Annotated in this window: 27 protein-coding genes (2 of these 27 running past the window's edge); 11 read left to right on the forward strand and 16 right to left on the reverse strand. The window is 67.7% G+C overall.

The window, feature by feature from the left end; genetic code table 11:
* Positions 1-519 carry the 3' portion of a DoxX family protein gene (locus ACFC4D_RS32530; RefSeq protein WP_375953787.1) on the forward strand. Its footprint begins 816 nt before the window's first position, so the window shows 519 of its 1,335 coding nt (coding positions 817-1,335); its start codon lies beyond the left edge, outside the window; the stop codon is at positions 517-519.
* A gap of 4 nt (positions 520-523) precedes the next feature.
* Here ACFC4D_RS32530 and ACFC4D_RS32535 read toward each other — a convergent pair whose 3' ends face one another.
* The 7 genes from ACFC4D_RS32535 to ACFC4D_RS32565 are packed head-to-tail and all read right to left on the reverse strand — an operon-like array spanning position 524 to position 7,989.
* Positions 524-1,180 carry an NADPH-dependent F420 reductase gene (locus ACFC4D_RS32535; protein ID WP_376068895.1) on the reverse strand — a complete coding sequence of 219 codons (657 nt, stop codon included), beginning with the start codon at positions 1,178-1,180 and terminating at the stop codon, positions 524-526.
* 20 nt (positions 1,181-1,200) lie between these two features.
* Positions 1,201-2,103, reverse strand: a complete 903-nt coding sequence (locus tag ACFC4D_RS32540; RefSeq protein WP_376068896.1) for a catalase — start codon at positions 2,101-2,103, stop codon at positions 1,201-1,203.
* Positions 2,093-2,362 carry a hypothetical protein gene (locus ACFC4D_RS32545; RefSeq protein WP_376068898.1) on the reverse strand — a complete coding sequence of 90 codons (270 nt, stop codon included), beginning with the start codon at positions 2,360-2,362 and terminating at the stop codon, positions 2,093-2,095. Before ACFC4D_RS32545 ends, ACFC4D_RS32540 begins: the two co-directional genes overlap by 11 nt.
* Positions 2,359-3,807, reverse strand: a complete 1,449-nt coding sequence (locus ACFC4D_RS32550) for an aldehyde dehydrogenase family protein (RefSeq protein WP_376068900.1) — start codon at positions 3,805-3,807, stop codon at positions 2,359-2,361. The genes ACFC4D_RS32545 and ACFC4D_RS32550 overlap by 4 nt, the downstream gene beginning before the upstream one ends.
* 33 nt (positions 3,808-3,840) lie before the next feature.
* Entirely contained in the window at positions 3,841-5,352 is a 1,512-nt protein-coding gene (locus ACFC4D_RS32555) for a GMC family oxidoreductase (RefSeq protein WP_376068902.1), read from the reverse strand.
* Between the two features lie 19 nt (positions 5,353-5,371).
* Entirely contained in the window at positions 5,372-6,478 is a 1,107-nt protein-coding gene (locus tag ACFC4D_RS32560) for an NAD(P)-dependent alcohol dehydrogenase (RefSeq protein WP_376068904.1), read from the reverse strand.
* Positions 6,475-7,989 carry a GMC family oxidoreductase gene (locus tag ACFC4D_RS32565; RefSeq protein WP_376068906.1) on the reverse strand — a complete coding sequence of 505 codons (1,515 nt, stop codon included), beginning with the start codon at positions 7,987-7,989 and terminating at the stop codon, positions 6,475-6,477. Before ACFC4D_RS32565 ends, ACFC4D_RS32560 begins: the two co-directional genes overlap by 4 nt.
* A 240-nt stretch (positions 7,990-8,229) precedes the next feature.
* Between ACFC4D_RS32565 and ACFC4D_RS32570 the strand changes: the two genes are divergently transcribed.
* Complete coding sequence (locus ACFC4D_RS32570; protein ID WP_376068908.1) at positions 8,230-11,355, forward strand: BTAD domain-containing putative transcriptional regulator; 3,126 nt, start codon at positions 8,230-8,232, stop codon at positions 11,353-11,355.
* 87 nt (positions 11,356-11,442) lie between these two features.
* Positions 11,443-12,732: an NtaA/DmoA family FMN-dependent monooxygenase gene (locus ACFC4D_RS32575; protein WP_376068910.1), complete on the forward strand. Its 1,290-nt coding sequence runs from the start codon at positions 11,443-11,445 to the stop codon at positions 12,730-12,732.
* Between the two features lie 4 nt (positions 12,733-12,736).
* Here ACFC4D_RS32575 and ACFC4D_RS32580 read toward each other — a convergent pair whose 3' ends face one another.
* A complete protein-coding gene (locus tag ACFC4D_RS32580; protein WP_375953767.1) occupies positions 12,737-13,297 on the reverse strand; it encodes a TetR/AcrR family transcriptional regulator in 561 nt (186 codons plus the stop codon).
* A 154-nt stretch (positions 13,298-13,451) separates the two neighbouring features.
* Here ACFC4D_RS32580 and ACFC4D_RS32585 point away from each other — a divergent pair, with 154 nt between their 5' ends.
* The 5 genes from ACFC4D_RS32585 (at position 13,452) to ACFC4D_RS32605 (ending at position 46,484) form a co-directional block, all read left to right on the forward strand.
* A complete protein-coding gene (locus ACFC4D_RS32585; protein ID WP_375953765.1) occupies positions 13,452-14,906 on the forward strand; it encodes an MFS transporter in 1,455 nt (484 codons plus the stop codon).
* A gap of 197 nt (positions 14,907-15,103) precedes the next feature.
* On the forward strand, positions 15,104-16,759 hold the full coding sequence (locus tag ACFC4D_RS32590) for a fatty acyl-AMP ligase (RefSeq protein WP_376068912.1): 1,656 nt from the start codon (positions 15,104-15,106) through the stop codon (positions 16,757-16,759).
* On the forward strand, positions 16,756-17,016 hold the full coding sequence (locus ACFC4D_RS32595; RefSeq protein ID WP_364632088.1) for an acyl carrier protein: 261 nt from the start codon (positions 16,756-16,758) through the stop codon (positions 17,014-17,016). Before ACFC4D_RS32590 ends, ACFC4D_RS32595 begins: the two co-directional genes overlap by 4 nt.
* Positions 17,009-18,049, forward strand: coding sequence for a MupA/Atu3671 family FMN-dependent luciferase-like monooxygenase (locus ACFC4D_RS32600; RefSeq protein ID WP_376068914.1), 1,041 nt, complete (start codon positions 17,009-17,011; stop codon positions 18,047-18,049). The genes ACFC4D_RS32595 and ACFC4D_RS32600 overlap by 8 nt, the downstream gene beginning before the upstream one ends.
* A 19-nt stretch (positions 18,050-18,068) precedes the next feature.
* Complete coding sequence (locus tag ACFC4D_RS32605) at positions 18,069-46,484, forward strand: non-ribosomal peptide synthase/polyketide synthase (RefSeq protein ID WP_376069128.1); 28,416 nt, start codon at positions 18,069-18,071, stop codon at positions 46,482-46,484.
* Here the strand turns inward: ACFC4D_RS32605 and ACFC4D_RS32610 are convergent.
* A complete protein-coding gene (locus ACFC4D_RS32610; RefSeq protein WP_376068915.1) occupies positions 46,465-47,277 on the reverse strand; it encodes a class I SAM-dependent methyltransferase in 813 nt (270 codons plus the stop codon). The two genes, ACFC4D_RS32605 and ACFC4D_RS32610, sit on opposite strands and share 20 nt — an antisense overlap.
* Positions 47,278-47,387: 110 nt before the next feature.
* Here ACFC4D_RS32610 and ligD point away from each other — a divergent pair, with 110 nt between their 5' ends.
* The gene (gene ligD / locus ACFC4D_RS32615) at positions 47,388-48,347 is read left to right on the forward strand and encodes a non-homologous end-joining DNA ligase (RefSeq protein WP_376068916.1); all 960 of its coding nucleotides are present in this window, start codon (positions 47,388-47,390) and stop codon (positions 48,345-48,347) included.
* On the opposite strand, the gene ACFC4D_RS32620 is transcribed toward ligD, so the two are convergent.
* The 4 genes from ACFC4D_RS32620 to ACFC4D_RS32635 form a co-directional block, all read right to left on the reverse strand.
* Positions 48,344-49,003 carry an LppP/LprE family lipoprotein gene (locus tag ACFC4D_RS32620; protein ID WP_376068918.1) on the reverse strand — a complete coding sequence of 220 codons (660 nt, stop codon included), beginning with the start codon at positions 49,001-49,003 and terminating at the stop codon, positions 48,344-48,346. The genes ligD and ACFC4D_RS32620 overlap by 4 nt on opposite strands.
* A 71-nt stretch (positions 49,004-49,074) precedes the next feature.
* Positions 49,075-50,097, reverse strand: a complete 1,023-nt coding sequence (locus ACFC4D_RS32625) for an alpha/beta hydrolase (RefSeq protein WP_376068920.1) — start codon at positions 50,095-50,097, stop codon at positions 49,075-49,077.
* Positions 50,098-50,246: 149 nt separating this feature from the next.
* The gene (locus ACFC4D_RS32630; RefSeq protein WP_376068922.1) at positions 50,247-51,365 is read right to left on the reverse strand and encodes a serine hydrolase domain-containing protein; all 1,119 of its coding nucleotides are present in this window, start codon (positions 51,363-51,365) and stop codon (positions 50,247-50,249) included.
* 7 nt (positions 51,366-51,372) lie between these two features.
* Positions 51,373-52,233, reverse strand: a complete 861-nt coding sequence (locus ACFC4D_RS32635; protein WP_375955930.1) for a helix-turn-helix domain-containing protein — start codon at positions 52,231-52,233, stop codon at positions 51,373-51,375.
* Positions 52,234-52,434: 201 nt separating this feature from the next.
* Between ACFC4D_RS32635 and ACFC4D_RS32640 the strand changes: the two genes are divergently transcribed.
* A complete protein-coding gene (locus ACFC4D_RS32640) occupies positions 52,435-53,049 on the forward strand; it encodes a hypothetical protein (RefSeq protein ID WP_364632104.1) in 615 nt (204 codons plus the stop codon).
* Between the two features lie 17 nt (positions 53,050-53,066).
* On the opposite strand, the gene ACFC4D_RS32645 is transcribed toward ACFC4D_RS32640, so the two are convergent.
* From ACFC4D_RS32645 to ACFC4D_RS32655, 3 genes are all read right to left on the reverse strand, one after another.
* Entirely contained in the window at positions 53,067-53,567 is a 501-nt protein-coding gene (locus tag ACFC4D_RS32645) for a hypothetical protein (RefSeq protein WP_376068924.1), read from the reverse strand.
* 205 nt (positions 53,568-53,772) lie between these two features.
* Positions 53,773-56,583, reverse strand: coding sequence for a molybdopterin-dependent oxidoreductase (locus ACFC4D_RS32650; protein ID WP_376068926.1), 2,811 nt, complete (start codon positions 56,581-56,583; stop codon positions 53,773-53,775).
* Positions 56,580-57,368: an FAD binding domain-containing protein gene (locus ACFC4D_RS32655; RefSeq protein ID WP_376068927.1), complete on the reverse strand. Its 789-nt coding sequence runs from the start codon at positions 57,366-57,368 to the stop codon at positions 56,580-56,582. The genes ACFC4D_RS32650 and ACFC4D_RS32655 overlap by 4 nt, the downstream gene beginning before the upstream one ends.
* Before the next feature lie 193 nt (positions 57,369-57,561).
* Here ACFC4D_RS32655 and ACFC4D_RS32660 point away from each other — a divergent pair, with 193 nt between their 5' ends.
* Positions 57,562-57,671 carry the 5' end (the start) of a helix-turn-helix domain-containing protein gene (locus ACFC4D_RS32660; protein ID WP_376068929.1) on the forward strand. The gene runs 1,567 nt beyond the window's last position, so the window shows 110 of its 1,677 coding nt (coding positions 1-110); it begins with the start codon at positions 57,562-57,564; the stop codon falls past the right edge of the window.

A 57,671-nucleotide genomic window follows, 5' to 3' on the forward strand; every position in this document is an offset into this window, starting at 1 on the left:
GCCAACCGGATCGCGCTGGTGGCGCAGGTGGCGGTGGGGCTGCTGCTGCTCGGGGTGATCGGCGTGCAGAGCTGGCGGCAGTGGCAGACGCCCACGCCGGAGCTGTACGGGATCTACCGGGTGGATGGGTTCTCCTCCGAGGGGTATGCCCGAGATCCCCTGCTGACCGACGAATTGCGTTGGCGCAGGGTGATAGTCGATCGGCCATTCCATGTGTCGGATCCGCTGATGCTGACCATTCAGCATATGGACGATTCCTTCGAGATCTACGGCGGCACAATAGATCCCAGGAAGCATCACATCGATCTCGGTAACCGCATCGCACTGGGCACCTATGCCGAGACTCCGGTCCGGGTCCGGCTCACCTATTGGTGGCCGGGACCCGGTCGCCTGGTCATCGATGCCGACGATTACGCCGGGCATCGCATCCACGCCTGGTTCACCCAGCTCGACCCGAAGTCGTTCCCGCTCTTGGAACGTGGATTCAGCTGGGTCCAGGAGGAGCCCTACAACCGGTAGCGGGTCAGTGCGCGGCGAGCTGCGTGAGTGCGGCCTCGGCCTCGGCCCGATTGACCGTGCGGCCGAGTGCACCGAATTCGTGCAGGTCGCCGAAGACCTCAAGGCGAATGGAGGCGTCGATGCCACCGGCGTGCACCGGATCGAAACCGGCGGCCGAAATCAACTGGGCCACCGCCGTTCCCGCCGCCTCGTCATCGGTGGCGTAGAAGCCCACCGCGAGTTCGGGCGTCCGGCGCGCGGCGGTGTCGAGGGATTCGGCCGACAGGGTGCCGAACGCCTTGACCAGGCGGGTGCCCGCGGGCAGCAGGGCCGCCAGCAGCTGGCCGGAGGATTCGTCCGCGCCGATGGTCTTGACGAAGCCGCCCTGACCGTCCGGTGCGATGGGGTTGGACGGGTCGACGATGATCTTGCCGCGCAGTCGATCACCGTAGGTGGCGACGAGTTCGCGGATGATGTCGAACCAGACGGCCAGGATCAGGATATCGGCCCGGTCGACGGCCTCGTCGACGGTGACGGCGGTGGCGTGCGCACCCAACTCCGCTGCCTGCGAACGGGTTTCATCCAGCTCTCGCCCGGCGAGCAGAATATCCACTCCGCCCTCGGTGAGATGGGAGGCGAGGCGGCGGCCGATATTGCCGGTGCCGATAATGGCGATGGTCACGGGTGTTCTCCTTCGGTGGGTTAACGAATGCGGCGGCGGCGTGCCGCCGGATAGATGGCGGATCGATCGGCGGCGAGTTGATCGCGCGGGGCGGTCATACCGGTGGGCAGTCGCAGCGGATCGAAATCCAGGTCGTGGTCGTCGATGATGTGGTCCAGGCGTAAACGCCCCAGCCGGATCAGACGCGGCGGATCCGCCCAGAGCGCGGTCGGATCGTGCACCGCGTCCCCGTCCGCCGGTAGCCGCGCGTACAGCCCGAAATGGGCCGGGAGCCGTCGCGCGAGATCCCGAGCCAGGTAGTCGGGCGGAAAGTGGCCCGCGGCAACGGGATCCAGTCCGGCCAGACCCACCTCCGGATGCCATTCCAGCCGCGCCCAGGTCTGCCTCCCGTCGTGGGCGCGGAAGCCGAACGCGTGAATCGCGTGGTACCGCTGCGAGACATAGCTGGCGGGTGCGAGCCCGGACCCCGCCGCCAGCGCGGCAGCGGCCTCCGGATGCCGTTCGGTGAACTCGGCCATCGCACCCGGTTTCGGTTCTCCGGTAATGGGATCGGGTGCGATCGCGGCGAAGAAGTCGAGCATGTCCGCGCCATTGCGCACGAAGAACACCGGCAGGGTGAAGGCGGTCAGGTCCGCGACCGGCGCCCCGGGCAGTGCGAACCGCACCGAGAGTCCCTGATCGCCGGTGTGCGCGTCATGGCCGTGCGCATCACCGCGCGTACCCGAGAAGCGCCCGACCACCGGTACCGGACCGCCCGCGAATATCGCGGCCGCGGTCAGTTCGGTGGCGGTGTCCTCGGCCTGGAAGACACCCGTCACCGCCGTGCCGCGACTGTGCAGCAGCCGCGTATGCGGTTCGGCGGGCAGCAGTTCGGCCATGCGTTCGGCCGATTCCTCTGCGGTGAGCTCATTGTCAATGGTCATGGTGAAGTACTTCGTTCGCCGGATGGGGGTGCGGGGCGAGCCAGCCGCGCAGCAGGCCGCTGACGGCCGGGAGCGCCGCGAAGGTCATGAGCACGCTGAACAGCACGGTGAAAACCAAGGTGCGCAACACCAGTGGCGCACCGGTCAGCAGCGGACCCAGTACGGCATTGCCGAGCAATGAGATCGGGAAGATGGCCAGGCCCGAGGCCACCGCCTGTTTCCAGCGCGCCGGTCGCGGGCACGCGCAGGTGCTGATCATCCCCGGGGCGCGGGGTGGACCATATGCTTGATCTCCTGGAACTCGCCGAGCCCGCGCAGCCCGTTGAGGCGGCCCATACCGCTCTGTTTGAACCCGCCCTCCTCGAACTGATCGACCACGACCGCCCAGGTATTGGTCCACACCGTCCCGGCCTGGAGTTCCCGCCCGACCCGCAGCGGGCGGTCCACATCGCGGGTCCAAATGCTCGCGGCGAGACCGTATTCCGTGGCATTGGCGCGTTCGATGGCCTCGGCCTCATCGTCGAAGCGTTCGAAGGTGGCGACCGGACCGAACACCTCGTGCTGCACGATGGGCGAGTTCAGATCGGCCACTTCGATCAGGCTGGGGTGGTAGTAGGCGTCGGGACCGGTGGTCAGCAATCCGCCGCGTTCCACGATGGTGGCGTATTCGGCGGCCTCGGCGACCGTGCGATCCACCCGCTCGGCATTGGCGCGATCGATCATCGGGCCCATCTCGCTGGCCGGATCGTCACCGGGGCCGACCCGCACCGCCGCAAGGGATTTCGCCATCCGATCGCGCAACTCGTCCGCGATACCGCGCTGGGCCAGAATGCGACTGCCGGTCATGCAGAACTGCCCGGTGAAGGTGGTGATCGCCTTGGTGAGCACCGGGACGACGACATCGAGATCGGCATCGTCGAACACCAGCATCGGACTTTTACCGCCCAACTCCAGCGATAGCGGCTTGAGCGTATCGGCGGCATTGCGCATGATGATTCGCCCGACCATGGTGCTGCCGGTGTAACTGACGACATCGACCTCGGGCGAGGAAACCAGCAGCGGCGCACCGTCATTGCCGGATTCGGTGAAACAGTTCATCACACCGGCGGGCAGCGATGCGGTGGCCGCGATGATCTCGTACAGCAGGCCGTTGACCAGCCCGGTCTGACCGGGCAGCTTCATCGCGACCGTGCAGCCCGCCGCCAGCGCCGGTGCGAAGGACCGCACCGCCAGCACCACCGGCGAATTCCACGGCGCGATCACCCCGGCGACACCTGCGGCCTCGGTGAGCGTCATGGAGTACAGGCCGGGCTTGACCTCGGCGGCGCGCCCCGATTCGGCCAGTGCCAGCGCACCGTAGTAGCGCAGCTTGGGAATACTGAGATCCACCTCGAAGGCGGCCTCCGCCAGGATCTTTCCATTCTCCCGGGCCAGCAGGGCGACGAGTTCATCGCGGCGTTCGGCCATCCGGTCGGCCATCTCGAACAGGGCGCGGGCGCGCAATTCCCGGTCCCGGGACCAGGTTCCGGTGCGGAATGCGCGGCGCGCGGCGGTGATCGCGGCCTGTGCCTCGGCCGCACCGCCTTCGGCGAAGGTGCCCACCGGCTGTCCCGTCGCGGGGCTGTACGAGGTGCCGGTGGCGGTGCCCTCGTGCCAGGCTCCGTCGATCCAGTTGCGGGCGTGCGGAAGTCGATCGTTGGTCACTGATTCTCCTGAATAAGGTTGCTGGGCAAGTGATTACAGCTGTGCGGCGATATGTTCGGCGGCCATGATCACGGTGGCGTTGGTGGCCGCGGAGACCGCGTCGGGAAGGATGGACGCGTCCACCACGCGCAGATTCCGCACCCCGCGCACCCCGCCCAGGCGATCCGCCACCGCGTCCGGGTCATCGGCTCCGCCCATGGGCGCGGTGGAGCTCGGGTGGTGGTAGGTGTCGAGGGTGGCCAGCATCGCGGCCTCCACGTCGGCGTCGCCGAGAGCCGTTGCCCCCGGGGCCATTTCGTGATCGATGAGATCGGACAGCGGTGCGGTGGCTCCGATTCGGCGGCTCAGTGCGATGCCCTCGAGCAGGCGCTTGTGATCGGCGGGTTCGGCCAGGAAGTTCAGGTCGATACGCGGCGCGTCCAGGGGATCACGGCTGCGCAGGGTCAGCGATCCACGCGAATGCGGCCGAGTCAGGGCGACCGCCAGCACGAACGCCGCACCGGTCGGACTCAGGCTCTGATCGATCAGGTGGGTGGCGGTGATGTGCAGATCCAATTCACCAGCGGCCGCGTCCGAACTCGCGGTCCAGACCTTGGCCCCGATGACCGGATGCGCGCCGCCGATCCGATCGGGATGGGCGGCATAGGCGTTGTAGTAGAACGGGTGGTCATAGAGCGTGCGTCCGACCGGAAGATCGGCGACGATCGGGATATCCAGTGCGGCAAGGTCTTCGGCCGGACCGATACCGGAGCGCAGCAGGATGGCGGCGGAACCGTAGGCGCCCGCGCTCAGGATCACCTCACCGGCGAGCAGCTCGGAGCCGTCGGCCAGCAGTACTCCCCGTGCTCGGGCGACATCACCCTGCTCGAACAGCACGCGATCCACGAGGGTATCCGCCCGGATCTCCAGATTCGGCCGGGCGCGCACGGCATCGGTGAGATACGCCATGCCGGTATTGACCCGCACCCCGTCCACCACATTCATGGCGTACGGCGCGACGCCGTAGGGCTGCGGACCATTGAAATCCTCGGTCGCCGGAATGCCGATGGCGAGCGCGGCATCGACGAAAGCCCTTTGCATATCGCTCAATTCGGCGCGATCGAGCTGATGTACGGGCAGCGGACCGCCGCGCCCGTGCCAATGCTCGTCACCCGCGTCGGTGCGTTCGAGTGCGCGAAAGCTGGGCAGGACCTCCTCGAATGACCAGCCCGTCAGGCCGCGTGCGGCCCAGCGGTCGAAGTCCGCGGGCAGGGCGCGGGCCATGACCGACCCGTTGACGGCGGAACTGCCGCCGAGCACCTTGCCCCGGTACGCCTGCACCGGATGGCCGATGACGCCGGGCTCGGAGGCGTAACCCCAATCGTGTCCGGTGTATCCGCCCAGAATGTCGCTGGCGGCAACAGATTCCGGATACCCCGTCGCGGGGTACGCGGGTCCGGCCTCCAGCAGCAGAACCCGGCGCTCCGGATTCTCGCTGAGCCGGGCGGCGAGCACCGCACCGGCGGAACCGCCACCGACAATGAGGATGTCGGGGGTGTGAGACATGGCTGTCCTTTCGGGAATGTCAGGGTGTGAGAACGGCTTTGACGGTTTTTCCGGCGCGTACGTCCGCGACGGCGCTGTTGATCTGCGCCAGCGGATAGGTGCGGATCATGCGGCCGATCGGGAATCGGCCCGCCTGGAAGAGGTTGAGCAGGCGCGGGATCAGTACCGCAGGGGCCTGATGGCCCATCACCGATCCGGTGACGGTGCGGCCCTTGAGCAGTTCGAAGACATTGGCGCGCATGGCCGCATCCGGCGCGGTCACGCCGAGAATGGCGGCCGATCCGAGCGGTGCGAGGACCTCGACGGCGGTGTTCATCACCTGCACCGCGCCGGTCGACTCCACCGCGAAGTCGACGCCGCGCCCGCGGGTGAGTTCACGAATCGCGGCGGCGGGATCCTCGACATCGGCGTCGATGGTGTCGGTCGCACCCAGATCCGTTGCGAGGGAGAGTCGCTCGACATTGCGGTCGACGACGATGATTCGCGCCGCCCCGGCGACCTCGGCCGCCATCAGGGCACTGAGCCCGACCGCCCCCGCACCGAAGACGGCGACCGTACTGCCCGCCTGTACCCGCAGCGAGTTCAGCACCGCGCCCGCACCGGTGATGACACCGCAGCCCATGGGCGCGAGCACCTCGAGGGGCAGCTCCGGATCGACCTTCACCGCACCGCGCGGATGCACCAAACCGTAGGTGGCGTGCGAGGACTGACCGAAGAAGTGATCGTGCACCGGCTCGCCGTCGGCATCGCGCAACCCCACCGATCCGTCCGAGCGCACGGCATGGAAGTTGAGCGGAATATGCCGAACGCAGTAGGCGGGCTGCCCGGCCAGGCAATTCCCGCACAGGCCACAGGAATCCAGGCTCAGCAGCACCCGATCACCGGGCCGGAAGCCGCTGACCGCCGAACCGACGGCCACCACCTCCCCGGCTCCCTCATGCCCCAGCACGACCGGTCGCGGCGTCGGCACGGTGCCGCGCGCCGCTTCCAGATCGGTATGGCACAGTCCGGCAGCGATATAGCGGACCAGCATCTCGTCCGGCCGCGGATCTTCGAGTTCGAGCCGCTCCACGCTGAATTCGGCCGCGTTGTCGCGGGCGACCGATGCGGTGATCGTCAGGCTCATGCGGCGGTCCGGCCGAGCATGAGATCGGCGGCCTTCTCGGCGATCATGATGGTGGGGCCGTTGGTGTTTCCGCTTGGCAGTGCGGGCATGACGGACGCGTCGACCACCCGCAAGCCGTGTACGCCGTGCACCCGCAGTTCGGGGTCGACGACCGCGAGCGCGTCCAGACCCATACGCGCCGTGCCGATCTGGTGATGTCCGCTGACCACGGTCGCGCGGGCGTGATCGCGCAACTGCTCCCGGGTGCGCACCGCGGGTCCGGGTACCGCCTCGCCGTCCGTCCATTCGCGTAGCGCGTCCTGGGCGGCGATCTCGCGCAGCAATTCGAGATTGTCCACCAGGGTCTCGAGATCGCGCGGATCGGAGAAGACCTTCGGGTCGTAGCTCGGCGCGATCGTGGGATCGGCCGAGCGCAAACGCATTTCGCCACGGCTGTACGGATGCAACAGCTGTGCGACCGCCGAGAATCCGTGCTCGGGCAGTGCGCGATCGGGCAGCGGATAGACCCAGGACAGGAATAGCGGCTGGATATCCGGGGCGATCAATCCGGGGCGCGTGGCGGTGAACAGATGCGCTTCCAGGCCCTGCGCGGACCACTCCGGGGTCGGCCCGGTGGCACGCCAGATGAGCGGGCTGGACCAGTGATCCTGGAGGTTCTGGCCGACCCCGGGCAGATCGGCGCGCACCCGCAGACCGAACGACCGGAGGTGTTCGGCCGGACCGAGGCCCGAGAGCATCAGCAGCTGCGGCGATCCCAGCACCCCGGCGGACAGGACGACCTCGGCGTCCGCGTGCGCGGTATGCGCCACCCCGTCCACGCGGTATTCGACGCCCACCGCGCGGTCCTGTTCGAACAGCACGCGCGTGGCATGCGCTCCGGTGACCACCGTCAGGTTCGGGTTCCCGGCGATGGGCTGCCCGTAGCCCACCCAGGTGCTCTGCCGCCGATGATCGCGAATGGTGTGCTGGGTGTAGCTGACACCGGTGATATCGCCGCTGTTGTAATCCTCGTTGAACGGCAGCCCGTACTGTCCGGCCGCCTCCACCCAGGCTTTGACAAGGGCGTTCGGTCCCGGATTGCGCTGCACCCAGAGCGGTCCGTCGACACCGCGACCGCCGTCGGGCCCACCCTCGAAATGTTCGAGCCGCCGGAAGTAGGGCTCCACGCCCCGCCAATCCCAGCCCGCCGCACCCTGATACGCCCAGGCGTCATAGTCCGCGGCGATACCGCGCACATAGATCATGCCGTTGAAGGCACTGCTGCCGCCGAGCGTCCTACCGCGCGGCCAGGGCAGCCGTCGCCCGTCGGCATGGGTCTGCGGTTCGGTGCTGAAGCCCCAATCCACCGCACTGCCCCATAGTTCGATCGACCGGACCGGATCGTGGATGGCCGGATTCGTATCGGCCGGACCGGCTTCCAGCAGCAGCACCCGGTGACCGGCGTCGACCAGCCGCCGGGCCAGCACCACACCCGCCGAACCGGCGCCGACGATGATGTAGTCGTGGTTCATCGACCGCAGCCCTTCTCGTTTCGCGAACGCGCCGGAAACCCGGCGCCGGGCAAACCATGTTCTCGGTCACTGAAAATGCTCTGGATGGATTCAGAACGGCCAGGTCAGCGGTATACGCGCTGGTTCGGTGCGCGGGCGGGGCGGCGGAACCGGTCATGCGACTGACTACGCTGTGCGAGTTCGAGAAGCGGCAGCTACGCGGAGGAAGGAAGCCCCCGGCCGGGCGCAAGGCGCAAGACAATGGCGACAATTCGCATCAACCTGCTCAACGGTGTCGAGGTGCTCCGCGACGATCAACCCGTGCCCTCGGGTCCGCCGCAGCGCTGTGCGCTGCTGGCCGCACTGGCCCTGCGCCGCGGGCGCTGGGTGCCCGCGACCGTACTGCTCGACGGCCTCTACGACGGCGATGTCCCCGCCAGCGGCACCGGTTTGATCCAAACCCACATCTCCGCCCTGCGCCGCGTCCTCGAACCCGACCGCGCACCCCGCGCCGAACCGCGAGTGCTGCTGTCCGGACATGGCGGGTACCAACTGCGGATCACCGATGACCAGGTCGACGCCGGAATCTTCGACGCCCTGGTCGGACGGGCGGAACACGCTCGCGCCCAAGGGGATTGGCACACCGCCGACCAGCTCTACACCCGCGCGCTACCGCTGTGTTCGGGCGAACCCCTGGCCGGACTGCCCGGCCCGGCGGCCTCCGCCCAGCGCGCGGTGCTGTGCGAGCGCTACCTCTCCGCCCTGGAGGAAAGCCTCTTCGTGGCCTCCATGCTCGGCCGCACCGACCGGGTCCTGGACCGGCTGCGCCCCCTGGTCGGCGAACACCCGCTCCGCGAACGCGCCGCCGAACTCCTCATGCGCGCCCTGGTCCGCCAGGGCCGCCGCTCCGAAGCCCTCGCGGTCTACACCCGCACCCGCCGCGCCCTGATCGACACCCTCGGCGTCGAACCGGGCATTGACCTTCGCGCCCTGCAAACGAACATCCTTGCCGGACAACCGATCCCGGGCCCCACCCGCCATCCGTCGTCGCCGGACACGTTCCAGGCTGTGCTGTCCCGTCGGCCCAACGACGGTGCGGCGGGAGTTGCCGCGTCCCCGCTTCCCTCGACCGTTGCATCGAGAGATGAAAGTGCGCGGTATCGATCCTCCACCTCCGAGGCGATCGATTTACGGGAATCCCCGGCGCCGGCGACCATTCGACCGGGCGTACTGGGTGCCGCCGAAATCGCGGCGCTGGCCGAGCAGGTGCTGGGAATCCCCGGCGGCCGGTTCGCGCTTGACATTCATCGGGCCACCGGCGGCTCTCCGATGCTTGTCACCGCGCTGCTGAAAGACCTTGCACTGCTGGATGATCCGCCGTGCGTTCCGGAGTATCTCGCGAACGGAAACTACGCGCGCGCGGTTCGCCGGCAACTCGACCATCTCGCACCGGCCACGGTCCGAGCGCTCCGCGCGATCGCGGTGCTCCACGAGTACGCCGCACCGCCGGAGGTGGTGGCCGCCGCCTGCGACCAGTCCGACAGCGAATTCCGGGACAGCTGCGCCACACTGATGGCTCACGGCATTACGGCTCCGCCTCAGCCGCGCCACGGCACCGCGGTCGACGAGGCCGAGGGGTATTCGGGGCGCGACTCGGCTCGCGCGTCGGCCTCGGCGGTCGGTGCGCATCAGCAGCCGGTCGGCGGGGGCGCGGCTCATCCGACGTCCGTATCCGGTGGTGCACCGGAGCTGTCTCGACTGCGGCATGCGTTGCCCGCCAATACCTTGCGCCGATTGTGCACACGCGAAGAGGTACAGGGCATGCTGGTGGCGGCGGCCCAGCGTGCGGCGGTGGTGACCGGGGACAGTCGGGTGGCGGCGCGGTATCTGCGGGAGTTGTCGGGGGAGCGGTGGGCGGAGTGGGTGCCCACGCTGGTGGACGCGGGGGCGGAAGCTGTTCGGGCGCTGGAGCTTCCGGAGGCGATTGGGTATCTCGAAGTGGCGCAGCGGGTGTGCGCGCCGGAACAGCGTGATGAGATCGGAGTGCGGCTCGGTCTGGTGAAGCAGTGGACCGATCCGGTGGCGGCGCGGGCGTATTTCGAGCGGGCACTGGTGGGGCAGCGGGCCACGAAAGTCGCTCCGACTGCGCTCATTCCACTCGCGTGGACGCTGGTCACCTCGGGTCAGGCGCAGGACGCCGAGGCACTGCTGGACGAGGTCATCGCCGAGACCGCCGGTCATGATCGCGAGGCCGCGCGGACACTGCGGGCCTCGCGCTGGATGGTCACCGGGCTGACCTCGCGGGCCTGGAACGCGTACCTCGCGCGCACCCGCGCGGAAGCCGCGCCCGATGCGGTGACCGAGGCCGTGCGCGCGATCGATGATCTTGTGGCCGTGCGCATTTCGGCGCACGAGGCGCAGTCCCGCTTCGAAGCCGCGGCGGGTGGGACGACGGGGGAATACCTCCCGCCCGAGCTGCTCGGCATCCAGGCCCATATCGCACTGTGGACCGATGAGGTGACCCTCGCCGGTCAGCTCACCGGTCAGGGCGATGACAGGTACTTCGGCATGCTCGATACCTATCGTCTGATGCTGCACACCGAAGTGCTGCTGCGCCAGGCCCGTTACGCCGAGGCCGCGCGCACCTGCGCGCTGGTGGCCGTGCCCGCCCCCGCGTCGGTCCGGCGTCCGGCCGGGCTGGTCGCCCTCTATGCCGCGGCGCTGCTCGGAGCCGGGCGCATCAAGGAGGCCGACCGCTGGCTCGAACCCGCCCGCATCCACGCCAATTCCGAGTCCTGGGAATGGATTACGGTCACCTACGTGCGCGCCATGCTGTGCGCCGCGCAGGGCCGCTCCCGCGAGGCCGCCGGTCATTTCCTGGACTGCGGTCGCCGTCTGGCCGCTTGGCAGCAGCACAATCCCTCGCACCTACCCTGGCGCAGTTCGGCCGCCCTGCAACTCAGTGCGCTGGGCGAGCTGGACGAGGCCCGCCGCCTGGCCGCCGAGGAACTCGAACTGGCCATCCGCCTGAACACCTCGGTCGCCCTCGGCCGGGCCTGGCGCGTGGTCGCCCTGGCCGCGGCGGACCACACCACCTCCGAATCGCTCTGTCGCGCGGTCGCATATCTCGAATGCGGCGAGTCCGTCCCGGAGCTGCTCGCGGCCCTGATCGATCTCGCCGATACCCACGCGGCCACGGGTCACACGGCACTCGCGCGAACCACCCTCCGGCGAGCCCGCGCGCTGGCCGACTCCCGTGCGGTGCGAGTCGTGCTGGCACTGATCGATCAACGCCTGTCAGCTCTGTCGTCATTCGCTCCTGCGGGGTCCGGGCAAGACCGGTCCCGCCCGGATGACGCGATCCTCGAGCCGGCCGGTTCCGCATGATGTTCGCGCCCCGCACTCGCGGGCGGGTTCGGTTCACGGCGAGGGTAACCCTCGCCGGGAGGCGACCCGGGTTCTAGCGTCGAGGGAATGGGTGATTCGCGGCGGCTGTTGAAAACGGTTACGGGAGTTAGCGGTTCGGTGGATGTGTATGCCGCCGCACTGGATCCGGGGCGATCGACGCTGGAGTCGTCGATCGAGATCGCGAAACTGGCGGAGGCCCATGGGTTCGATGCGCTGTTCGCGGCGGATCTGCTGAGTTTCGGGGCGCAGGGGGCGATCGGTGCGCAGGAGCCGTTGATCTTCCTCGCCGCGTTGAGCGCGGTGACCGAGCATGTGGGGTTGATCGCCACGGTGACCACCACGTTCCACCATCCCTATAATCTTGCGCGCCTGTTCGGCACCCTCGATCACGTCAGCAATGGCCGCGCGGCCTGGAACGCGGTCACCTCGTCACTGGGCGAGGAGAACTACAGCTCGGGCGACCTCCCGAGTCCTGAGGATCGATACCGCCGCGCGGGTGAGTCCCTGGAAATCGTCAACGCGCTGTTCGACAGCTGGCGGCCGGGCGCGCTGACCCCGGACGGGCACGGCGGCGCGGTGCTGAACGCGGATCTGGTCGAACCGATCGACCACGCGGGCGAATTCTTCACCGTGCGTGGACCATTGAATATCCCGCCGCTTCCGCAGCGGCGTCCGGTGCAATTCCAGGCCGGGCAGTCCGAGGCGGGCGTCGAACTAGGTGCGCGCTTCGCCGAGGTCGTCTTCACCTCACTGCCCACCCTCGAGGACGCCGTCACCTACACCAAGAAGATCCGTTCGCGTGCTACGGAATTGGGCCGGGCCGATGGACTGCCGCTGATCATGAGCTCCTTCCACGCCACCTACGGCGCTTCCGAAGACGAGGTGCGGCGGCTGGTGCGCGAGCGCGATGAGGCCACCGATTTCGACTCGGGACGGCTCGCACTCGCCGATATGCTCGGCGGCGGCGTCGATCTGTCCGAGCTGCCCCTGGACAAGCCCATCCCCGAAGACCTGCTGCCCGATGCGCGCTCGGTGCACCGTCGTCGCGGCCGGGTGGAGATCTTCAACAACTTCGCGCGCTCGGGAAAGACCTTGCGCGAGTTGATCATCGCCGCCAAGGACACCGGCCACTGGGCCGCCGCGGGCACCCCCGAACAGCTCGCCGATGTCATCGCCGAGCGCTATGACGCGGGCGTGCTCGATGTCATCTCGCTCGGCGGTCTGGCCGATCCGCGCACCCGTGACTTCCTGCTGAACGGCCTGCTGCCCGAACTCCGCCGTCGCGGCATCGTCGGAACCGGTTACACCGGAACGACTTTCCGCGAGAACCTGGAACTGCCGCCGCTACCGAACTGATCGGCTACTCGGCCGCGCCCGCACCGGGCGCGGCCCGCAATCCGTCGACGGTTACCGCGATGAGCCGTTCGGCCGCATCGGGCGTGGTCTCGCAGGCGATGCCGATACCGTGCCCGAGCCGGACCAGATCGCGCGGTTCGATATCCGCGCGCACCGCGCCCGCCTGCTGAGCCGCCTCGAGCAGCGCGTTCGCCGCGTCATTGATCGCGGACCGGCACAGCGTGAAAGTCGGTGAATTGTGGTCCATTCCGGCCTTGAGCGTGGTCGCCAGACTGCGATTGGCCATCACCCACTGCACCTGTTCGCGCAGCCAGTATTCGAAAGCCGTCGCGCCCGAATGCTCTTCGAGTAGTTCATAGGCGCGCCCGCTCAACTGCTCGATATTGGACCGGTAGACGGCCTCGATGAGCGCTTCGCGATTGGGGAAGTGCCGGTACAGCGTCCCGATGCCGACGCCGGTGCGCCGCGCGATCTCCTCCAGCGCCACCTCGGGTCCGAGTTCGGCGAAGGCCTCCCGGGCGACCGTCAGAATGCGCTCGTAATTGCGGCGTGCGTCGGCGCGCATCGGCTTCTCCGTCGGCGGTGCTCCCACGAACCCTCCACTAGAAAACGGATGGACCCTCCGGATACACTTGCGCAAGTGGAGGGCTCCTCCATATGATAGCTCTATCGGAAACGGAGGATGCCTCCGTTTGATTCCGAGTCATATCTTCCTTTCGATGGAGCGATCCTTGTCGACCACCCTTTCTTCGAATGCCGCTGTCGCGGGTACTAGAGCTCCCGCGACCGAACCCCGCCGGATCCGCTCCGGCATCGTGCTGGCCACCCTGCTGACCTGCCAATTGATGATCGTCCTGGACATCACCGTGATGAATGTGGCGCTGCCGCGCATTCAGGCGGATCTGCATTTCAGCCCGACCGGCCTGTCCTGGGTGATGAACGCGTACACCCTGGTCTTCGGCGGATTGCTGCTGCTCGGCGGCCGAGCCGGTGACCTCTTCGGTCGCCGCAACCTTTTCATCGCCGGGGCGGCCCTGTTCACCCTGGCCTCGCTCGCGGGCGGCTTCGCGCCCTCGGCCACCTGGCTGCTCATCGCGCGAGTGGTGCAGGGGATCGGCGCGGCCATGGCCGGACCCAGCACCCTCGCACTCCTGACCACCACCTTCTCCGATCCCAAGGCCCGAATTCGGGTGCTGGCCTTGTTCTCCGGCATGTCCAGCGCGGGTTTCGCGATCGGCCTGATCGTGGGCGGTCTGCTCACCGAATGGCTGAGCTGGCGCTCGGTGCTGTTCATCAATGTGCCGTTCGGGCTGGCGGTCGTGGTGCTCGCACTGCGCTATCTGCCCCGCGCGCAACGGCAACCGGCACATCTGGATCTGCCCGGTGCGATCACCGCGACCGGCGGTGTGGCCGCGCTGGTGTACGGCTTCATCAATGCCGCCGCGCACGGCTGGGGTAAGCCGGAGACCGACATCTCGCTGGCGACGGGCGTCATTCTCATCGCCGCGTTCCTGGTGATCGAATCCCGCACCGCGCAACCGCTGTTGCCGCTGCGGCTGTTCGCCGATCGCAATCGCGCCGCCGCCTACGCGAGCATGTTCCTCGCACCCATGGCGGGTATGTCGATGTTCTTCTTCCTCACCCAGTTCCTCCAGGACGTGCTCGGATTGAGTGCGCTGGCAACGGGTTTCGCCTTCCTGCCGACCGCCCTGCTGATGTTCACCATGATTCGCATGATTCCGCGCCTGCTACCGCGCTTCGGCCCGAAGCCGCTGACCATGATCGGCACCGCGTCGATGGTCACCGGCCTGCTGCTGCTCACCCAGCTCACCGAGCACAGTGGTTACTTCCCGGTACTGTTCGCGGCCATGCTCCTGATGGGATGCGGTATCGGACTGGCGGTTTCACCGCTGAACGTGATCATCATGTCGAATGTCGAACCGCATGAGGCCGGTGCGGCGGGCGGCGCGTTGCAGACATTGCAGCAGACGGGCGCGTCGCTGGGTCTGGCGATCCTGGTGACCGTCTTCGGCACCGCCTCGCGCGGTGCGGGCGGTACCGCACAGCATGCCCTGGTCAGCGGTATGACCACGGCGTTTGCCGCGGCGGCGGGTATTGCCGCGCTGACCTTCGCCGTCGCCCTCACCTATCGGAACCTGAGTACATCGAAGTGAAAATCGATGCACGACACACGCGGAAGGAGATTGCTTCCCGGGTGGATCGCTGATCTCTGCAAGGATGTCGAGCTGGACTGTTCTTTGGCAGCTGCTTCGCCGGATACCACCGTAGGGGGCGGCGAAGCAGCCGAGGATCCGGAGGCTTCTCTGTGGATGTCCGAAATTCAGCGCAAGACCACCGCACTCTGGTAGACGTGCTGTCGGCGCGAGTCCTCGAGACTCCGCGCCGACTCGCGTATACCTTCGCGGGCCATCGCGCTGACTCGGAAAGCGTTGATTACGGCCAGCTCTGGGACCGGGTGTCCGGATTGTCCAGGCTGGTGCGCGAAGTGACCGCACCCGGCGACCGAGTGGTGCTACTGTGCCCGCCCGGAAAGGATTTCGCCTGCGCGTTCTTCGCCTGCCTAGCGACCGGCCGCATCGCCGTGGCCGTGCACCTACCGACCTCGGCGCAGCAGTTCTCGACGCTGGCGGAGATCATTCGGGACAGCGGCGCGGTGGCGGCCATCGTGCCGCTCTCGGTCATACCGGTCACCAGCGAGCAGCTCGGCGCGGGCATCACGATCATCGACAGTGATTCGGCCGGACCGGGATTCGATATCGCGGCGGGCCTGCAAGCGCCCCCCGCACCGGATGACATCGCCTTCCTGCAGTACACCTCCGGTTCGACCGGTGCGCCCAAGGGTGTGGCGGTGCTGCACCGGAACCTGATGGACAATCTGGGGCTGCTCGCCTCCAGATATCAACTGGCACAGGACACCTCGATCGTCTCCTGGCTGCCCCCATTTCATGATATGGGGCTGATTCAGGGTCTGCTGCTGCCCATGTACGGCGGATTCCCGAGCACGCTCATGTCGCCCATGACCTTCCTGCGCGATCCGCTCACCTGGTTGCGGGCAATATCGAGCAGTTCGAATGTCACCGCGGGCGGGCCGAATCTGGCCTACGGTCTGTGCCTGAAACGGGTATCCCCGGCCGACGCCGCGCAATTGGACCTGAGCGCCTGGCGGATCGCCTTCGTCGGCGCGGAGCCGATCGATCCGAATATCCTGCGCCGCTTCGCGGAACTGTTCGAGGTCAGCGGTTTTCGCCCGGAGAGCTTCGCCCCGATGTACGGTCTGGCCGAATCCACGCTGTTCGTCAGCGGCGGCGCGGTCGGTGCCGGTGCGCGCTCGCGCCGCTTCGCGGTGGCCGAACTGGAGCGCGGCACAGCCGTCGAGGATGCCGAGGGCCGGGAACTGCCGAGTCTGGGTGCGGCCGAACCGGATTCGATCGCCATCGTCGATCCGGACACCCGGCTGCGCTGTGCCGACGGCACCATCGGTGAGATCTGGTTGCGCGGTCCCAGTGTCGCCGCCGGATACTGGCATAAGCCGGTCGAGACCGAACGCGTCTTCCATGCCCGGATCGCCGATGACGGCGGTCCGGAGTTCCTGCGCACCGGCGATCTCGGATTCGTCTGCGCCGGAGAGCTTTACGTATCCGGCCGGATCAAGGAATTGATGATCGTGCACGGCCGCAATATCTTTCCGCAGGATATCGAGCGCACCATCGTCACCACTCATCCGGCCCTGCGGCCGGGTGGCTGTGCGGTCTTCACCGCCGAGATCGGAGATGAGGACCGGGTGATGGTGGTGCAGGAGCTGGCTGATCTACTCGAGCCGGACAACGCCGAGGCGCTGGCGGGTTCGATTCGGGAGATCGTCAGCCGGGTGCACGCGGTCAGCGTGCACCGGGTTGTTTTCGTCGGCAAGGGCGAAGTGCCCAAGACGACCAGCGGAAAGGTACAGCGCCAACGTTTGCGTGAGCATTACTCAGGTTCGACGACTTTCCAGGAGAGTGCGTTATGAGTGAATCGGCAACCCCCACGGCCGTGCTCGACTATTTCGTGGGATGGGCAGCGGCGAAGCTCGGCAGGGATTCGGTGGATCCCGATGCGCCGCTGACCGCGCTGGGTCTGGATTCGGTGCACGCGGCGGAATTGATGACGATTCTGGAGGATCGCTACCGGACGGAAATCACCGCCGAGGATATTTTCGACGGACTGACCATGGCGGACGTGGCGCGGCGCGTGGAGGCGCAGCACAGCGGTGCCGCCCGTGGATAGTCCGAAATTCAGTCTGCTGTTCTTCTCCAGTGACGCTCAGCAGAGCGGCGGACGGCGCTATCAATTGTTGCTGGACAGCGCCCGTTTCGCCGATACGCACGACTTCGAGGCCGTGTGGATTCCGGAGCGGCATTTCCACTCCTTCGGTGGGCTGTATCCGAATCCGGCGGTGCTCGGCGCGGCGCTCGCCGCCAGCACCGAGCAGGTCCGCATTCGCGCGGGCAGTGTGGTGCTGCCGCTGCACAATCCGGTGCGGGTGGCCGAGGATTGGTCGGTCGTGGACAACCTGTCCGGCGGCCGCGTCGATCTGGCCTTCGCGACCGGCTGGAATGTGGACGATTTCGTCCTCGCCGGGCATAACTACCGGGATCGGGTCGAGGTCACCCGGGCGGGCATGGATACCGTGCGCCGCCTGTGGTGCGGTGAATCGGTCACCCTGCCCAATGGCGTCGGCGAAGACCGCGCGGTGCGGATCTTTCCGACGCCCGTGCAGTCCGAGCTACCGGTCTGGCTCACCTGTAGCGGCGGTATCGAACGCTTCGAAATGGCCGGTGCGCTCGGGGTGAACATCCTGACCGCACTGCTGTTCCAGGAAGTCGACGAACTGGCGGACAAGCTGGCCGCGTATCGAAAGGCGCGGGCGCGCAACGGGCACGGTATCGAAGCGGGCACCGTCACCGTCATGTTGCACACCTTCGTCGGGCCGGACGAGGCACAGGTGCGCAAGACCGTCGCGGCTCCGTTCAAGCGCTATCTCGAGGATTCCGTCGATCTGTGGCGGCGTGGCTCGGACGCATTGGACAGCCTGGACGAGCGGACGCGGGCCAAGGTATTGGATTTCGCGTTCGAACGGTACTACCGCAATAACGGCCTGTTCGGCACACCGGAATCCACCCTGCCGATGGTTGCGCGCCTGCGTGAGATCGGTGTCGATGAGATCGCCTGCCTGATCGACTTCGGCATTCCGGATACCGATGTGCTATCCGGCCTGGAATCGCTTGCCGCACTGAAGAATTCTCTCTCGACCGAATAGCAGATCTGCCGAATTTCGCATATCGCAAAGGCTTTCGAGACACAGGAGCATAATGTCCGGCGACCGTTCACGTCCTTTTCCGCTCTCTGCCGCTCAGCAGGGAATCTGGTACGCGCAACAGTTGACCGGTTCGACACCCATTACCAATGCTCTGAATATCGATCTGTGCGGTGCGCTCGATATCGAATTGCTGATGACCTCGTTCTGGCGTGCGGCGGGCGAATGCGAAGCCGCACACCTGCGCATCATCGAGGCGGGCGGCGAGATATCACAGGTGGTGGATCGGCGGCTGGACGAGCCGATCCGATTGCTCGATATGCGGGCGGAGGCGGACCCGATCGCCGCCGCCCGGGAGTGGATGCGCGCGGAATACGGCAGTCCCGTTGATCTGCAACGGGATCGGCTCATCGCCACCGCCGTATTGCGCGTCGAGGACGACCGCTGGTTCTGGTACGTGCGCGCGCATCACATCGCCATGGACGGACTCGCGGCGATGACCCTGCTGACCCGCGTCGGTGAGCTGTACACCGCCGCGGTCGAGGGCCGCGAGCCCGCCCGGATGCGGGCTCGCGGACTGGCCGAGCTGGTGGCGGCCGACGAAGAGTACCGGGGCTCAACGCGTTTCGAGACCGACCGCGAGTTCTGGCGGGAACAGCTGCGGGGTCTGCCCGCACCCGTCAGCCTCGCGGGCCGGAGCGCGCAGGCCGACGCACATCCGATCTCGGTCCAGGGCGTACTGCCCGCGGGCACCCGCGATCTGCTCGACACGGTCGTCAAGTCGACCGCGACCAATCCCGCCGCGCTCATTCTGGCGGCCTTCGGAATCTTCCTCGGCCGCATGACCGACAGTGCCGATATCGTGCTGAGCCTGCCGGTGTCGGCCCGTGTCACCACGGCCGCGCTGCGTTCGGGTGGCATGCTGGCCAATACCGTGCCCTTCCGGGTGACGACCGGTGCGCGCTACACCGTGCGGGATGTGCTGAACGCCACCCAGCGACAGCTCATCGACGCATTGCGCCGGCAGCGCTACCGCCAGGAGGACATGTTTCGCGATATGGGGCGGCTGACACCGCAGACCCAGGTCTTCGGACCGTACGTGGATCTGATGCTGTTCGATACCGAGATCACCCTCGGCCCCCTCACCGGACACTGGCAGGTGCTGACCCCGGGCCTGGTCTCGGATCTGTCGGTGAGCGTCTATTCCGCGACGGGCCCCGGGGGCACCTGCGTGGACTTCGTCGCCAACCACGCGCTGTACACACCCGAGGACCTCGCCGGACATCACGCCAGGTTCCTGAACTTCTTCCACGAATTCCTGCGGGTGGCCGATACCGATCCGGCCGCGCTCGTGCGCGATATCGAGGTGCTCGCACCGGATGAGCGAAACCTGTTGCTGCGCGGGTGGAATGAGACCGACGCGCCGATCGATACGGCCGCCACACTGGTGGAAATGTTCGGCCGTCAAGCTGCGGCCACGCCCGACGGCATCGCGATTGTGGACGGCGATCGACGGATCACCTACCGGGAGCTGGACGCTCGGGCGCAACGGTTGACGGCGGCCCTCGCGGAATACGGCGCTGGCCCGGAAGGCATTGTCGCGGTGGCCCTTCCGAAGGGCATCGAACTGATCACCGCCATGCTCGCCATCCTGCGCACCGGTGCGGCCTATCTGCCCCTCGATCCGGCCTCGCCGCCGGAACGCCTCGGCTATATCCTCACCGACGCGCGACCAGCGCTCGTCATCGTCGACGACGGCACGGCCGGGGTGGTCGGCACCGCCGCCGTGCCCCGGCTGCGCATCGATCAACTGCCCGAGCAGGAGACCGTCGTCTCCCCGCTCGCACCGCGCCCGGACAATATCGCCTACGTCATCTACACCTCCGGCACCACCGGAAATCCCAAGGGCGTGGCCGTCACCCACGCCAACGCGGTGGCGCTCTTCGCGGGCACCGAGCCGTGGTGCGAATTCGGCCCCGATGATGTGTGGACCTGGTGCCACTCACAGGCTTTCGACTTCTCGGTGTGGGAGATCTGGGGCGCGCTACTGCACGGCGGCCGGGTGGTCGTGGTGCCCCGGGAGGTGGCGTACGCACCCGCCGAACTCTGGCGGTTGGTCGTCGATCAGGGCGTGACCGTTCTCAACCAAACCCCCTCGGCCTTCTACGCTTTGATCGAAGCCCAGCGGCTGGCCGACACCGATGACTCGGCACTGCGCATGGTCGTCTTCGGCGGTGAAGCGCTGGACCCCAGCCGTTTACGGCATTGGCGTCCGCTCTCCGGCCCGAACCCGCCGGCGCTGGTGAATATGTACGGCATCACCGAGACCACCGTGCACGTGACGAAACAGCCGCTGACCCCGGAGCAGTTGCGCGGCGAGCGCGGGGTGAGCCCGATCGGGACGCCGCTGGCGAATCTGCGCGTGTACGTGCTGGATTCGCTGCTGCGCCCGGTGCCGCCCGGCGTCGCGGGGGAGTTGTACGTGGCTGGCTATCAGGTCGGCCGGGGCTATCACGCCCGGCCCGGGCTGACGGCCGCGCGGTTCGTTGCCGATCCCGTCGACCCGACCGGCGGACGGCTCTATCGCAGTGGCGATATCGTGCGCTGGACCGCGGCGGGCGTCCTGGAATACCTGGGTCGCGTCGACGAACAGGTCAAGATCCGCGGCTTCCGCATCGAACTCGGGGAGATCGAGGCGACCCTGGCCGCCGAGGCGGCCGTGGCACAGGCGGTCGTCACCACCTATCTCGCCCCGGCGGCCACGCCCGACGCCGCACCGGACACGCAGCTGGTGGCGTATCTGGTCCCGGATCCGCGTTTCGCGCCGGTGGCGGCCAAATGCCTGGAGCTGCAACGCGATCGGACGATACCGGCGGAATGGCTGCACGAGCTGCCGAACGGTATGCCGATGGTGGGCCGCAATCGCTCGAATATCGAATTCCTGTATCAGGAGATCTTCGAACAGCAGGAGTACTGCCGCACCGGTATGAGCATTCCGGCCACCGGCTATATCGTCGATATCGGCGCGCACGTCGGCATGTTCTCGCTCTACGCCAAGCGCACCTCGCCCGCGGTTCAGATCTTCGCGGTCGAGCCGATGCCCGAACTGCGGCGCATGTACGCGGCCAATTCGGCGCTGCACGATCTCGATTCGACCCTGATCCCGTACGCGATCGGCGCGGAAGCCGCGACCGATACCTTCACCTACTACCCGGAGATGTCGGTGCTGTCCGGGCGCGGCACCGACAGCCGGGTACAGCATCAGATCCTGGAATCCTTCATACACAATGAATTCCAGGCCGAAAGTCAGGATCTGGGCGACGGCCTCGTCGATCAGCTGATCGCGGACCGCCTCGATTTCGAGCGCGTCGAGGTGCCCATCCGGACGCTGTCGCACATCATCGGCGAATACGGCATCCCACGCATCGATCTGCTCAAAATCGATGTGGAGGGCAGTGAACTCGACGCGCTGCGCGGTATCGAACCGCAGCACTGGCCGCTCATCGATCGCATGGTCATCGAGGTGCACGATGTCGAGGACCGGCTCGCCGCGGTGGAGAAGATACTGTGCGAGCACGGTTTCCGCGTGCAGGCGCAGGTGTCCCCGAATGTGATCGGCACCGATCTGCACATCGTCTACGCGACGCGCGGCACGGTCCAGCTGGGCTCGGCCCTGGACCCGGACGGAAAATCGGCGGATCTGCTGGCCCGGGACGAGAAGTGGAGTGCCCCTGGCCTGCTCGGCTCGCTCATGCGCGAGCGCCTGAGCGAGCGGCTGCCCGCATACCTGGTGCCCGATGTCGTCATGGTGCTGGACGCACTGCCGTTGACGGTGAACGGCAAGGTCGACAAGGCGGCGCTGCCGGAGCCGGTGGTGACGCGCGCGTGCTACCGGGCACCGGCCACGCCGGTGCAGCAGATCGTGGCCGAGGTATTCGCCGAGGTGCTCGGTATCGAGCAGATCGGTCTCGACGACGATTTCTTCACGCTCGGCGGTAATTCGCTGTCCGCCACCAGGTTGTCGGCCCGCCTGTCCGAGGGCGTCGGCGTCGCGGTGGCGGTGCGCGATGTCTTCGACGCCTCGGGCGTCGGCACGCTGGCCGAACTGCTGACCGCCCGGGTGCCCGAGGCGTGGCACCGGCCCGGAGGAGCGGGATTGCGGCGGCGCGAGCGGCCCGAGCGGGTGCCGCTGTCCTACGCACAGCAGCGCATGTGGTTCGTGAACCGATTCGCACCGGAATCGGTGGCGTACAGCATTCCCGCCGTGGTGCGCCTGCGCGGGGCGGTGGACACCGATGCGCTGGCCGCGGCGGTATGGGATCTGCTGGATCGGCACGAGGTGCTGCGGACCAGGTATCCGGATGTGGACGGGGTGCCGTTTCAGGTGGTGGTGCCGACGGCGGAAGTCGCCGCGCTGGCCGATCTGGATCTCACCCCGCTGCCGGTGCGCGCCGATGAGGTCGCGGCCGCGATCGATACCGTCGTCGCGTCGGGATTCGATGTCGCACAGCGGATTCCACTGCGGGTGCGGTTGCTGGCGATGGGGCCGCAGGAATTCGTGCTGCTGCTGGTCATGCATCACATCAACGCCGACGGTTTCTCCATGGCACCGCTCGCGCGTGATCTGGGAGTCGCCTATGCGGCGCATTGTGCCGGGCGGCAACCGGAATGGTCGCCGTTGCCGGTGCAATACGCGGATTACGCACTGTGGCAGCGTGATTCGCTGGGATCGCCGGACGATGCCGATTCGGTGCTGTCCCGGCAGCTCGGGTACTGGACGACCCAACTGCTGGACCTGCCCGAGGTACTCGAACTCCCGTCCGATCGACCGCGCCCCGCGATCGCCTCACATCGCGGGGCGAAGCATCATTTCATCGTCGACGCCGAGGTGACCGCCGGGCTGCGCACCCTGGTGCGGACGCGCGGGGTGACCGTCTTCATGGTGTTCCACGCCGCGCTGGCGGTGGTGCTGTCCCGGCTCTCGGGCAGTGCGGATATCGCGATCGGCTCACCGGTATCGGGACGCGGCGCGGCCGAATTGGACGATCTGATCGGCATGTTCGTCAATACCGTGGTGCTGCGCACCCGGGTGGACGAATCGATCTCCTTCACCGAATTCCTGGCCCGGGTGCGCGGTGTGGATCTGGACGCGTTCGCGCACGCCGACATCCCGTTCGAACAGGTGGTGGAGGCGCTCGACCCGCCGCGCAGTCAGGCGCAGCATCCGCTGTTCCAGGTCATGCTGGCCTTCCACAATCTGGATCAGGTGGAATTGGCGCTGCCGGAGCTGGCGGTGACCGCCACGGGGGCCGACACCGGTGTCGAACGCTTCGATCTGACCTTCACCATGACCGACGCCGCCGATCGGGACGGCACTCTCGCGGTCGAACTCGGCTATGCCACCGATCTTTTCGATGCGGGCACGATTATCGCGCTCGTCGATCGACTGCAACGGGTACTGCGCGCGGTCACCGCCGATCCGGCCGTCCTGGTGCGCGATATCGACACCCTCTCGGCGGTCGAGCAGCGCGTGCTGGTTCCCGAATGGGGGCTCGGGAATCGTTCCGCCGGTATCGATTCGGTGATGCTGCCGGTCCTGTTGGCGGCGGCGGTCGCCGCGAATCCGGCGGGTGTGGCGGTATGGGACGCGCAGTGCCAGATAACCTATCGAGATCTCGATGAGCGGTCGAATCGACTGGCTCGGTCACTGATCGCCCGGGGCGCGGGCCCGGAATCGGTGGTGGCGATCGGAGTGCCGCGATCCCTCGAATGGGTGCTGGCGGTCTGGGCCATCGCCAAGACCGGCGCGGCCTTCGTATCGGTGGATCCCGCACATCCCCTGGATCGGAATCAGTACGTCTGCGCCGACTCTCGGGCGCGCATCGGGATCACCGTTGTCGTACAGCGTGATTCGATGCCCGGTGCGGACACTTCATGGCTGGTGCTCGACGATCCGATCGTGCGGGCCGAGCTGGACGGATGTTCGAGCGGTGCGGTGACCGATGCGGATCGGCTTGCGACGCCGCGCATGAGCACCACCGCCTATGTCATCTACACCTCGGGCACCACCGGTCGCCCCAAGGGCGTCGAAGTCACCCATGCCGGATTGGCCGCGCTGGTGGCCGATCACATGCGGCGCTGTGCCGTCGACGCGGACTCGCGGGTGCTGGGTGTCGCCGCGCGGACCTTCGATGCCGCGATTCTGGAAGTGCTGCTGGCCGTATCCGGTGCGGGCGCGCTGGTGCTGGCCCCGCCGGATGTCTATGGCGGGCAACCGCTGTGGGAGTTGCTGCGCGACCTCGATATCACCCATGCCTTCCTGACACCCGCCGTGGCTTTGTCACTCGACCCGGCCGGACTCGATCGGCTGCGGGTGCTGGCGACCGGCGGCGATCAGTGTGGCCCGCAGGTGGTTTCACGCTGGTCCGGTACCGATGCCGCGGGGCTGCGACAGGTGCACAACCTGTACGGTCCGGCCGAGGCGACGATCTGGGCGACCGGTGCGGAACTCGTGCCGGAACGGCCCGTCACCCTGGGTTCGCCCATCGCCGGAATGGGCACGGTGGTGCTGGATGCCTGGTTGCGGCCGGTTCCGGCGGGCGTGATCGGTGAACTGTACATCTCGGGTTCCGGTGTGGCACGGGGCTATCGGGATCGGACGGCGCTGACGGCGGCGAGTTTCGTGGCGGACCCGTTCGCGGTGGGCGGCCGGATGTATCGGTCCGGAGATCTGGTGCGCTGGTCCCGTGAGCGCGAATCCGATTCGGGCACGGGCGTGCTGGAGTTCATCGGCCGTGCCGACCTCCAGGTCAAGGTGCGCGGGCAGCGACTGGAGCTGGGCGAGGTCGAAGCCGCGCTTACCGGCCTGCCGGACATCGCCCAGGCCGTCGTCGTCGTGCACGATCCGGAGGATGGCAGCGGTGTCCGGTTGGCGGGATATGTGGTGCCCGCCAATGGTTGTGATATCGATCCGGCGCGGGTTCGCGAGCTGCTGGGTGAGCGCCTGCCCGGATACATGGTGCCCGAGGTGGTGACCGTGCTCGTGGAACTGCCGTTGACCGGCAGCGGCAAGGTCGACCGGCGCGCCCTGCCGGAACCGGTGTTCACGGTGCGGGAGTTCCGCGCGCCCTCCTCACGCACCGAGGAACTGGTGGCGGGAGTGTTCGCTGAAGTGTTGGGTCTCGACCGGGTGGGCGTGGACGATGATTTCTTCGCGCTCGGCGGCGATTCGATCGTCTCGATTCAGGTGGTGGCCAAGGCCCGTGCGCTGGGCGTGGTGTTCGGTCCGCGCGATGTCTTCGACCGGCGGACCGCCGCGCAACTGGCCGTGATCGCCCGGCTCACCGATCCGGATGCGAGCGAGGCGGCACATGAACCGGCCGACGGCGGCGTCGGAATGGTGCCGCTATTGCCGGTGGCGCAGTGGATGGTGGAGTGGGGCAGGGGTTTCGAGCGCTTCGACCAGCACGTGGTGTTGCGACTCCCGTCCGGGGTGACCGAGGCGGCGCTGATCACGGCGATACAGGCGCTGCTCGATCGGCACGATATGTTGCGGTCCCGGCTGCGGCGAGATGATGGCGGCGCGTGGTCGCTGGACGTGGCACGGCCCGGCAGCGTGGCGGCGGCCGAGGTGCTGCGACGGCATCGGCTCGAGGTCGATGCCGATATCGATGCGGCGGGCACGGACGCGTGGAAATCCGCTGTGCGCGAACTGAATCCGTTCGACGGGGCAATGGTGCGGTTCGTCTGGCTCGACGCCGGTGCCGATATTCCGGGCAGGTTGGCCGTGGCCGCGCACCACCTGGTGGTCGACGGCGTGTCCTGGCGCGTGCTCGCGCCGGATCTGCTGTCGGCGCTGGAGCAGGCCGAAAACGGCGTGGACACACCCGTACTTGCCCCGGTCGGCACCTCCGTGCGCCGTTGGTCGCGGGAACTCACCGCGGCGGCCGTCGAACCCGCACGCGTGGCCGAGTTGGCGCTGTGGCAGCGCATGGTCGGCGGTGCTGATCCGCTGTGGGGCGGGCGTGAGCTGGACCCGGACATCGACACCGCCGCAACGCTGGAACAGATCGGCGTATGCCTGCCGGAGTCGGTGACGCGAGCACTGCTGGCCCGGGTCCCGGCGGTCTTCCACGGCCGCGCCGAGGACGGACTGCTTGCCGGACTCGCTGTCGCGGTGCGTATGTGGCGCGCCCGGCGCGGTATCGAGGCTTCCTCGGTGCTGGTACGACTGGAGGGACACGGTCGCGAGGAACAGTTGGTCCCGGGTGCGGACCTCTCGCGCACGGTGGGCTGGTTCACCAGTATGTTCCCGGTCCGCTTCGATCTGTCCGGTATCGATGTCGAGGGAGTGCTCGCCGGTCGCACGCCGGTGGCGGCTGCGGTGCGAGCGATCAAGGAGACGCTGAACTCGCTCCCGGACAAGGGAATCGGTTACGGCTTGCTGCGCTATCGCAATGCCGATACCGCCGCTCAGCTGCCCGACAGCATGCCGGGCCGAATTGGTTTCAACTATCTGGGGCGGGTATCGGGCACCGAGGTCGGTGTCGAGATGGGCGAGCAGGACGCTGAGCTCGATCCCGAATTGCCGGTGACGGTGGCCCTGGATATCAGCGCGATCGTCATCGAGGATCGGTTGCGGGCCAGTGTGCGGTTCCCGCGCACTCTGCTCGATCGCGCCGAGGTGGAGGAACTGGTCGAGCTCTGGTCACAAGCGCTGACCGCGATCGCCGAGCATGCCGAAACACCCGGCGCGGGTGGACATTCCCCGTCCGACTTCGCTCTTGTCGAACTGACCCAGACCGATGTGACCGCGCTCGAACACGCCTACCCATCCCTGACCGATGTGTGGCCGGTGACCGCATTGCAGGACGGACTGCTGTTCCATACGCAGCTGTCCGGAGCCGACAATTCGGCGGATACCTATGTCGCGCAACTGGTTCTGCGCATGACCGGCGATCTGGACGCGGATCGGCTGCACGCGGCCGCCCGGGATCTCATGGAGCGGCACCGGGTGCTGCGGACCGCGTTCACCACCACCGAGAGCGGCATGAGCACCGCGGTGGTGTGCGAGGGCATCGAATTGCCTTGGCAGGTAGTCGATCTCACCGGCCACGACGATCCGGCGCGAGCACTGGCAGAACTAGCCGCCACCGACAAGGCTCGCCGCTTCGACCCGGCGCGACCGCCGCTGCTGCGCTTCACCGTGGCAGAACTGGGCAGTGATCAGTGGGCGTTGATCCTGACCAACCATCACCTGATTCTCGACGGCTGGTCCTACCCGCTGCTGGTCACGGACCTGTTCACCCGCTACGGCGGCGGTTCGGTCCCGACGCCCGGATCGTATCGAGATTTCCTGTCGTGGTGGGCGACTCGTGATCGCGAAGCGGGCCTGGCGGCCTGGGCACAGGCCCTCGGCGGCGTCGAACCGACCCTGGTCGCCGACCGGCCCGGTACCGGCGCGGTCATGCAGGAATGGCTGGAGATCGACGCGGCGGGCGCACAGGATCTCGCGGCGGCCGCCGCCGTCGCCGGTGTCACGGTGAGCACGGTGCTGCAATCGGCCTGGGCCATGGTGCTGGCGGGGTTGAGCGGCCGGACCGATGTCGTCTTCGGTATGACGGTATCCGGTCGTCCCGCCGAACTGCCCGCCGCCGATCGCACCATCGGCCTGTTCGTGAACACCATTCCGGCCCGCGTGCGCATGCGGCCGAACGAGACCGCCGCTGGGCTCTGGACGCGACTGCATCGCGAACAGGCGGCGCTGCTGGATCACCATCACATCGCGCTCCCCGATATCCACGCGCTGCACCGCACCGACGGACTGTTCGACACCGTCATGGTCGTCGAGTCCTATCCCCTTGATATGCGGCATATTCGGGGGATCGCCGGGGGTGGCGGCCTCGAGGTCACGGGCGTGGACGCGACCGATTCCACGCACTACCCGCTGACCTGCAGTGTCACCATTCAGGACGGTCTGCGGTTCCGCCTGCAATACCGCTCCGATGTCTTCGATCCGGCCGCCGTCACGGCGGTGGCCGAACGCCTGCGCGCGATCGTGCGCGCGATGAGCGTCGATCCATCGATCCCGGTGCGCGAGGTCGGTGCGCTGTCCGGCTCCGAATGCCGTCGCCTGCTCGAGCGTGGGCGGGGTGATTCCGGTGCGACCGCCATGACCCTGCCGGAGGTGCTCGCCGCGGCCGTGGCGAACACTCCCGAGGGCATAGCGGTGGTGGACGGGGCGCGCCGGATCGGTTATCGCGAACTCGACGAGCGTTCGAATCGGCTGGCGCGGCAGCTCATCGCGCAGGGTGTCGGTGCGGAAACGGTTGTTGCGGTAGGTGTTCCACGATCGCTGGAGTGGGTGATCGCGGTATGGGCGATCGCTAAGACCGGCGCGGCATTCCTGTCCCTCGACCCGGCGCATCCGATCGAGCGCAATAGCTTCATGTGCGCGGATTCCATTGTCCGCCTGGGCCTCACCACGTCCGAGCACGCGGCACGGCTGCCGCGCGCGGAGTTGTCCTGGCTGGTGGTCGACGATCCCGAGGTCGCCGCGAATATCGAACGGCGCGCGAGCGATTCGGTGACCGACGCCGATCGGCGCGCACCAGTGCGGCTGGCGAGCACCGCCTATGTCGTCTACACCTCCGGATCGACGGGCCGTCCGAAGGGCGTGCAGGTCACCCATGCCGGGCTGGCGGGTGTGTGCGGTGCACAGCGGCGGCGTTTCGCGGTGCGTCCGGATTCCCGGGTGCTGAGTGTGGCGGCTCGCACCTTCGACGCGGCGGTGTTCGAACTGCTGCTGTCGGTATCGGGTTGTGCCGCACTGGTTATCGCGCCACCTGATGTGTTCGGCGCGGAACCCCTCACCGAACTGCTGCGGGAGCAGCGCATCACCCACGCGGTACTCACCCCGAGCGTTGCGGCCGGGCTGGATCCGGCGGGCCTGGATGAGCTGGCGGTGCTGATCGCCGCCGGTGAAAGCTGCCCGCCCGCATTGGTTTCGCGGTGGTCGCGCACCGATCGCGCGGGCCATCGCCGGGTGCACAATCTGTACGGCCCCGCGGAGGCGACCATCTGGGTGACCGGCAGCCCGGACCTGCGCGCGGGTGATCCCGTCACCATGGGATCGGCCATCGACGGTATGGGCGCGGTGGTATTGGATTCGTGGCTGCGCCCGGTCCCGGCCGGTGTCGAGGGTGAGCTGTATGTCTCGGGTTCCGGTGTGGCACGGGGTTATCGGGGCCGCGCCGAACTCACGGCGGCGCGGTTCGTGGCCGATCCGTTCGGCGAACGGGGGGATCGGCTGTACCGGACCGGTGACCTCGTGCGCTGGGTGCGCGGCGAACACTCCGAATTCGATGGTGAGCCGGGCGTATTGGAGTTCGTCGGCCGCGCCGACTTCCAGGTGAAGGTGCGCGGACAGCGGCTGGAACAGGGAGAGGTCGAAGCCGCGCTGACCGATCTGGCGGGTATCGCGCAGGCGGTGGTCGTGGTCCACGGACACGATGCCGCGGCGCGCCTGGCGGGATATGTCGTGGCCGAGTCCGGCCGGGTCGCGGATCCGGCCGGAATTCGGCGGGCGCTGAGCGACCGGTTGCCTGGATTCATGGTGCCGGACGTAGTCACCGTGCTGGACGCGCTGCCGGTGACCATGAACGGCAAGGTGGATAAGGCGGCACTGCCGGACCCGGTATTCCCGCGTGCGTCCTATCGCGCCCCCGCGACGGTGCTCGAACAGATCGTCGCCGGTGTCTGCACCGAATTGCTCGGCATCGATCGGACCGGGCTCGATGACGATTTCTTCGCGCTAGGCGGCAATTCGCTTGCGGCTACGCGTTTGTCGGCGCGCCTCGCGGCGGCTACGGGCGTCCCGGTGACCGTGCGTGATGTGTTCACCGCCCCGGTGGTGGGTGAACTGGCCGCACTGCTGGCGGCACGGGAATCGGGCGCGGACGGCGTGCGGCTGCGGCCGTGGGCGCGCCCGGAACGGGTGCCGCTGTCGTTCGCTCAGCGGCGCATGTGGTTCGTGAACCGATTCGCACCCGAATCCGCGGCGTACAGCATTCCGCTGGTGCTGCGACTGTCCGGCGCGCTGGACGTGACGGCGCTGACGGCCGCCATCGGGGATGTGCTCACCCGCCACGAAGTTCTGCGCACCCGGTACCCGGATGTGGACGGCGTACCGCATCAGGTCGTGGTGCCGGTCGCCGACATGGCGGACGCGGTGGATGTGGATCTGACCCCGCGACCGGTCGCGGAACACGAGTTGGCCACCGCTATCGATGCCGTCGTCTCGGCGGGATTCGATGTGGCGCAGCGGATTCCGTTGCGCTGCCGCCTGCTGACGGCCGGACCGGAAGAGTTCGCACTGGTGCTGGTGGTGCACCACATCAGCGCCGACGGCTTCTCGATGGCCCCGCTGGCGCGGGATCTGGCCGCGGCCTACAGCGCCAGGTCCGCTGGGCGGCAACCGGATTGGGTCGCATTGCCGGTGCAGTACGCGGATTACGCGCTGTGGCAGCGAGAGTTGCTGGGATCGCAGGATGATCCGGCATCGCTGGTGTCCCGTGAGCTCGGCTACTGGACCGCGCAGCTGCGGGACCTGCCCGAGGTGCTCGAACTGCCGGTGGATCGGGCGCGCCCGGCGGTCGCCTCGCATCGCGGTGCGGCATACGGTTTCACGCTGGATCCCGAGATCGTCGCCGGACTGCACGGTATCGCCCGCGCCCAGGGCGCGACGGTGTTCATGGTCTTCCACACCGCACTGGCGATCGTGCTGTCGCGTGCGGCGAACAGCACCGATATCGCGATCGGCACACCGGTCGCCGGACGCGGTTCGGCACTGCTGGACGATCTGGTCGGCATGTTCGTCAATACCGTCGTGCTTCGGACCGGCATCGACGAAGCGCTGTCGTTCACCGAATCGCTCGCGCGCGTTCGAGGCGTGGATCTGGATGCCTTCGCGCACGCGGAGATTCCCTTCGAGCAGGTGGTCGAGGCGCTTGATCCGGTGCGCAGTCAGGCGCACAACCCGCTGTTCCAGGTCATGCTCGCCTTCCACGATCTCGATCCCGACGCCCTTACCCTGCCCGGCCTCGAGGTGACGCCGTCCGGTGCGGAAACCGGTGTCGAACGATTCGATCTGACCGTGACCCTGACCGATGCGCCCGATGGTAATGGGGCGATCCCGGTCCATATCAGCTATGCCACCGATCTTTTCGACTCCGGGACGATCGTGACGTTCGCGGATCGACTGCACCGAATACTCCGCGCGATCACCACCGATCCCGGCGTCATCGTGCGCGAGATCGACACCCTCTCGACCGCCGAACGCACACTGCTGCTGCGGGATTGGGGCGGCGAGGGTGTAGTCGAGCTCGGTGGCGTCACCGGTCCGGTGCCGCTGCCGACCTTGCTGACGGCTGCGGTTGCCGCGAATCCCGAGGGTTACGCGGTCATCGACGGTGAACGCCGGATCTCGTACCGCGAGCTGGACGAGCAGTCGAATCAATTGGCCCGCTACCTGATCGGGCGTGGCGCCGGACCGGAGTCCGTGCTCGCGGTCGCACTGCCGCGCTCCCTGGAATGGGTGCTCGCGGTATGGGCGGTCAGCAAGACCGGAGCGGCATTCCTGTCCCTCGATCCCGCACACCCGGCCGACCGGAATAGTTTCATGTGCGCCGATTCCGGTGTATTGGAAGGGATTACGCTCGTCGACCGCACGGGGACCCTGCCCCGGGACGGTGTGACGTGGCTGCTCCTCGACGACCCCACCTTCATCGCGTACGTCCGGCAGCACCCGAAAACCCCGGTGACCGACGCGGATCGCCGTGGCGCGCTGCGGGTGGGCACTACCGCCTACATCGTCTATACCTCCGGCTCCACCGGACAGCCCAAGGGCGTCGAGACGACCCATGCCGGGCTGGCCGCCGTGGCTGCCGCGCAATCGCGGCAGTACCGGGTCGAGGCCGATTCGCGGGTATTGGCCGTCGCCGCACGCACTTTCGACGCCGCCCTGCTCGAATTCCTGCTCGTGGTCCCGGCGGGCGCCGCACTCGTCATCGCACCGGACGACAGTTATGGCGGCCCGCTGCTGGCCCGGCTGATGCGAGAACAACACATCACACACGCGTTCCTCACGCCCGCCGTGGCCGCATCGGTCGATCCGGACGGGTTGGATGCGCTGCGCATTCTCACCGTCGGCGGTGAACGCTTCGCATCGTCGCTGGTGTCGCGCTGGTCCCGGACCGACGCCGCGGGTGCGCGCGAATTCTTCAATACCTACGGTCCTTCCGAAGCCACCATCCTCACCATGATCAGCCGCGAACTGCGGGCCGGCGAGCCGATCACCCTGGGGTCGGGTATCGACGGAATCCGCGCACGGGTGCTCGACGCGTGGCTGCGCCCCGTCCCGGTGGGCGTGGTGGGTGAGCTGTACGTATCGGGCGACGGTGTGGCGCGCGGATATCGCGGCCGGGCCGGATTGACCGCCGGTCGATTCGTCGCCGATCCCTTCGGTGCGGCGGGCGGACGGCTGTACCGCACCGGTGACCTGGTGCGCTGGACCATCGACGGGTCCGGCACCGGCGCAGGCGTTCTGGAGTTCGTCGGCCGCGCCGACTTCCAGGTGAAGGTGCGCGGGCAGCGATTGGAATTGGGCGAGGTGGAGGCCGCGCTCTGTGCGGTCGACGGCGTCGCGCAGGCGGTCGTCCTGGTGCACACCGCCGGTGCCGACGATTCCGCCGGTGCTCGTTTGGCGGCGTATGTGGTCGCCGCCGCGGGCCGGACGGTCGATCCGACGGGGATCGTTCAGGCGGTCGGTGAGCGGCTGCCGGGGTACATGGTGCCCGATGTGGTGACGGTGCTCGATGAGCTGCCGTTGACCGCCAGCGGTAAGGCCGATCGACGGGCCCTGCCGGAACCGGTGTTCCCGGAACGCGAATTCCGCGCGCCCTCCTCACGGGCCGAGGAGCTGGTGGCCGGGGTCTTCGCCGAGGTGCTGGGCCTCGCACGGGTCGGCGCGGACGATGATTTCTTCGCGCTCGGCGGCGATTCGATCGTCTCGATTCAGGTGGTGGCCAAGACGCGTGCGCTGGGCGTGGTGTTCGGGCCGCGCGATGTGTTCGAACAGCGCACCGCCGCGCGACTGGCCGCCATCGCGTCGAGCGCCGAAGCACTCGACCGCCTGGCCGAACTGCCGGGTGCGGGCACGGGGGAACTCCCGCTGCTGCCCGTTGCCCGGTGGATGGCCGAGTGGGGCACCGGGTTCGATCGTTTCGAACAGCATGTGGTGCTGCGTTTGCCCGCCGGTGTGGACGAGGCGGCGCTGAACGTCGCGGCCGCTGCACTGCTGGATCGGCACGACATGCTGCGTTCGCGCCTGCTGCGCGGTGACGACGAATGGTCGATGATCGTACGCCCGGCGGGCAGCGTGCTCCCCGCAGTGCATCGGCAGGTGATCGACCCCGGTACGGACGTGACGGCAGCCGCTGCCGCACAGCTGGATTCGGCAGTGAACCGCCTGAATCCGTCGGATGGCACGATGACGCAGTTCGTCTGGCTCGAACCCGCTGATGGCGCACCTGGCTGGCTGATACTGGTCGCACATCACCTGGTGGTCGACGGCGTCTCCTGGCGAATACTGCTGCCGGACTTCGTATCAGCGCTCGAACAGGCCGTATCGGGTGCGGTCCCGGAACTGCCGCCGGTGGGCACCTCGATGCGCCGCTGGGCGCACGCGCTGGCCGATGCGGCGATCGAACCCGCGCGCGTGCGTGAGCTCGAACTCTGGCAGCGCATGGCCGTCGGCCCGGACCCGTACTGGGGTGGGCGCGAACTGGATCCGGCCATCGATACCGCCGCGACCCTCGAACAGCTCGAGGTGCGCCTGCCGGAATCGGCCACGCGCACACTGCTTTCCCGGGTTCCGGCGATATTCCACGGCGGGGTGAACGACGGCCTGCTCGCGGGTTTGGCGGTGGCCGTGCGGATGTGGCGGTCCCGGCGCGGTATCGACGAACCGTCGGTGCTGGTGCGATTGGAGGGCCACGGCCGCGAGGAAGGACTCGCCCCCGGCGCGGACCTCTCGCGCACGGTGGGCTGGTTCACCTCCATGTTCCCGGTGCGGTTCGATCTGTCCGATATCGACGCCGATGCCGTGGCGGCGGGTGATGCGGCCGTATCCGCGGCCGTACTGGCGGTGAAGGAGTCCCTGAACTCGCTGCCGGACAAGGGAATCGGCTACGGACTGCTGCGGTACCTCAATCCCGAGACCGCGGCCCTGCTGCCGGATGCCATGCCCGGGCGGATCGGGTTCAACTACCTCGGGCAGATCGGCGCGGCCGATACCGACGGTATGGGCGGCGTGCACGGCGGGCTCGGTGAGCTGACCGCCGCGCCCGATCCGGAGATGCCGGTGACGGTCGCGGTGGACATCTCCGCCATCGTGGTCGAGGACGGTCTGCGCGCGAGCTTCCGCTACCCGGGCACCCTGCTCGCGGCGGATGAGGTGCGCGAACTGGCCGAGCTGTGGACGCGGGTGCTGACCGCGATCGCCGCGCACGCCGAAACCCCCGGCGCGGGTGGGCATTCGCCCTCGGACTTCGGCGCGGTCGAGGTGACCCAGTCCGAGGTCATCGCCCTCGAACGCGCGTATCCGGCCCTGTCCGATGTATGGCCGGTGACCCCGTTGCAGGCGGGACTGCTCTTCCACGCGCAGCTCGCCGATGCGCACGCCGAGACCGATGCCTATGTCGCGCAATTGATTCTGCATCTGTCCGGCGATCTCGATCTCGAACGGCTCCGGACGGCCGCGACTGCGGTACTGCGACGGCACGACGGTCTGCGCACCGGTTTCACCGCCGTCGGCGGCACGAATATCGCGGTGGTCTGCGACGATCTCGAATTGCCTTGGGAGGTAGTCGATCTCAGGCGGTACGCCGAATCCGAGCGGGCGCTCGACGAATTGGCGGCCCGGGAGCAGGCGCGCCCCTTCGACCTCGAGGCGCCGCCGCTGCTCCGATTGACCGTGGCGCGATTGACCGCGGTGCACTGGGCGCTGATCCTGACCAACCATCACGTCATCCTCGACGGCTGGTCGTATCCGCTGCTGGTGACCGAATTGCTGGCCACCTACATGGGCGAGGCCCCGGCCGTCCCGGCCGGATCGTATCGAGACTTCTTGGCGTGGTTGGCAACTCGTGATCGCGACGCCGCACTGGACGCCTGGGGCGCATCGCTCGAGGATGTCGAACCGACGCTCATCGCCGGGACCTCCGGACCGGGCGGCGATGCGGCGGCGGTGGCGGATCAGTCCTTCACCATCGAGAGCGCCGCAACCCAGGAACTGGCCGCTGCCGCAGCGACCGCCGGGGTGACGGTCAATACCGTGCTGCAATCGGCCTGGGCCATCATGCTGGCCGGGCTCACCGGCCGCACCGATATCGTCTTCGGCGCGACCGTATCCGGGCGGCCCGGTGAACTCCCGGCCGCCGATCGCACCATCGGCCTGTTCATCAATACGATTCCGACCCGGGTGCGGCTGGCCCCGGCCGAGACCGTCGCCGAACTCTGGGCGCGCATCCACACCGAACAGGCGGCCCTGCTGGACCACCATCACCTCGGGCTGCGCGAAATCCACACGCGCACAGGGCATGACAGTCTGTTCGACACCATCATGGTGCTCGAGTCCTACCCCGTCGATATGCGCGATATCGAACACGCGGCCGGTCACGGCAACCTCGAACTCCTCGGGGTGACCGCGGCGGATTCCACGCACTATCCGCTGACCTGCACCGCGGTGCTCCAGGACACCCTGCGCATCCGGCTGCAATACCGCCCGGAACTGTTCGACGCGGCCACCATCGCGGTCTTCGCCGAACGACTGCGCGAGGTGCTGCGGGTGATCGCGAGCGCTCCCGGCACCGCCGTGCGCGAGGTCGGAACCCTGCCCGCACCGCAGCGACAGCGGCTGCTGTACGAGTGGGGCCGCAATGACCTGGCCGATCTCGACCTCGCCATGCTCGAGGACGGCGAAATGATCTCCGGCGGACGGACACTGCCCGGTGTGCTGGCCGCCGCGGTGGCCGCGAACCCGGAGGGCGACGCGGTGGTCGACGGTGTCCGGCGCATGTCCTATCGGAAGCTCGATGCCGATTCGAATCGACTGGCGCGCCTGCTGATCGAACGCGGCGTCGGTGTCGAATCCGTCGTCGCCGTGGGCGTGCCACGCTCGCTGGAGTGGGTGCTCGCGGTATGGGCGGTCGCCAAGACCGGGGCGGCCTTCGTCTCGGTGGATCCGGCGCATCCGCTGGAGCGCAATCACTACCTGTGCGCGGATTCCGTTGCGCGGCTCGGTATTACGACCGAGGCGCAGGGCGAGGGACTGCCCTGGGAGGATCTGCCGTGGCTGGTGCTGGACGATCCGGCCGTGACCCTGCGCATGCGGCGGCTTTCGCACGACCCGGTGACCGATACGGTGCCGCGCGCGAGCAATACCGCGTACGTCGTCTACACCTCCGGGTCTACCGGTCGCCCCAAGGGCGTCGAGGTGACCCATGCCGGGCTGGCGGCATTGCTGGCCGATCATGTGCATCGCTGCCGGGTCGATGCGGACTCGCGAGTGCTGGGTGTGGCGGCGCGGACCTTCGACGCCGCGATTCTCGAATTGCTGCTGGCTGCGTCCGGTGGCGGAGCCCTGGTGCTGGCTCCGGCGGATGTGTATGGCGGGCAACCACTGTGGGAGCTGCTCCGCGATCAGCGGATCACACACGCGTTCCTCACGCCGTCGGTGGCGCTGTCGCTGGAGCCGTCCGGACTCGACGCGCTGCGAGTGGTGCTGACCGGCGGTGATCGCTGTGGGCCGCAACTGGTGTCGCGCTGGTCCGGTGTGGGCGGGCGCGCACTGCACAACCTGTACGGTCCGGCCGAGGCGACCATCTGGGCGACCGCCGCCGAACTGCTGCCCGGTCGTCCCGTGGTGATCGGCACCCCGATCGCCGGTGCCGGGGTGGCGGTGCTCGACGCGTGGCTGCGCGCGGTTCCACCGGGTGTGGCGGGTGAGCTGTATGTCTCGGGTTCCGGTGTGGCGCGGGGTTATCGGGGCCGGTCGGCGTTGACCGCCACCCGATTCGTGGCCGATCCGTTCGGTGGACCGGGGGATCGGCTCTACCGGACCGGCGATATGGTGCGCTGGGTACCGGGCGAATCCGGTTCGGGCACCGGCGTATTGGAGTTCATCGGCCGCGCGGACTTCCAGGTTAAGGTGCGCGGGCAGCGGCTGGAGCCGGGGGAGGTAGAAGCGGCCCTGACCGCCGTCGATGGCATCGACCAAGCCGTCGTGACCGTCCATACCTCCGAGACCGGAGGTGCGCGACTGGTCGCGTACGTGGTCGCCGAGGCGGGCCGGACGGCCGATCCGGCGCGGGTGCGCGAATCGGTCGCCGTGCGCCTGCCCGGGTACATGGTGCCCGATCTGGTGCTCGTACTGCCCGAACTGCCGTTGACCGTGAGCGGCAAGATCGATCGGCGGGCGCTGCCGGAACCGGTCTTCCCCGAGCGGGAATTCCGTTTGCCCGCAACACCGTTCGAACGGGTCGTCACCGAGGCGTTCACCGCGGTGCTCGGCCTGGAACGGGTGGGCGTGGACGACGACTTCTTCGCGCTCGGCGGCGATTCGATCATCTCCATCCAGGTCGTGGCCAAGGCGCGGGCGCTCGGGGTGGTCTTCGGACCGCGCGATGTCTTCGAACAGCGCACCGCCGCGCGTTTGGCGGCGATCGCCCAGGCCGTCGACGCGGACGGGTCCGGGACGGTGCCGGAACTGGCGGGTGGCGGGGTCGGCGATCAGCCGCTACTGCCGGTGGCGCGCTGGATGGTGGAGTGGGGTAAGGGATTCCGCACCTTCGAACAGCATGTGGTGTTGCGACTCCCGGCCGATATGGACGAGACCGGACTGACGGCGTGCGTGGCGGCACTGCTGGACCGGCACGACATGCTGCGATCGCGACTCGAGGGCACCGGTGATACCGCGTCGCTGGTGGTGACGCCGCCGGGCAGTGTGGACGCCGCGGCGGCACTGCATCGCGTGGTGATCGCCGCTGACGCCGATGCGACCGCGGTGGCCGCGGCGGAACTCAATTCGGCCGTGCGCCGACTGGATCCGGCCGCCGGTGCGATGGTGCGATTCACCTGGATCGATCCCGAGGGCGATACGCCCGGCTGGTTGATCGTGGCGGCACACCATCTGGTCATCGACGGTGTGTCCTGGCGAATTCTGGCACCGGACCTGATGTCCGCCTTCGAACAGGTGCGAGCCGGTGGCACCCCGGAGCTCGCTCCGGTCGGCACGTCCGTGCGCCGTTGGGCGCACGGGCTCGCGGCCGCTGCGGCGGCACCCGAACGAGTGGCCGAACTCGAACTCTGGCAGCGCATGGTCACCGGTGCCGATCCGCACTGGGGCGGGCGCGCACTCGATCCGGCGATCGATACCGCCGCCACGCTCGAGCAGGCCGGATTCCAGCTCACCGAATCGGTGACCCGTGCGCTGACCGGACGGGTTCCGGCGCTCTTCCACGGCGGCGTCAATGCCGGTCTGCTCACCGGATTGGTGGTGGCCGTGCGGATCTGGCGGGCACGCCGGGGCCTGAGCGAGTCCTCGGTGCTGATTCGCCTGGAGGGACACGGTCGTGAGGAGCAGGTGATCGGCGGGGCCGAACTGTCCCGCACCGTCGGCTGGTTCACCACGATGTTCCCCGTGCGTTTCGACCTGTCCGGCATCGACCCCGATGCGGTCGCGGCGGGCGGTGACGCGGTGCGGACCGCCGTGCTGTCGGTCAAGGAGACGCTGAACTCGCTGCCGGACAAGGGTATCGGCTACGGGATGCTGCGCTATCTCAATCCCGAGACCGCCGCCGCGCTGCCGGATCGGATGCCCGGGCGAATCGGCTTCAACTACCTGGGCCGGGTATCGGGAACGGGCGTCGACGGCGGACTCGGCGACCTGGATGTGGCGGTGGATCCGGAGATCCCGGTGACGGTGGCCCTCGACGTCTCCGCGATCGTCATCGACGACCGGCTGCTGGCCAGCGTGCGATTCCCGAGCACCCTGCTCGACCGCACCGAAATGGAGGAACTGGCACAGCTGTGGGCGCAGGTGCTCACCGCCATCGCCGACCATGCCGAAATGCCCGGCGCGGGTGGGCATTCGCCGTCCGACTTCGGGTTGGTGCGACTGCCGCAGTCCGATATCACCGCGCTCGAACGCGCCTATCCGGCGATGACCGATGTGCACCCGCTGACGCCGTTGCAGGCGGGCCTGCTCTTCCACACCGAATTGCTCGGCAGTGCCGAGACCGATGTGTATGCCGCGCAGGTCGTGCTGCGCCTGACGGGCCCGCTGGATCCGGGACGCCTGCACCGGGCGCTCACGGCCGTGGTGGACCGGCACGAGAGTCTGCGCACCGCGTTCATCACCACCGGCAGCGGGCGCAGCGTCGCGGTGGTGTCCGAACACGCCGAATTGCCTTGGCACATATCGGATCTGAGCGCGAGCGCCGATCCGGTCCAGGCGCTGGAGCAATTGGCGGCGGCAGAGAAGGCGCGCCGATTCGACCTCACCGCCGCACCGCTGCTGCGCTGTGCGGTGGCGCGGTTGGGGGCGGGGGAGTGGGCGGTCGTGCTGACCGATCACCACCTGATTCTGGACGGCTGGTCCTGGCCGGTTCTGGTCACCGATCTGTTCACGCAGTACAGCGGGGAGCCGGGCCTGCCCGCCGGTTCGTACCGGGATTTCCTGGCGTGGTTGGCGACTCGCGATCGGCCCGCCGCGCTGGCGGCCTGGTCCGAGGCGCTCGCCGGGGCCGAACCGACCCTGATCGCGGGTCCCACCGGACTCGACGCGCACGCCGGGGCGGTACTGGATCGGTCGATCGAACTCGATGCCGCCGCCACCGGTGCGCTGTCCGCCGCCGCGGCGGCGGCCGGGGTGACGGTGAATACCGTCCTGCAATCGGTGTGGGCGTTGCTGATCGGGCACGCCTGCGGCCGCGGTGACGTGGTGTTCGGTACCACGGTCTCGGGCCGTCCCGCCGATGTGCCGGGCGCGGATCGCACCATCGGATTGTTCGTCAACACCATCGCGACCCGGGTGCGCCTGGATCCCGCCGAGCGCGTGACCGAACTCTGGTCGCGCATCCAGCATGAACAGACCCGATTGCTGGACCACCATCACCTCGGCCTGACCGATATCCACGCGGTGACAGCCGGCGACAATCTGTTCGACACCTTGATGGTCGTCGAGTCGTATCCCGTTGACGTGCACAATCTTCGGCAGACCAGCGGCCTCGGTGAGCTGGAACTGACGGCCGTGGTGGGTACGGACTCCACGCACTACCCGCTGTCCTGCACCGTCATGCTCGGCGAGACGCTGCGCATCCGGCTCCAGTATCGGTCGGATGTATTCGACGCCCCGCGCATCGATGAACTGGGCGCGCGGCTGCGGTCGATACTCGGTTCGCTCATTGCCGATCCCGCTGCGCGAGTGTGGGATATCGATGCGCTGTCAGCGTCCGAGCGAACGCGATTGCGCGACTGGGGTCGGGTCCGCGATATCGAATCGTTCCTCGGTATCGAGGCGTCGGCGGGCGCGGTCACCCTGCCGGACTTGCTGGCGGCCGCGGTGGTTCACAATCCCGACGGTGACGCGGTGATCGACGGTCAACGTCGTATGTCCTACCGGGAGCTGGATGAGCGCTCGAATCGCCTGGCGCGGTATCTGATCGAACAGGGCGCGGGTCCGGAGGATGTGCTGGCGATCGCGGTGCCGCGATCGCTGGAATGGGTGCTCGCGGTCTGGGCGGTCACCAAGGCGGGTGCGGCGTTCCTGCCCGTGGACCCCGCGCACCCGTTGGATCGCAATCGATTCTTCTGCGCGGATTCCGCCGCGCGAGTGGGAATTACGATGGCGAGCCACGTTGCCGCGTTGCCGGAGGACGGCATTCGCTGGATAGCTCTCGATGATTCGGGCGTGGCGGCGCGGATCGAGCACTTGCCGTCCACCACGGTGACCGATGCCGACCGATCCGGCGTACTGCGTGTTCGGAACGCGGCGTACATCATCTACACCTCCGGATCGACCGGTCGACCCAAGGGCGTCGAGCTCTCGCATACCGGGCTGGCGGGCGTGTGCGGTGCACAGCGGCGTCGCTTCGGGGTGCAGCCGGATTCCCGGGTGCTGAGTGTGGCCGCGCGCACCTTCGACGCGGCGGTGTTCGAACTGCTGCTGTCGGTATCGGGTTGTGCCGCACTGGTTATCGCGCCACCGGATGTGTTCGGCGCGGAACCCCTCGCCGAACTGCTGCGCGAGTCGAGCGTCACGCATGCCGTGCTCACCCCGAGCGTTGCGGCCGGGATGGATCCGGCGGGCCTGGATGAGCTGGCGGTGCTGATCGCTGCCGGTGAAAGCTGCCCGCCCGCACTGGTTTCGCGCTGGTCGCGTACCGATCATGCGAGCGCTCGCCGCGTGCACAATCTGTACGGTCCCGCCGAGGCGACCATCTGGGTGACCGGAAGTCCGGACCTGCGCGACGGGGATCCGGTCACCATCGGCACACCTATCGCCGGTGCGGGCGCGGTAGTGCTGGACGCGTGGCTGCGCCCGGTGCCCCCGGGGGTCGCGGGTGAGCTCTACGTGTCGGGTTCCGGTGTGGCGCGCGGATATCGGGGCCGGGCGGGTTTGACCGCATCGCGGTTCATCGCCGACCCGTTCGGTGCGCCGGGAGATCGGTTGTACCGGACCGGAGATCTGGTGCGCTGGGAGAGCGGCGATTCCGGTGCGGGCATGCTGACCTACCTCGGCCGGTCCGACTTCCAGGTGAAGGTGCGCGGTCAGCGCATCGAACCGGGCGAGATCGAGACCGCGCTCACCGAGCTGCCGGAGGTCGATCACGCGGTGGTGGTGGTGCTTTCGCTGGAGACCGGCACTCGGTTGGCCGGGTATGTCGTCGGCGCGCCCGGATGCGTGGTCGAACCCGCCGAGATCAGGCGATCACTGGGGGAGCGGTTGCCCTCCTACCTGGTGCCCGATGTGGTCGTGGTGCTCGATGAGATGCCGCTGAACAGCAGCGGGAAGGTGGATCGCGGGACGCTGCCCGAACCGGTCCTGGCCCGGGTGGGTTATCGCGCACCCGCGACCCTTACCGAACGACTCGTCGCGGAAGTCGTCGCCGAGGTGCTCGGTGCGAAGCAGGTCGGCCTCGATGACGATTTCTTCGGCCTGGGCGGAAACTCGCTGTCCGCCACGCGATTCGCGGCCAGGCTCGCGGACGGCGCAGGTGTTCCGGTGAGCGTGCGTGACGTTTTCGACCGGCCCGCGGTCGAAGAGCTCGCGGCGCTGCTGGCGACTCGGACTGCGGAATCCTCCGGCCGGGAGACCGGACCGAAGCTGGCGCGGTGGTCACGGCCCGAGCGTGTGCCGCTGTCCTTCGCGCAGCAGCGGATGTGGTTCGTGAACAGGTTCGCGCCGAACTCGGTGGCGTACAGCATTCCACTGGTGCTGCGATTGTCCGGCGAGCTGGATGTGCCCGCGCTGACCGCGGCGATGTGGGATGTGCTCGCCAGGCACGAGGTCCTGCGCACCCGGTATCCGGATGTGGACGGGGTGCCGTATCAGCTGGTGCTGCCGGTGACCGAGCTGGCCGCCGTCGATGTCGACCTCACCCCGGAATCTGTGACCGAGGCCGGGCTCCGTGATGCGGTTGCGGCTGTGGTGTCCATGGGATTCGATGTGGCACAGCGGGTTCCGGTGCGAGCCCGGCTGCTGTCGGTGGGTCCGCGGGAATACGTGCTGGTATTCGCGGTGCACCACATCAGCGCCGACGGTTTCTCGATGGGTCCGCTGTCGCGTGATCTGGCGTCGGCCTATTCGGCCAGAAGTGCGGGGCGGCAGCCGGAGTGGGCGGAGCTTCCGGTGCAGTACGTGGATTACGCGCTGTGGCAGCGGGAATCGCTCGGGGCCGCCGATGATCCGGGATCGGTGCTGTCCGGTCAGCTCGACTACTGGACCGAGCAGCTGCGCGATCTGCCCGACGTGCTGGAACTGCCCGTGGACCGCCCGCGCCCGGCGATCGCCTCGCATCGCGGTGCGCGGTACGAATTCGCGGTGGACGCGGCGACGGTCACCGGACTGCATGAGCTCGCCCGGGCGCGGGGTGCGACGGTCTTCATGGTCGTGCATGCCGCACTCTCGATTGTGTTGTCGCGCCTGTCCGGTAGTGTCGATATCGCCGTCGGCACCCCGGTGGCCGGACGCGGCTCGGCACTGCTGGACGAGCTGGTCGGCATGTTCGTCAATACCGTGGTGCTGCGCACCCGCGTCGATGAATCGCTGCCGTTCGCCGAGCTGCTGGCCGGTGTGCGCGGGACGGATCTGGCGGCGTTCGCCCACGCGGAGATTCCGTTCGAGCAGGTCGTCGAGGCGGTGGATCCGGCACGCAGTCAGGCGCGGCATCCGCTGTTCCAGGTGATGCTGGCCTTCCACAATCTCGAGACGGCGGGGGTCACCCTGCCCGGTATCGAGGTGACCGCCGCCGGGGCCGATATCGGTGTCGAGCGCTTCGATCTGAGCCTGACCCTCACCGATACTCCCGATGCGACCGGTGCGATGCCGATCGGCATCAGCTATGCCGCAGAGCTTTTCGATCCGGCTACCGTCGCCGCGTTCGCCGAGCGACTGCGGGTGGTCTTGGCGGCGATTGCCGCCGATCCCGGTGTGCGCGTGCGGGATATCGAGGTGGTCTCCGCGCGGGAACGGCTGCGCTTGCTCGACGACTGGGGTACCGGTCGCATTGCCGAGCCCGGCACCGGCGCAGTGACCCTGCCCGGCTTGCTGGCGGGCGCGGTGGCCGCGAACCCGGCGGGTGACGCGGTAGTCGACGGGCAGCTCCGGATCACCTATCGGCAGCTCGATGACGACTCGGATCAGCTGGCGCGCTTGCTGATAGACCGCGGCGTCGGACTCGAATCGGTGGTCGTGGTCGGTCTGCCGCGCTCCGCCGCCTGGGTGACGGCGGTGTGGGCGGTCGTCAAGACCGGTGCGGCATTCGTCTCGGTCGATCCGGGCCACCCGGTGGAGCGGAATCGATTCGTGTGCGCTGATTCGGGTGCGCAAGTAGGTATTACGACCGATCGATATCGACAGGCGCTGCCGGGTGATGAGGTGACCTGGCTGACGCTCGACGATGCGGAACAGTCCGCGCGAGACGCAGTGCGGCCGGCCGATCGGCCTCCGGTCCGCACCGAGAACACCGCCTACGTCGTGTACACCTCGGGCTCGACCGGAGAGCCCAAGGGCGTCGAGGTCACGCATGCCGGTGTCGCGGCGATCGTGGCCGACGGCCGCGTGCGCGGTGCCCTCGATCGCGATTCCCGCATGCTCGGGGTGGCGGCGCGCACCTTCGACGCCGCGATTCTGGAGTTGCTGCTGGCCACCGACGCGGCGGCCACGCTGGTAATCGCGCCGCCGGATGCCTATGGCGGGCAACCGCTTCGGGAGTTGCTGCGCGAACAGCGCATCACCCACGCCTTCCTGACGCCGTCCGTGGCGGTATCGATGGACACCGAGGGACTCGACGCGCTGCGGGTGGTGCTGACCGGCGGCGACCGCTGTTCACCGCAACTGGTGTCGCGATGGTCCGGCACCGATGCGGCCGGACTGCGGCGCGTGCACAACCTGTACGGTCCGGCCGAGGCGACGATCTGGGTGACCGGTACCGAACTCGTACCGGGGCGGGCGGTGGATATCGGCGGTCCGATCGCCGATGTGCGAGTGGCGGTGCTGGATTCATGGCTGCGCCCGGTTCCCGCCGGTGTGGTCGGTGAGCTCTATATCTCGGGTTCCGCTGTGGCCCGGGGATATCGGGGCCAGGCGGGATTCACCGCGACCCGCTTCGTGGCCGATCCCTTCGGCGCACCGGGTGATCGGCTGTACCGGACCGGCGATCTGGTGCGCTGGGTCGTTGACGCCGAGACGGGCGAATCGGCTTCCAGTGCAGGGACTTTGGCCTTCGTGGGCCGCTCGGACTTCCAGATCAAGGTGCGCGGGCAACGACTGGAGCTTGGTGAGGTCGAGACCGCACTGTGCGATCTGCCGGATATCGAACAGGCGATCGTGGTCGCGCACACCCCGGCCGGGGGCGCGGAATCCGAGGTGCGCCTGGTGGCCTACGCGGTGGCCCGCCCGGAGCGTTCTGTGGACCCGGCGCAGGCCAGAAGTGCTGTGGCACAGCGACTGCCGGGCTATATGGTCCCCGACGCGGTACTGGTGCTCGATGAGTTCCCGCTCACCGCGACCGGCAAGATCGACCGGCGGCGACTGCCGGAACCGGTCTTCCCGGCGCAGACCTTCCGCGCACCGTCGACACCGGCCGAGGAGCTGGTGGCGCAGGTGTTCGCGGAAGTGCTCGGAGAAGATCGAATCGGCGCGGACGATGACTTCTTCGCCCTGGGCGGCAATTCACTCAGTGCGGTACAGGTCGTCTCGCTCCTGCACGCGCGCACCGGCAGGCAGCTGCAACCCAGCAGGCTGTTCTCCGATGCCACACCCGCGGCATTGGCCCGCGACCTGGACAGCTCGGACGAGCTGAACATCTCGCTGGGCGTGCTGACCCCGCTGCGGTCCGCGGGCAGCCGCGCACCGCTGTTCTGCGTCCATCCGGGCGGCGGCCTGGCCTGGGTGTACGGGTCGCTGGTCGGTCATCTCGACGCCGATCGCCCGGTCTACGGCTTCCAGGACCCGCATATCGTGGCGGGCGAAGACCGGCTGGAATCGGTGGGCGCGTACGCCGATCGGTACGTGCGCGAACTGCTGGAGCAATTCCCGGACACCACCTACCACCTGGTGGGCTGGTCGCTGGGCGGGCAGATCGCACACGCCATGGCGGTGCGACTGCGCGAACTGGGGCATGAGGTCGGACTGCTCGCCCTGGTCGACGCCAGTCCGGAATCGGGTGCCGGTGACACCGCCGAACCCGAACAGCACGAAGTCGTCGAGGCGGTCGCCCGCATTCTCGGCGGCTGGCGCGATGTGCTGAAACTGGATGAGGTACCCGAGATCGACAACCTGGACGAGTTCTATGCCCTGCTCTCGGATCGCATCGGCGGGGCGGGCATCCTCGCGCCGGAACAGGTCCGGCGAGTGGTGGAGAGCTTCTCGAAACCGCTTCCGTACCAACCCGGTTGCTTCGCGGGCGACGCGCTGCTGCTCACTGCCGCCCGGGAGACCGGACGGGACCGATTCCCGGAGATCTGGCGCGAGCACATCACCGGGCGCATCGATCAGATCGCGATCGACGCGTGGCATACCGGAATGCTGCACGCGGAGAAGGCCGCCGAGATCGGTCCGATCCTGGAATCGCGGCTTATCCGGACGCGGTGGTGAAGAGGTTGAGTTTGTAGGTGGTGACCGGGGCCGTCCGGCCCAGCAGCTTCGCGGCCAGGCGGTACTGGAGCGGCCAGGTACGGACGACCGAAGGTTGCGGCTGCGCGAAGGTTCGGGATTCGCGCAGCTGTAAACCGCACTGCTCCAGGGTTTTCGGATCGTCGCAGATCCATTCCATCCGGGCGGTGACGGCCTTGAACACGGGGTTGCTGTCCTGACTGCGCATCATGAACGCGCCGCCGGTATCGAAAGCCAAAGGTGTGGAAGGGAATTGCTTCGCGATTCGGCTCAGGGTGGACTGCACCCGTTCGGCCGGGAAGTAGAGCAGTACGGCCTCGCTCAGCAGGAATACCGGGCCGGGGCGTTCGGCCACCGCGCTGAACCAGTCGGTATCGAAGATCGATCCGGTGATCATGGTGTATCGCTCGGAATCCTCGAAGTGCTTGCGCCGCAACGCCATGGTGTCCTCGACATCGAGGTCGATCCAGTGCAGACGGCCATTGTCGAGCCGATCGAACCGGGTCGAGAGGCCGCAGCCCAGATCGACCACGGTGCCCGCCGGATGTTCGCGCAGGAACTCGCGAACGTACTCGTCGAAGATGGAGGCCCGCAGCACCGAACCGCCGAGCGACGGGCCGCGGAATTTGCTGAAGTCGTAGTCGATGGATTCGGTGAGTTCGATCGCCTTGCGATCGGAGAGCACACTCTTTCCCCGCCTGGCGTCCTGCGCCCGGCCGTAGAGCGGAATCAACAGCGTTTCCTGGATCGCGCCGAGCGATACCTGTTCACTCATGAGTGCACCCTAACTTAGGGTGCACTAACTGGCTAGGGGTTCGCCTGGTCGCCGCACGTGAATCGTGTTGTGTCGCGCACCGGGTCGAAATGCCCGATATGGTCGGACGGGTGGCCAGTAAGTCCGCCTCGCCGGCCCTGGAACTGACGGTCGGCGAGCATACGGTGCGCATCTCGAATCCGGATCGGGTGTACTTCCCCGAGACCGGGGCGACCAAACTCGACCTGGCGCGGTACTACCTGAGCGTCGGCGACGGCATCGTCAACGCCCTGCGGGATCGACCCTGCATGCTGCACCGCTTCCCGAAAGGGCTGCCCGGCGGCAAGGTGCATCAGAAGCGCGTCCCCGCGGGCGCTCCGGACTGGATTCCGACCGTGCAGCTGTACTTCCCGCGCTACGGCCGCACCGCCGATGAACTCTGCGTCGACAAGCTCGCCGATGTCATCTGGGCGGTGCAGATGTCCACCGTCGAATTCCATCCCTGGAACTCGCGCCGCTTCGATACCGAACTTCCCGACGAATGGCGTATCGACCTCGATCCCATGCCCGACTGCCCGTGGTCGCGGGTACAGCGGGTGGCCGGGGTCGTGCACGAGGTGCTCGACGAACTCGGTGCGGTCGGATGGCCGAAGACCTCCGGCGGCAAGGGTTTACACATCTACGTGCGCACCACCCCGGAGTACGGCTTCCAGGATGTCCGCCGCGCGGCCCTGGCCTTCGCCCATGAGGTGGAGCGCCGCGCCCCCGAGGATGTCACCACCGCGTGGTGGCGCAAGGACCGCGATCCGCGGCAGCTTTTCGTCGACTACAACCAGAACGCCCGCGATCACACCATCGCCGCCGCCTATTCGGTGCGCGGCATACCGGAGGCCACGGTTTCCACCCCCGTGCGCTGGGATGAGATTCCGGACCTGCACCCGCGCGATTTCACCATGACCACGGTCCCCGCGCGCTATGCCGAACTGGGCGATCTGCACGCGGGAATCGACGATGCGGTATTCGACCTGGCGCCACTGCTGGAATGGGCCGACCGCGACAAGGTCGAAGTGGTGGACCTCGACGACGACTAGTGCGGATTCGTTGCCTGCGTGGGGAAGTCGCGATCGGGGGTGATCGTGTGATTATCCGAGCCCAGAGTGAGCGTGACGGTCACCGGGCCGCCCGACGGGCAGCAACTGGGATCCTGATCGGCCAGCCACCGGTACTGCACCTGAACACTGCGATCCGACGACCCGACCACCGTGGTGTAGGCCGTCCAATGCTTGGTGGCGGTGCCCAGATATCCGGAATGGTTGAAGAACAACACATGCCAGGGTGAACTGGCCGTCCCGCGCGGCGTGCCCGCGAGCACCCACAGCAGACTGGGACACGAGCCCAGCACCGCCGGGGTACCGCTGTCGGCGTAGAAACCATCACCACCCACATTCGGCCCGAGCGTGCCCAGCGCCGCGGTGACCACCGGCGAATTGAGATCCACACACTTCCCGCTCCCGGCGGTAGCCGGTGCGGTACCCCCGGGTTGCGTTGTGCCCGTAACGGTCTGCGGATTACTCGCCGACTGACTGACCGTCGGCTGCGTCACCGTCGCCTGGGTGGTTCCGGGCGCGGCGGTGGCGACCGGTGACGATGTAGGCACTCCGCTCACAGGCGTCGCCCCGTCACCCTGACAGCCCGCCGCGAAACCCACCACGCCGACCGCGGCAAGAACTCCGATTACCCGTTTCATGCGACACCTTCTCCTGGGCAGTACCGATTATTTCGCGCCACAGGTGAATAGCGTTGCACTCCGGGCCGTTGTCAGCTCGGCAATCCGAGCCCGTCGGCGAGTACCGGCCAGGATCGGTGGAAGGCATCGCGCCAGTAACCCCAGGAATGCGTACCGGTGGGCTGGAGATCCCAGGTCGCGGGGATGCCCAGTTCATTCAGGCGGACTTGCAGATTGCGGGTGCACCAGTTCACCGCAGCTTCGATGACACCGCCGGTCACGAGCTGATTGGCCAGGCCGAGCGGGGTCGGGTTCAACAGGTACGCGTCATCGGTCCGATCGTGCGGTCCGGGCAGACCGTTGCCGTTGGAGAGGTACAGCCGGGTGCCACGCAGCTGTTCGGCGTTCAGGACCGGATCGTTGGCGGCCCAGGCCGGATCGTCGTTGTCGCCGTACATATTCCGGGTATCGCCCTTACCCCAGGTTTCGACGACGAGCTTGGTGAACTGCTTACCGATCGGATCGGCGATCTGCGCGCAGCCGCTGTAACCGGCGACGGCGTGGTAGAAACCCGGTTCGGCCTCGGCCAGCTGCAGAATCGCGGTCACCGTCATGGAATTGGCCGCGATGGCCTGAATCCCGTTGGTGCCCAGCGCCGGATCGATCAGCGGCGGCAATTCCTCCAGCAGGAAGGTGCGCCATTTGTTGCGGCCGAGCACCGGATCGTCGCGCTGCCAATCGGTGTAGTAGCTGAACGCGCCGCCGATCGGCATCACCACATTGACATTCTGGGCGGCCAGGAAATCGCCGACATCGGTATTGCGCCACCAGGTGGCGATATCCGCGCCGCCACCGGCCCCATTGAGCAGATAGAGCACGGGGCGCGGCGCGGACGCGTCGGCGGGGCGCTGCACCTTGACCGTGATGTCCCTGTCCATCGCCGTCGAATGAACCTGGAGCGTCAGATTCCGTCCGTCGACCGATACCGAGTCGATCCGTGATCCATCGGCGGCAACGGGATCGGCGAGCAGGGCCCGGTCCGCGACGATCGGGTCACTCGGGCCCGCCGCGCCCTGGCCCGCCCCGAAAACCGTAATACCCGCTGCCAGCAGCATGCCTATCGTTCCAAAAGACAGTGCGCGCCTTACTACTCGGCGTTTCAATCCGGTCCCCGGTTCTCTCTCACGCGGACACGACGCAGTCCGCCCCGATACCTAACCACGGCGCATGGATCGCGGACCGCGAAACTGGGCGGTTGTATATTTCAACCGCCCAGTGCCAGGTGGGTGAAGGTGGCGAGGGCGTGGTCGATGGGGTGGGGGTGGGGTTTGCCGGTGGGGTCGAGGGGGTTCCAGCGTTGCAGGTTGACGGCGGCGGAGAGTTGGCGGGTGCCGTCGCCGCTGGTCAGGGATATGGCGCCGCCGCCCCAGACGGAACCGTCATGGCCCCAATGGATTCCGCGGCCGGGGATGGTGGTTTTGTGGAGGCCGAGGCCGTAGTCGATGGTCTTTCCCTCGAAGGAGATGACCGGGACGGTTCGCTGCATCTGCTCGAGTGCCGATGGGCTGATGATCTCCCCGGCCAGCAGTAGTGCGAAGAAGCGGTTCAGATCCGTGACCGTGGAAATCAGTGAGGCTGCCGGGCCCACCCAGGACATGTTGTAGACGCTGTAGTCGCGCGGCGGGTCGATCATGCCGAACCAGGACTCGTAGTGCAGGGAATGGGGTCCGTTGACGGTCAGGCCCAGCGGGAGTTCGGTATCGCGCAGCCCGGCGCGCTCGATGACATTGCGGGTGATGAGTTTTTCGGCCGAGGTGCCCGTAATCGATTCCAGCAGTTGGCACAGCAGCAGGTAGTTGGTGTTCGAGTACACGCCCGGCGGGATGCCGGGCCGTCCGGTGGCGGGCGCGGCGACGCCCATCGCGATCAGATCGGTCGCCTGAAACCTGGTGAACCGGTTGTCATCCAGGCTCGCCGGGGTGGTTTTCGCCAGGTTCGGGAAGGCCGCGAGGGAGGGGTACGCGTAGGGCAGGTATTCGGCCAGTCCGCTGGTGTGGTTGATCAGCATGCGAACGGTGATCGCGTTGCCGCGTTCGCCGGGAACCAGGTCCGGCAGGTAGTGGCCGATGGCCGTGTCGAGGTCTATCTCGCCGTCGTCCACCAATTGCAGTACCGCGGCCGCGGTGAACGTCTTGGTGATGCTGCCGACGCGATGCCGCATATCGGCGGTCACACCTCGCCCGGTGGCGAGATCGGCGACTCCGGCTGCCCCGCACCAGATTTGGTCATGGTTGCGGACCTCGGCGAAGACCCCGGGCATTCCGGCGTCGTGAATATCGGTCAGTGCGCCCTGTAGCTTGTCGGGCTCGAATGTTGTGGTCACGGACCGACTATGGGCCGAGCGCCCCCGCCCGGTCTTGGACGAATCTTCCCCATGCCCGATACCGCTGCTCGGCGATCGCGGGCAGATAATCCACCGTCAACGATCCCGGCGTGCGATCGGCGAACATCGACACATCCCGGCACAGATGCGCCTGATCGACATATCCGCACGTCGCCGCCACATCCGCGGCAGCCCGCCCCGCCAGCAACCCGTCCACGGCGGCCCGGAACCGCACCAGCATCGCCGCCCGCTTGGGCGTCAACCCGATCTGCGATTCGAACCGCCCCCACAGCCGCTTATAGCTCCACCCCACCGATTCCGCGAGCGCGCCCACCCGCACCTGCCCGCCGGAGCCGAGTATTCGAGCCCATCCCGCCAGCACCTCCGGATCGGGTGCGCGCAGCGGTCTATCGCGCTGCGCCAGAAACGTTTCCGTCAACGCGAAGCGTTCCCGCCAACTGTCCCGCGCCGCAAGCTCTTCCCGCAGCAGCAGCGCTCGCCCACCCCAAAGATCCTCGAGATCAACGACTTCGCGCCCCAACTCGCGCGGGGAGATGCCGAGCACCGAATAGGCCCGCGCCGGTGACAACCGGACCTCCACGCACCGCACCCCGTCCCCGCCGACTCGCATGGCGTCCATGCCGAGCCCCGCGATGAACCCACCGAGCCTGCGCGGTCCGGCGGCGTCATCGATACTCAGCCCGCGCCCGCCGAATTCGACCACCAGGGTGACCGCGGCGGTCCCGGCGACGCGGAGATCCATTCCGCCCGTGCCGAGATCGCGGTAGCCGATCATCGCGGCTCCGCCGGCAGGGCCCGCCGCCGCGAAGTCCCACCCCGAATCGGTGCCGGTGCCACCGAAGTTCATGGTTCCCACCCGTCCAGGCTAACCGCTCGGTCCGGCGGCGGACGGTTCAGACCGTGCGGTATCCGCTCATTTCGGTACGGCCTACGAAAATGCGTGCGAGGTAACTGTTTCGGCAGAAATCAAGAACGCCAGCAACTTCTGGGTACATAGGTGTCAAGCCGGGCACGACCCGGAGAGCTCGATATGTGAAGAAGTACGATCATGCGTAGAGCAACGGCGCTCTTCGCCGCATTATTGTTGGCAGTCCTCTTTTCCATTACCTATGTTACGACTCCGCGGGCGAATGCCGATGAGTGCCTTGGCGACTGGGCCATCGGCATCGGCGGACTCGGTGACAACTCCTCCTCGGTATTCGCGCCATTCGTGAATCAGCCCGTGGGCTACAACTCCGCCGACCCGATGTCGGGGTTGAACGAACTCGACCGGCTGTTCTGGCAGCATCGCAATCAGTGCCCCGGCGACCACATCCGGATCATCGGGCACAGCGAGGGCGCGGGCCTGGTCCACGCCTGGGTTACCGCGCATCAGGGAGTCGACAATGCCAATGCCATTCTGCTGGCGGATCCCAAGCGCGCTCCGGGACCCGGTTGGGGCGGTCTCGCCTCGACTCCCGGCAGCGGAATCATCGGTTATCCACTGGCCGGCGTAGACGATTGGTTCGGCGGTTTCCCGACCCTGACCGTCTGCAACCGGGATGACCAGATCTGCGATACCTCGGCCGGTTGGTGGGGTTATCTGTTCGGTGGCGCGCATAGTCGCTACGACTTCAACGTCTGGGACTACGGCGACTGGGATTCCGGCGTCTGGTACCGGTAATCGGTGAATCATGGGGATCAGTAGCCATTGGGCACTGGTCCCCATTGACTGAACCCGTGCCCCAGTGAGGTGCAGACGGCGGTGCCGTTGAAGGTGATCTGACAGGTCGCCCCGGCATGGGTGATGGAGTATTGGGGATCGTGGTAGGTGGTCGCGGGCAGGCGCTGCAGCGCCGGATTCCCGCCCGGCAGCGTATGGCTGCCATTCGAATTCCATTGCGGGCGAGCCGGTAATGCGGCCGAGTCCAGCACAATGGCCGGAACATTCGGCAGCGATATCTGCGTGCCGAAGTACAGGACGTTCATGGCGGCCGCCGGTGTGGCGAGATCGCAGCCGATGACGCCGCCCGGATCGATCGAACAGTTCCAGCCGCCGAGGGCGAAATACGCGGTACCGTCGACGACCGCGGGACCGGGGGAATCATCGGCCTGTGCGGGGCCCACGCCGACCAGGCATGAGACCAACCCCAGAATTCCACCGCAAACCCCTGCGGCGGCGACTCGCACAGCCCGTGACACGTTATCTCCCTGAATGTTCCAGCGGCCCGGCACGCGCACAGGCCATAGAGAAAAGCTATCACTTTCCGGCGCGTAGGCCACGGATCTGTCGAGGGGCCTTACATGAATTTTCCGCCGGTATCGGCCCTTCCGGCACCTTTCGCAGCGATCCGGCAGCGCATTTGTTTCGCGATGCGAAAGATACTTCGCGGTTTGTGTCGAATTCTCATTCCACGACGTCATCGGCGAGCGGTTCGACGAGCCTGGCCAGATCGGATCGGGAAATAGGCGCACGGTTTATCGCGGGCCCCGGCAACTGCCGAGTTTGCCTGTGATGCAGCGCCAGCCAGATGCGATCCCGGGTGACCGGAAGTTCGGTGAACCGGATGCCGGTGGCATCGCGCAGGGCGTTCGCCAGTGCCGGGGCCACCGGATTGAACGGGCTCTCACTCATGGATTTCGCGCCCAGCGGGCCGATGGCGTCGGAGGTCTCCATGAAGGTGACCTCGGTGCGCGGGATATCGGCGAAGGCGGGCAGACGATAGCGGCGGAACGCGGCGGTGCTGACCTCGCCCCGCTCGTCGATCCGCACATTCTCGAAAAGCGTTGCGCCCAACGCCTGGGCGACACCGCCCTCGACCTGTCCGCGGCACTGCAGCGGGTTCATCACCTTGCCCGCGTCCGCCGCGTGCACGCTGCGCAGAATGCGGAGCTCACCGGAATCGGGGTCGACCGCGATCTGGAACAGCTGGGCATTGAAGGCGACCGAACGCGGTGTGCCACCCCAATGCCCCTCCGCGACAAGGGTTTCACCATCGATGGCCGCGACGGCGCACAGCACCTGGAGTGATACTCGCCGCGAGCCCGCCACCACGGCGTGCTCGGTCACCCGGCAGTGCGACGGTTCGGCACCGAGCTGTGCGGCAGCGCGCGCGATCAGTACCTCGGCCATGGCCCGCGCCGCGTGCAGCACGGCTTTACCCGCCACCACGGTGCCGGTGGAACCGAAGGCCCCGGTGTCGTGACCGACCACATCGGTATCGGACTGTCTGATCCGCACCCGATCCACCGTGGTGCCCAGCTCCTGCGCGACGATCTGGCGATGCACCGTGGTGGTGCCATTGCCGAATTCGGCCGTGCCGACCGCGAGATCGTAGGTGCCATTGGGTAGCAATGTGATTCGAGCATCGGCGAAATGACCGCCGGGCGGCCCGGTCGCGATCATGGACAGCGCGAAGCCGGTGCCGGTGCGCCAGCCCGGCGGTGCGGGCGGAAAGGGATCGGCCAGCGCGGTGCGGATGATGCCCAGGCATTGATCGAGCCCGTAGCTGGCGATATGCAGATCCTCCTCATGCCCGCCGGGGGTGATCATCGGCTCGCCGGGGCCGATCATATTGCGCTCGCGGAAGACCAGCGGGTCCAGGCCGACGCGACGGGCCAGCTCATCCATCACCGATTCCATGGCGAACACCACCTGACCCAGGCCGTAGCCGCGAAACGCGCCCGCCGGAACGGTATTGGTGTAGACGGCATAACCGTCGACCTTCTTGTTCGGGCAGCGGTAGACGCCGAAGGATTCGCCCGCGGAGTGGAAGAGCACGGCGGGACCGTGGTTTCCGTACGCCCCGGTATTGGACACGATGCGGGCTTCGAGGGCGCACAGCGTGCCGTCACGGCGTGCGCCCGCCTTGACCCGAACGGTGAACGGATGCCGGGTGGTCGCACCGTAGAACTGTTCCGCGCGTGTGTATTCCAGCTTCACCGGTCGGCGCAGTCGCAGGGCCGCGAGCACCACGATGTCCTCGACGAGCATTTCCTGTTTACCGCCGAAACCGCCGCCGACCCGTCCGGCCACCACCCGTACCTGCTCGAGCGGCAGGTCGTAGAGGGCGCACAGGGCGCGCCTGGTAAGGAAGGGCGTCTGCGTGCTGGAGCGCACCACCAGTCGCTCGTCCTCGTCGAACCAGGCCACCGCGCCATGGGTTTCCAGGCTGGCGTGCTGTACGCGCTGGGTGCGGAAGGTCTCTTCGTAGATGACGGCGGCTTCGGCGAAACCCGCTGCCACCGAGCCGATCTCGCCGTGCACTTCGCCCACCACATTGGATTCGGGCCGGGCGATGCGCGCGACCTTCGCATCCTTGGCGTGCACCCGGGGCGCGTCCGGGCGCATCGCCTCCTCCGGGTCCAGGACGTACGGCAGCACGTCGTACTCGACCTCGATGCGACGGCAGCCCTCCTCGGCGGCGGCCTCACTGTCGGCGACCACCGCGGCCACCCGCTGTCCGACGTAGCGGACCACATCGTCCAGGACGCGGGTGTCGTCGGGATCCTCCTCGGGATGTTCATGGCGCGCACTCGAATACAGGCGGTCGGGGGCATCGTGATGGGTCAGCACCGCGTGCACGCCCGGAACGCGTTGCGCCGCCTCGGTATCGATACGCAGAATGCGGGCGTGTGCGTGCGGGGAGCGCAACAGCTTCATATGCAACAGCCCCGGGATATCTATATCGAAGGTGTACCGGGCGGTTCCGGTGACCACCTGCGGTCCGGCGGGCGCGCCGAGATTGCGCCCGACCGCCGCACCGGCCTCGGGTTCCTCGGTGTGGCGCACGCCCTCGATGGCATCCTCGATGGCGCGATATCCGGTGCAGCGGCACAGATTTCCCTTCAGCGCGCGGGGGAGATCCGCGAGCTGCGATTCATCGAGTTTCGCGGTGGTCATCAGGAAACCCGCCGTGCAGAAACCGCATTGGAAGCCCTGCGCGTCCAGGAATCGCCGCTGTACCGGATGCAGTTCGCCATCGCGCGCTAGCCCCTCGACGGTGGTGACGCTGTGGCCGTCGGCGCGCACCGCCGGATACAGGCAGCTGTGCACGGGTTCGCCGTCCACGTGCACCGTGCAGGCACCGCAGTCGCCCGCATCGCAGCCCTTCTTCACCCCGAAGCAGCCGTGTTCGCGCAGATAGGTGCGCAGGCACTGTCCCGCGCGCGGCTGGTCGTCGAAAGTGCGGTCATTGACCTGGATTTCGAAGCTCATACCAGTTCTCTCCTGATCTCTTCGGCGAGCAGCAGGGTCATATGTCTGCGCCACTGCGGCAGGCCGTGGATATCGTCGAACCACACCCGCTCCGGTACGGCCTGATCGATGGCAGCGCGCAATTCGGCTGCGCCGGGCCGGTAGTGGAAGCGAATGCGGATCGGCCGGGTGGTCGAGGCGGTGATGGTCAGGCGCAGTACGCCCGCACTGTCGAGCATTCCGATGACCAGGACGCCGGAGCGGCCGTGGCCGTACAGGGAGGCTTGCCGGAAGGCGGTACGGCGGGCCAGCGCCGCGGCGGGAATCGTGATCGATCGCAATAGTTCGCCCTCACGCAGGACGTTCTCGCCTGCGCCCGTGACGAATTCGAGCACCGGCAGCCGCCGCCGCACCCCGGCCGGGGATTGCAAGAGGCATAAGCCGTCCAATGCGGCGGTCAGCGAGATCATCGGCCCGGCGGGCAGCGAATTGCACAGATTGCCGCCAACCGTGGCCATATTCCAGATCTTGAACGATGCCAGGAACGCATGGCAGCACTGCCGGAACAGCTCCCGCTCGGTGGATCGGAACAGCTCGGCCACCGTACAGGTGGCCGCGATCTCCAACCCGCCATCGGGCAGCCGGTGCAGCGGAGTCCAGCCGGTGCGGCTCAGATCGATGAGGCGGCGCAGGTGCGGCTGCGGTTCGGAGAACAGGTAGGTGCCGCCGCCCAGCCAGGCGTCACCCGCCCGCCACTCGCGGAATTCGCGTGCGTCGCACACCTGCGCGATCGTGTTCAGATCCACCCGGCACCCCTCGAAATCGATGACCTGCCCGATTCAAGCCGGGGTGCGGGCCGCTGCCATCGGGTGCGCATACGAAATTCCGGGGGTGCCGCGCCGAATTTCGGTGGATCGAACAAGACATCGCCGACACCGAGTGCGGGCATCTACCATGCGATGTCGGCGGTCGTCGCGGACCGCGCGGAAGGAGCAGCTCATGCGGGTGGATGACCTGCTGCAACTGGAGAACCTGGCCTTGGAGCTGGTGTGGGGCCGTCCCGAACTGCTGCGACAGGAGGTCGGCGGGGTCACCGCGACCGATCTGCT

Source organism: Nocardia sp. NPDC056000 (genome assembly GCF_042269265.1).
In the GTDB taxonomy this organism is placed as follows: domain Bacteria; phylum Actinomycetota; class Actinomycetes; order Mycobacteriales; family Mycobacteriaceae; genus Nocardia.

Excerpts from the sequence above, each read along its gene's own strand:
- ACFC4D_RS32540 (WP_376068896.1), bottom strand. The coding sequence starts at position 2,103 with ATGACCATTGACAATGAGCTCACCGCAGAGGAATCGGCCGAACGCATG.
- ACFC4D_RS32545 (WP_376068898.1), bottom strand. The coding sequence starts at position 2,362 with ATGATCAGCACCTGCGCGTGCCCGCGACCGGCGCGCTGGAAACAGGCG.
- ACFC4D_RS32555 (WP_376068902.1), bottom strand. The coding sequence starts at position 5,352 with ATGTCTCACACCCCCGACATCCTCATTGTCGGTGGCGGTTCCGCCGGT.
- ACFC4D_RS32560 (WP_376068904.1), bottom strand. The coding sequence starts at position 6,478 with ATGAGCCTGACGATCACCGCATCGGTCGCCCGCGACAACGCGGCCGAA.
- ACFC4D_RS32565 (WP_376068906.1), bottom strand. The coding sequence starts at position 7,989 with ATGAACCACGACTACATCATCGTCGGCGCCGGTTCGGCGGGTGTGGTG.
- ACFC4D_RS32570 (WP_376068908.1), top strand. The coding sequence starts at position 8,230 with ATGGCGACAATTCGCATCAACCTGCTCAACGGTGTCGAGGTGCTCCGC.
- ACFC4D_RS32575 (WP_376068910.1), top strand. The coding sequence starts at position 11,443 with ATGGGTGATTCGCGGCGGCTGTTGAAAACGGTTACGGGAGTTAGCGGT.
- ACFC4D_RS32580 (WP_375953767.1), bottom strand. The coding sequence starts at position 13,297 with ATGCGCGCCGACGCACGCCGCAATTACGAGCGCATTCTGACGGTCGCC.
- ACFC4D_RS32585 (WP_375953765.1), top strand. The coding sequence starts at position 13,452 with ATGGAGCGATCCTTGTCGACCACCCTTTCTTCGAATGCCGCTGTCGCG.
- ACFC4D_RS32595 (WP_364632088.1), top strand. The coding sequence starts at position 16,756 with ATGAGTGAATCGGCAACCCCCACGGCCGTGCTCGACTATTTCGTGGGA.
- ACFC4D_RS32610 (WP_376068915.1), bottom strand. The coding sequence starts at position 47,277 with ATGAGTGAACAGGTATCGCTCGGCGCGATCCAGGAAACGCTGTTGATT.
- ACFC4D_RS32620 (WP_376068918.1), bottom strand. The coding sequence starts at position 49,003 with ATGAAACGGGTAATCGGAGTTCTTGCCGCGGTCGGCGTGGTGGGTTTC.
- ACFC4D_RS32625 (WP_376068920.1), bottom strand. The coding sequence starts at position 50,097 with ATGCTGCTGGCAGCGGGTATTACGGTTTTCGGGGCGGGCCAGGGCGCG.
- ACFC4D_RS32635 (WP_375955930.1), bottom strand. The coding sequence starts at position 52,233 with ATGAACTTCGGTGGCACCGGCACCGATTCGGGGTGGGACTTCGCGGCG.
- ACFC4D_RS32640 (WP_364632104.1), top strand. The coding sequence starts at position 52,435 with ATGCGTAGAGCAACGGCGCTCTTCGCCGCATTATTGTTGGCAGTCCTC.
- ACFC4D_RS32650 (WP_376068926.1), bottom strand. The coding sequence starts at position 56,583 with ATGAGCTTCGAAATCCAGGTCAATGACCGCACTTTCGACGACCAGCCG.